The following is a 57,671-nucleotide window of genomic DNA, read 5'->3' as shown; positions in this document are numbered from 1 at the left end:
TCAAAGTCAAGAAGTGAACGGCTTTACAAAACTCGTGAACGGTGAAAAAGTCGATACCGTCATCCTCCGCTTTGAAGTTATTTTCCCAGATGATAAAATCGCCGAAAAACTTCATGTGGAAAAAGAAACGCCAGTTTATGAAATCTTACGCGTTAGAAGTGTCGCTTCCGAGCCCTATGTCATTGAACACACATTTATGCCCGTGCAAATTGTGCCCGGTTTAACAAAAGAAATTTTAGAAGGCTCCATTTACAGTTACATTCAAGATAAGCTAAACCATAAAATCGCGAGTTCCTACAAACAAATTCGTGCGGATAAATCAAATGAACTGGATCATAAATATTTAAAATGCCAACAAGACGATCCTGTGATGGACGTCGAGCAAACGGTCTATTTAAATAATGGTGTCGCGTTTGAATACTCTATTTCAAGACACCGCTATGACAAATTTGTGTTTACAACAGTGAATATTTCGCGGAGATAGAAAAATTTAAAACCGCCCCCAAAATAAAATTTTGGGGGCGGTTTGTTTTACGGGCACACAATGAATTAAGGAATACTAAATTGCTGCTGCGGGAAATAAAAAAATCAAGACTCGCCTATTTTAGCCCCAGAAGAAGAGTTCTTATTAATAGTAAACCAGTAAACTACGCCTAAAACAAATAGGGCAACGATAGAAGACAAGTACATGACGGAGTAATTGCTGAAAGTAGCGATGATACTCAATCCGAAGCTACCGGTAGCCATCCCCAAGTCCATTCCTGAGAGAAAAGTTCCGTTTGCTGCACCAATTTTGTCCGGTGCGGCACGTTCGACGGCTAGCGCTTGTAAAGCAGGCTGTGTCATGCCGTAACCTAGTCCGAAAACTAATGCGGCGACAAAAAGTGAAAAAGCATTCCATGCAAATGAAAGAAAAATTAATCCTACTATCATAGCTAAAACACCAGGAATAATAACGAATTTATGCCCTTTCACATCATAAAGCCGCCCAGCGAAAAAACGACTGATTAGAATTGTAATGGCTTGGCCTAAAAAATAAATCCAAGTATTGGAAACATGAATTTCACTTCCATATACCATCATGAAAGTTTGAATGCCACCAAGAGGGATAGCAAGGAGGAAACATAAAAAGGCTGGGAGTAGAGCGGATTTTTCAATAAATGAAGATTTTGTTTTAGAAATGATGTTATTCTTTTTTAAATGAATTTGTGAAAGTAGTATCAAATTTGCGCATAAAAATATTAAGGCAAAAGTAATTAAAAAATTAAAATCAAATTGATTGATAATGATAATAGCTAGAATCGGAGCAACAGACATTCCTAGTGCTGTAGTTAAGCCATAAAACCCAATTCCTTCTCCTATTCTCCTTGGCGGAACTAAAGACGAAACGCCAGTAGCAATAGAGGTTGTACTAATTCCCCAGCCAGCTCCTTGTAAAAGCCGAATCATTAAAATTAGAACTACCATAGATGAAAAATAAAAACTAAAAGTCGATACAATTAAAACAAATATGCCAATTAAAATTAAAATTTTTGACCCGACACGGTCATTCCAACTTCCTGAAATAGCACGTGTGAAAAGTGCGACAATAGAGAAAAGTCCTACGGAGAGACTTGCAGAAACTTCGGAGCCGCCAAGTTCAATAATTCGAGCTGGCAATGTGGGCATAAAAACCATAAAGCCAATATATAGGAATAGACTTCCTATTAGTAGAAATATATAATCTTTTGTCCATAATTTGTTGCTTTTATCCAAAATAATCCCTTCTTACTTTAAGTTTTGATTGATTTGAAGCATAATTTTTTGCCATAGTTTCAAATCATCTGAGTTGATATGACGAAATATAGTTTTACAAGTATCTTCCACAACATATCGTAATTGATTTGCTTCAAATTCCCCTTTTTCTGTTAAATTAATATGTGTCTTCCGACGATCCTCTGAACTAGTTTGGCTTGTCACAAGTTCTTTTCTTACTAATACATCGATGATACGGTTAACAGTTGGCGTATCCTTTTGAACAAGTAGAGCTAACTCTTTTTGTGATAGTGGCTGTTTCTGCTGAATCACGTTTAAAACAGACCATTGTTCAGGCGTAACGTTAAATTCTGACAAGTTTCTAGTTAAGTATAAATGCATGTTTTTAGCCATCACTGTTGTATGAAAAGTAAGATCATCAAATTCCTCGCGCAAAGTAAACACTCCAATCTCCATATAATTGTCATAACAATCATTGTTGTAACAATTATATAAGAAATAACCGTGAAAAGTCAAGTTTCCCCGTGTGTGCATCCCGTTCTAATGACTTATATGCTATACTAAAAAAGGATACATAAGTCAACAAAGAGGTGATGCAGATGATTAAAATTCAAATTAGCGAAAGCGAATTGCGCGCCCATGCCAGCGAGCTACGGGAGGCAAGCGGAGGGGCACCTTATCATCCGTGGGGTTCAGGAAATATGAGCTATTCCTATGCCAACTCCATCAATGATTTCCGAACCGCGATCATGGAATCAATTGAGATGATGCACCAGTTTTCCGAGCTCGCGGACAAAGATGCGGCACGTTTAGAGAACATGGGCGAAGCGTTCGTAAAACAAGATCGAGCGGTAGGACAAGCCATCGAAGGAATGGGGCTGCGCTGATGGATGCGAAAAGCGAGCGAAACACACAAGCCCTACTGGATTTACGAAAGCAAGAAAGCGACATGGAAAATGTTTTACATACCCTTCAAAATCAACAAAACCAATTGGAATGGCTGGAAGAAGACCATGTGCGCGTCAAGCAGGAACAAGAGGAACTGCGTGAACTTCTGCGTGAGGCTTGGCAAGGGGAGCGCGCTACGGGTTTCCATTTGTATACCGAAGAGATGCAGTACGAGGAACAACGGGACTGGCGGCAAGGGATTGAGAGAGAAACCACGGATGTTACAAACCAAATAACGGCTTCTAAACAGACTTTACGAGAGCTAGAAGCGGCGCAGGCCAAACTTCGAAAGGAGTTGTCCTCATGAGCCGAATAGATATTGCCGAAGTACGTGCCTTTCAACAAGCGTTACAACAAGCAAATGCAACCATGCGTGCCCGTATTCAAGCGGTACAAGCAAGTGCCTTGCGGTATTCAGGCGACTACTTTTTAGACGGACAAGCTATTCAAGCTTCCCAGCAGTATTTTCGCGAAACCTACCAGACGGTAGGGGGAAGTTTACTTGACATTTTAGATACGAGTGAAGCCCTTTTGGAACGCTATTTGAATGACTTTAGTGCCCAAGTAGATGACTCTAGAAACGCCAGAGTCGATGCAGAATTACTAGGCATAGCTGCCGAGAAAGCGCGAAGTATCCGCCGAAAACAAGAAGATTTGAAGCGGTCTCTTACGGCACAAACAGGCGCTTCTCAGGAAGGACGCGTCCAACAGTTACGGCTAGACCTAGTTAACGCGGTGGAAGAAGAAAAAATTTTGGAGAACTATTTACAATTTGAGCAAAGTCATACCCACTTTTTCCAAGAACTTTTAGGTCTTGTGATGACCGCACAAAGAACGATGCGGCAACTCTTGCAGGACGTCCAATTTAACGCCCAAACAGGAAGCTATACATATCCAAAAGGCTATACCCAGTCGATAGAAGGGTTGAAAAAACGACTTGATGCCATTCGCGGCGTAGACCCAAAACTAGAAAAAGCGCTAAAAGCGTATCAAGTTTTGGCAGTGGTGTATTATGATGCTCACGGAAAACCGCAAGTGATGTGGCTGCTTGAACAAAACGGAGTTGGCGTGAGTGACCCGAAACTAAAAAAATACTTAGAGAAAACCGGGAAATACTTAGATCCAAGCGACTACCAAATTATCACAAATGAGGATTTAAACCAAAAAATCAACCAAGCGTGGAAAAAAGGCACCTATTATATGGACGGCACGAAATACACAGGTATGGCTGGTGGAACGCTCCGCGCATCAGCATATGTGGAGTCTGTGAAAGGCACGTTGGATGAAAGCGGACTTACAGATGTAGTGATGGGGTTAGGTTTGAGTACCGCAGCCATTCGGGGGAATATGACATTTGGGAAGGTTGGTGGAGCTAACACAGTTGAATACGGAGAACATATTGGGAAAATTGGTAACAAAAAAATCTTAAAACCTAATGTAAAATATATAGATGGGAATGAATATAAATATACAACTGATAATGTTGGACGAATTAATAATGCCTCTGGAGAATTAAATTTAGGTCAAGGCACTAGAAATCCATATGCTCAAAGAACAGTGGGCGGAACAGATAGATTACCTACTGATGATGGTGGACACTTAATTGCTTCTCAATTTAATGGGTCTGGACAAATAGATAACCTTATTCCACAAAATAGTGGTATTAACAGAGCTGGTGGAGAATGGTACAATATGGAAAAGACTTGGTCAGATGCATTAAAATCTGGTAGTAAGGTTGAAGTAAATATTAAACCTAACTATACATTAAATTCTGTTAGACCAGACAGTTTTAATGTAGAATATTGGATAGATCGAGAAAAATTTATTAAATCTATTAAAAATCCCTAATGAAAGAAGTTGAGATAATGGAGCAAGAACTAGGAATACTCTACAATAAACTAGCACAAAAAATTATTTCGATGATTCCAGTTGACTGGAGTCAAATATATTATCTTGGTGAAGTTGAGAAAAATCAAATGAGTTGGTCTTCTGTATTTTATTTTGAAGAAATTAATTCAAAGAAATTTGTAAAGTCTCACAATATACCGGAAAGTTATATGGTTTCTCAACAAATGTATGATGATTTGTTGACAGAACTTAATTCAATATTACTGAAAATAAATAAATGTTTTGAAGAAAATGAGCAACCACTATGGGATCAATTGAGCTTTTCTTTAAACTCTAATGGGAAATTTAATGTGGATTTTTTGTATGATAAAATATTGGATGATGATGGTGGACAAGCAAAAAGAGAGGTTGTCTGGGCTTACAATAGTTTTGGGTTTAAGCCGAAAGAAGGAACTTTTACACGTAAATTATTAGATTCTTATTTAAGTGAAAAGTAACTACTAAGATTATGAGAAAGAAAATACTTAGAAATTTAAAGATACTATTTTTCTAAATTCAGAGAATAAAGTAGAAAAGATTTGGAGTTCAAGATAAACTAAGTTATGTGAAACCAAATTCTTTATGGCTAGCTGAATCGTGAATGATAAAAACGGCATGAGTGAAAAATAGCCACTGATGCCGTTTTCCAATGGACTTAGGCATGTGTTGGATTTCCTCCGACATGGAAAGCGGTGGAAATAATCTCATGGGTGTAGTGTGATGGGTTTAGGTTTTAGTACCGCAGCCATTCGGGGGAGTATGACGTATGGGAAGGTTAGTGGGTCTGCATTTGGTGAAATGAGCCTATCAGATGCCAAAAGATATAACCAGTTTTGGGATGATGTAGCAGAAGGAAAAACAGTTAATCAACGTAGGGGTGTTGAAAGTGCGATTGATAAATTATTACCTTCGGGGAAAGTTCTATATGAGTTTGGAGAGTATGTGCCAGATCCAGCTAAAAATTACACTGGACCTGGCAAAAATAGTCATTCAAGTGAATGGGAAAATTCAATAGACGACTTAAAACATCAAGGAGTAGAAGTTGTAGAAAAATCAAACGGAACAATGGGTTATTCTCCTAAAAGTGACCTTTATCCGCCACAATTAAATATTGATGCGGATGCTTCATATAGTGCTTTTATGCATGAAAATCAACATTATTTGGACGATTTAGCAAATGGATTCCCTGGTAATGCATATAATTACCAACCGATTAATAGATGGAAATCAGAATTTAACGCTTATATGAGAGAAATACAGATTGCTGAGCAAGCAGGTAATAAAAAATTAGCTCAGCAATTATATGAAAATTATATTCGTGAAAGAAAAGCAATCTTAGGGTATTAAGTTTATTTAATGACGAAATAAAAGGAGGAATATTAGTGGAACCGTGGTATAAAATAGATAAAAAAATAAAAAGTAAAAATTATTCAAAAGAAGACTTATTGTCCTACTTATCGCACAGCAATGATGCAGTATTGTATAATACTCTACATGAAATAGCTAAGGAAAAAATATGCGATGATAAAGATATTATTGAAAAAATAACGAAAATAGCTCTAGGAGAAGACCCAGCATCACAAAAAGGCTTCATAGTGACTAGTATCAGAATTGTAGCAATAGCAACCTTGAAAGAACTAGGAATAACTAATATATTTGAATCATTAGATGAAAATGAAAAAAATGCTGTTAAAGGAGCATTTTCATAGAAGAAATTGTTCAAGTATAAAGTCAAAAAATGATATTTTTAAACTAAAAAGGTACTCTATCACTCGATGAGAATCGAGAAAATAGAGCCTTGACTAGTAAAGGATAAACTCACTAATCAAGTTGCCCATAACTAAAAAAGCTAGTAGTACTAATTATACAAAAGTTCATAGTTGAAAAAAGAAGCGATTTAATGTTATCGTTTCTTTTTCTACATATGAGTTGATTCCTAGCCTCCGAGAAAGCTAGTCAAGCCAACCCAACCCTCCTAAACCAGGTTTTGGTGCTATGAATCCTGTATCTGGAAAAGATTGGAACAACCATTTTAAGGGTACCTATGGTCCTGGAAATGGACAAACCAAGAACTAAATTTGAAATGAAGTGAATGAAAAATAACAGAATTTATGAAGGCTATGAGAGAGAAACGGAACTTAGTTTAATGCCTAATGATGATAGACTTGCAATTTAGGCTTTTACTACCTTGGTGGAAATGATCTCAGGGGTGTAGTGATGAGATTAAAATATGACCGGCAAAGTGGGGCTGGTTGTACGATGATTTAAAAATTAAGAAAAAGGAAGATAAAAGCTTCATTCTGTCTTCCTTTTTCTTTTTATGCTAGTCTATAAATAGATGAAGAATTGAGGAGAATGAGCATGATAAAAGTTGTTTTTACTTACCGGACAAAAGAGAAAGATTTGCCAGAATTGATGGCGAAATTTGCTGAATCTGGTAGCAATCCGGAATTTCATTCGGAGGTATCGAATCAAAAAATTGAGATGTTTAAACGCACGGATGGCGATGATGTTTATATTGTTTTGGACATTTATTATGCGTCAAAAGAAGATTACGAGGTGCGTACGGCATTTGAACGCAGTAAGCCAAGATGGAATGCGATTTGGTTTTCGGATAATTTGAAACATGAAGAAGTCTCGGTCGAGATTTTTGATGTGATTTAATTTATTGTTCAGTACCTGTTTATAAAAAGTTCATTTTTGACATGTAAAATGAAAGCAGAAAATCATTTAGAGCCCATAAAATTAGGTTCTTTTATGTAAAGTAGGGAGAGATAATGCGGATACGTTCACGATTTTTAATTTCCTTTTTAGGAAGTCTGTTGGTTATTATTCTCGCGCTGATGGCAATTTTCGCATTGGTTTTTTATGCGATAACGGGTGAGGCGCCTGTTCCGACAACGCTTTATAAGACCGCAACGGAGCAAAAAGCGATTACATTTTTGGAGCAGGATGCGCTCATCACTTTGCGAAATACAGCAAAAGAGGATCCAGCAAAGTTGCTCACAACAGATACAAAAAATCAAATTACGGATTATGAGAAAAAGGGGGTAAAAATCGTTATCCGACGAGGAAATTCGATTTTATATCACTCTGATGGATTAGTTGTGAAGTCGCTTCTTGTTCATGCCCCTAAGTTCGATACGGATAATATTTATACCCAAGGAACAATTGATAATAAAGGGAATTTGTTTCGCTATTTAAAATTTGATTTCTATTTTCCAGACCAAGAAAAAGGTAGTGTGATGATTTTAAATCAGGAAAACAGTTTTTCCGAGTTTATGCAGAAGTGGGGTATCATTTTAATTAGCGCGATTTTGCTTCTTGCGATTTTGTTACTCGTGTTGTTCAATCGGTCGCTTAATCGCTCGGTGATTCGGCCGCTTAGGGAATTAAATGCGAAAGTTAGTGTAATGCGGAGTGGAAACTTGGAAGAGCCGCTTGTCATTTCGAGCCATGCAAAAGGGGAAGTGGACGACTTAGCGAACGAATTTGAGTCACTACGGGGAGCTTTAAATGAGGCCAACAAGGAAAAAGAAAAATACGAGGAAAACCGAAAAGAGCTAATTACAAGTATTTCGCATGACTTAAAAACGCCCATTACATCCATTATCGGCTATGTGGAAGGATTGCAAGACGGGGTGGCAAAGACGCCTGCACGACAAAATCAATATTTAGGTATCATTCACAGCCAAGCAAAACATGTTAATCATTTAATTGATGAGCTCTTTATTTTTTCCAAGCTCGATATGCATAAATTACCGTTTCAGTTTGAATCTATTCCAATTTATGATTTTTTGACGCATTTTGTGGATGAATATACAATTGAACTCGCGCAAAAAGGCATTAAACTTACAAGTGATTTTCAAGACGAACATATTTTTGTGCGTGCGGACCGGATTCAACTTCGCCGTGTGCTCGACAATCTCGTTCAAAATAGCACGCGTTACATGGACAAAGCGAACAAGGAAATCCGTTTGAGCTTGCGAACCGGAGATATGGAGGTCATCATTTCTGTCCAAGATAATGGGGTAGGTATGTCTAAAGCGGAAGCGGCAAAGATTTTTGATCGTTTTTACCGCGTAGAGAAATCCCGTAACCAAATGACGGGCGGCAGTGGTTTAGGTCTTGCGATTACGAAGGAAATTATCGCGGAACATGGTGGCAAAATTTGGGTCGAAAGCGTAGAAGGTGTTGGAACTACAATGTTCTTTACGTTAGAAAAAGGGGGAGAGGAAAAGTGAAACGCGTCTTATTAGTGGAGGATGATCAAAATATTGCCGAACTTGAACGAGATTATTTGGAAATTAATCAGTTTGAAGTGACAACATGTTATGACGGTGAAGCGGGCTTAAAGGAAGGTTTAAATGCGGATTATGATTTAATTATTTTAGATGTCATGCTACCCAAATTGTCAGGATTTGACGTATGCAAATTACTCCGCGAAAAAATTGAAACGCCCATTTTAATGGTGTCCGCGAAAAAAGAAGATATTGATAAAATTAGGGCGCTTGGACTGGGCGCAGATGACTACATCACAAAACCATTCAGCCCTAGCGAACTAGTCGCCCGTGTGAAATCCCATCTCGCCCGATATGCCCGCCTAACAAACCATAAAGAGAGTGCGAATCAAATTGTGATTCGCGACATCGAACTTGACGGCCGCTCGCATAAAGTCTATGTTTCTGGAGAAGAAGTTATTTTCACGACGAAGGAATTTGAATTACTGAAATTTTTCATGCAAAATGTAAATCAAGTTTTTAATAAAGAAGCGCTTTTTGAGAAAATCTGGGGTTTTGACGCCTTTGGTGATACTTCCACCGTTGTCGTGCATATTAAGCGGATTCGCGAAAAAATTGAGCTTGATTCTAAAAATCCAACCTATTTGGAGACTATTTGGGGGTCAGGCTACCGATTTAATGCCTAGAAAGTAGTGATTGCTATGAAAAAAATATTTTTTAGCCTTTTTAGCATTTTAATTCTTGCTGCTTGTCAAAATGAGGCGAATATAAGTCCGGAAAAAACGAAAACGGAGGGTCAAAAAATGGAAGAGAAAGCGCAATTTGTACGTGGTACACTTCTTAAAGCCGCAAGCGCTAATAACTTAGCGGCGGTGAAAAACATTGTTGAAAATCAAGAAAACGTAGTGATTGATGAACAAAACGAGCAAGGGGAAACCCCACTTTTAATTGCAACCCATAAAAATTATCCAGAAGTTGCCATTTATTTAATGGAAAATGGTGCGGACATAAACGTGCAAGATGGCATTCAGGACAGCCCGTTTTTATATGCGGGGGCACAGGGACGAACTGAAATTTTAAACTTTATGCTAGAAAATAAAACACCAGATGTGAAGAAAGTCAACCGATACGGAGGAAATGCACTTATTCCCGCTGCTGAAAAAGGCCATTTAGAAAATGTGAAACTCCTTTTGGCGCACCCATCGACGGATATTGATCATCAAAATAATTTTGGTTATACAGCGCTAATTGAAGCTGTTGCGTTAACAAATGGTTCTAAACTATATCAGCAAATTGTTGCTGAACTTTTAGACGGTGGCGCAAATAAAGAACTTCGAGATAATAATGGCATGACCGCGCTAGACTATGCTAAAGAGCAACAAAATGAGGCGATGATAGCATTGTTACGTTAACTCAATGGTTGTTAACTGCGATTTCGACCGACTTTATAATAAAAGAATTAAAATAAAAGTCCGTAAATAGCGTGACCTAGAAAAAATTTCAGGTTATGCCATTTACGGACTTTTTATTCTAAATGAAACATGGAACTTAAAATTTCTCCTTATGTTCCCTAAATCGCCGAATACTATGATTGAACACTTCAGACAGCATGAGCCCGGCTGCAATCGCACCAGCCACCATGGCAACTTGCACAGAAAAACCAATTGCCACGGTATATTCGCCTAAAACGAAGTTTCGAACAGCCTGAAATGCTAAACCACCAGGTACAAGAGGCACAATTCCAGGAACGTTAAAAATAGTAATTGGCATATGTTTATATTTGGCAAAAAAATGACTTGCCACCGCGACAACAAAAGCACCTGCAATCGTAGCCATAACGGTCCCGCTACTTAATTCTTTCAAACTAAAGAAAAACATCCAACCAAGCGCTCCCGTGATGCCACATGCATTGAGCGCTTTTTTCGGGACGTTCGTAATAATCGCAAACGTAACGGTAGCAAGATAACTAAAAATAAATTGAACCAAAATCGTCCATATCATGAAAGCCCCTCCTCACGTGAAAAAGCGGAAAACAACCGCAATTCCGATTCCAATCGCGCCAGATGTAAGTAACGCTTCTGTGCCGCGTGCCATCCCGCTAAGCAGATGCCCCGCGAGTAAATCCCGCACTGCATTCGTAATCGGAACACCCGGAACAAGCGGCATAACACCACCAATAATAATTTTGTCTAAATTAACGCCAAGATGGATGTGTACAACAAAAACAGCGAGAATACCGACAATAAATGAGGCGAAAAATTCCGCTAAAAACTTTACTTTCAACCATTCAGCAGTGTAATAAAAAATGATAAATCCTATTGCGCCAATTAAACACGTACTAATGAAATCCACCCATGAGCCGCCGAAAATAATCATTAGCGCACCGCTTACGAGGCCGGCTGCTAAAATTTGTAGCCAAAGCGGGAAGAAACGTGTATCGTGGTCTAATTTTTTTAAACTTGTATGGAGCTCTTCTAATGAAATATTACTAGCCGCAAATTCGCGGGAGAGGTCATTAACTAAGGAAACTTTTTCCAAATTAATTGTTCTTGTTGGAATTGGTTGCAGCTGGAGGTTATGCTCGCCTTCAACAGACATGAAAATTCCAGTTGGCGTCGCAAAACTAACGCCCTTTTTTTGGCTTGCAGCATCAGCAATTCGGTTCATCGTATCTTCCACACGATAAATTTCTGCACCGCTTTCCATCATGATTTTACCTGCCATGAGGCAAGTCTCGAGCATAAAATCGCGATTTTTCTCCAAAAAAATTCCCTCCTTTTTATAAAAAATAAGCACTGTACTTTATCCTAACCTAGATTACTAAGAAATTCTAGTCTTTTATGTATAAACTATCGCGTTTTTGGGTAAAGAAAAACAGTTAGTATGATTATACAAGCTGAAGCTATGTTTAGCTATATATAGGGGGATGTGTATGTTTACGTATGATATTTATGAGCCAATTGGAAGGAAAGAGGGTGAAACTTTCCCAGTCATTTTTGCCCTTCACGGATTTGGTGGAGACGAAATGGACGTACCAGGTGTTTTAGAAATTATGATGGATCGCTACGTTGTTGTTGCTCTTCGCGGTAAAGTGGAGTACGGACCAAGTTATGGTTTTTATCACATGGCAACAGAAGGTGAACCAAGTGCAAAAGAAATTCATGAAGTGTCAAAAGAAGTCTTGCAATTTATTCACGAAATTATGAGGAAATATGACACAATCAATCAAAAAGATACATTTCTTGTTGGCTTTGACCAAGGCGCAATGGTCACACTTGATTTAATGCTTAGATACGGTGGGAAAATAAGCGGCGCCGCACTTCTTAGCTCACGCTTTTTAAGCTATACAAAAGCTTTACCCCCAAATTTACTTTTGAAAAACACACCGTTTTTTGTCGCACACGGAACAAAAGATATCGCAGTACCAATTGAAGAAGCAGAAGAATTAACGCGTTTCTTAAGAACAATTTCTAACAACGTTGAATTTCATAGCTTTTTTACAGGTCATAATTTAAAAGAAGCCGAGGAAGATGAGCTTGAAATCTGGTTTGATAAGCTCGTTCAATCAAACATTCAAAAAAAATAGGTGTAGGGGGAGTTCCCTACACTTATTTTTATACATCGAGTTCTAAAATCAGTACTTTTAAATAATTGCCTTCTGGAAATTTAGGATGAACTTTAAAGTCGCTTGGCAGGGTGTGGGTTTCACGGATTTTGAAAGTACGCTTACTTTGTTTAAAGGCATCCAAAATAACTTCTTTAAACTTTTTAAGTGAAAAATTTGCATAATTTGTCGAGGCAATAATAGTACCGTTTAATGCTGTAATACTTATTAATTCTTCCATCAATGTCCCGTAGTCTTTTGCAACACTAAATGTGATTTTTTTCGTGCGTGCAAAACTTGGTGGGTCAGCGATGACTAAATCAAATTGCATATTTTTTCGTTTGGCAAATTTCATGTATTCGAATACGTCCCAAACTAAAATAGATTGGTCCTCTGGATTAAAACCGTTCACAGAAAATTGCTCGTTTGTTTTTGCAACGCTCCGTTTAGCCACGTCAACACTTGTTGTATGCAAAGCCCCGCCGTATAAGGCTGCAACAGAAAATGCCCCCGTATAAGAAAAGGTATTTAAAACTTTTTTTTGACCCGCAAATTCTTCCATAATTCGGCGCCGGACGTTACGCTGGTCAAGGAAAATCCCTGTCATCCAACCATCATCTAAATAGGTCGCGTAGCTCATGCCATTTTCTTTTACAAGTAATGGAAATTCAGGCACCTCACCGCTCACAAAATCGTGTGTGTTTTCCTCCCGCAAAAATCTCTTCTTCTCATAAATGCCTTTCACAAAAGGTAGGCGGGCCACGGCGCGCACTAGCGCTTTTTGGTAGCTATAAATCCCCGCGCTATACCACTGCAAAAGTAGAAATCCATCGTAATAATCAATGGTTAAGCCACCAAGACCATCACCTTCTCCGTTAAAAAGGCGAAAAGCTGTTGTGGTGTCATCGTGAAAAAGTTCCTGCCGATTTTGTGTCGCTTCCTGTAAAAGAGAGCGGAAAAACTCGGTAGACAGCGTTTCATCTTCCTTACGGGAGAAAATCCAGCCATCCCCCTTATTTTGTTTTCCGTAATAAGCCTTCCCAAGAAACGCTTGATTTGGCGACATAATACGCAAAATTTGCCCTTCTGTAATTTGTTTTGGCCAGTCAACAATCATCTCCCGTTGCAAAAGGGGAAATCCGTTTTGATAGAGCTTCACATATTTTGATGCTACGTGTAAAGTTAGTTCTTTCATTAAGTCACCTCATAAAAAAGCTTCCTACACATTGTAGGAAGCTTTAGACTGTGTTCCAATTAGAAATTAGCGACGCGACCAAAACCTACAAGGTATTTGCCCCAGCCAGTTCCGTAAATATTGTCGTATTTAACACCAGCATCTTGTGCGTTAATCATTTGACCACCGCCAACATAAATCCCAACGTGTGCAATACCACTACCATAATCGAAGAATACTAAATCGCCTGGTTTTGCTTGTGCAGCAGAAATTTTCGTTGCTTGTGCATACTGCGAACCAGATGTACGTGATAAATTCACGCCGATTTTAGAAAATACATATTTTGTATAACCAGAGCAATCAAATGAAGTAGGGCCGTTTCCACCCCAGCTATAACTTTTACCCAAGTGTTTTTGGGCTTCAGCAATTAATGCGCTATAGCTAGAACTACTGCTACTTGTAGACTGGCTTGGTTTATTTACAGTTGAAGTTGCAGTAGATTGGCTAGTTGAAGTGTTTGTTGTTGGTGTCGATACGTTAGTAGTAGGTACAGTACCTTTTACTTTAAGTACTTGTCCAACTTGTAAACTATCACTCGTTAATCCATTTAAAGCTTTTAGTTTTGAAACACTTATACTAAAAATACTCGCAATTTTACTTAAAGAGTCACCACTACGTACTGTGTAGCTCGATGTACTCGTATTAATAGAAGGTGCTTGAGGTGTTGCTTCTTGAGTAGGAGCCTCTACTTTAGGAGTTTCAACTTTTTCAGTTTGAGCAGGTGCAGTAGCTTTCACATCACCTTTTACTTTTAAAACATCTCCAACAACAATATTGTCGCTAGAAAGATTATTTAAAGCCTTCAAATTAGCTACAGAAGTACTAAATAGACTCGCAATTTTGCTTAAAGAATCGCCACTTTTAACCGTGTAGCTAGACGCATTCACATCAACAGACGGTACCGCTACTTGTGACTCACTAGGCGCTTCAGTTGTTTCTTTTTTAGCTACTTGGCTTGTTTCAGCTGGTGCAGCGGTCGCTTGTTTTGGCGCAACCGTTTTTGCAGCACTTTCTTGTACAGCTAAGTTTTGCCCTACGTAAATTGAAGAAGAAGATAAATTATTCCAAGACATAATATTTTGGACAGAAGTACCGAATTTTACAGACAATGCCCAAAGTGTGTCACCGCTTTTAACTGTATAAGTAGAAAGATTAGATTCTTGGGCAGTAGGAACCACTTTTTGTTCACTAGCTGGTTGAGGTGTTTCCTGTTCAACTTTTGGAGCAGGAGCAGGAGTAGCCACTTTTGCTTCACCTAAGAATTTGCCATTCACATAACCCGTTTTTCCGTCAGCAAATGTAATTTTATTCCAACCATTTGCCTCAGTCGATTCAACAGTAACTTTTGTACCACCTTTAAGTGATGTTAAAATTTGATTATCTACACCAGGTCCTTTACGAACATTCAACCAAGTTGCAGAAACAGATTTCTCAGATTTTTCTTCTTTTACTTCACTTACTACAAGTTTTTGACCTGGAAAAATCTTATCCGAATCTAAATTGTTTAATTGTTTTAAAGAATCAACCGTTGTATCATTTGCTTCCGCAATTCCCCATAATGTATCACCAGACTCCACAACAACGCTGCTAGCAGAGGCGATTGTCGGAGCTGCAAAAGCTGTTACGGCAATCCCCGCAGTAGCAGTAGCGATAGTCGCTTTTTTCATATTGGTATTACCCCTCTCTTTTCAAAAAATCAGTTTAAGCTTGTATGTATACGATTAATACCCATTTTACCTAGTTTGAAGCTAAAAAACAAACAACCCAAAGATTTCAAAATGAGGAATATCGGACTATACCAGCTTGTTGTAATAAACTTGTAATGAAAGGCGTAGGCGAACGTATATTCCTCGGTCTTCTGACGTATTGCCATAGAACTTTTGGCTGAAAAACAAAAGTTGCTAAAGGTTGAGCGAAGTTTCGTAAAAGGAAACCTATTTTAATAAAACAATAGGAAAATTTAATCAAATTGTAATATTCACTTTTATGAATGATTTTCTAAAAACGCTTTCTCTGTTTGTAAAGGAATAAAATAAGATGTAGCAATACTTTTCATTTTATATCAAAATAAAATGTTCTAAAAAAATTCTCGAATGATGTATAATAACTTTACGGAGGGAATAAAATGAAACAAAATTTGGATGATCGTAAAATTGTACGCGAATATCGTGAAATTGCACGACAAATTGTTCGTAAAGAAGGCCTATATATCAATATGGATCAAGTCGAATTGCAAGAACAGACGCGAATTTGGCGTGATAAATTTAAAACGCAAGAAATGACTTTACGGGATAAAATTAATATTTTTGCTCTTGTGAGAGAAGCTGCAAAACGAATTGTAGGTTTAGAAGCTGTTATCGTACAGCTTATTGGTGCTCTCGTTTTAGGCGATGGTAAAATTGCTGAAATGAAAACGGGGGAAGGAAAAACCCTCGTTTCACTTTTCGTCATGTACATAGAAGTTTTGCGTTCAGGGCGGGTGCATTTAATTACCGCAAATGAATACTTGGCAAGACGCGACCGCGAAGAAATTGGGCAGGTACTTGAATATTTGGGGATTTCAGTTGCGCTTAATGTAGCTGGGTTAGAGAAGGACCAAAAAAAAGCGATTTATACCGCGGATGTTATTTATGGCACCGCTTCTGAATTTGGCTTTGACTACTTGCGCGATAATATGGTGCGGCAGCTAGGAGATAAAGTTCAGACAGGTCTAGACTTTGTTTTAATCGACGAAGCTGATTCGATCTTAATTGATGAGGCACGTACGCCACTCCTTATTTCAGATCATAAAGAAGAAGACTTAACGATGTATGAAAAAGCCAATGAATTGATGGCGAAAATGTTAAAAGATGACTATGAGATTGACGAACATAAACGACTTGTCTGGTTGAATGATGCTGGGATTGAAAAAGCTGAAATGTTTTGGCAGGTGGACTCGCTTTACGCGGCAAAAAACCAGCCCTTACTACGAATTACCATGTTGCTTCTACGCGCCCATCATTTAATGCATAAAGATAAAGACTATGTCGTATTAAGTGATGAAGTACTCATTGTCGACCCGCACACTGGACGGGCACTCCCAGGGCGCCGTTTTAATGACGGGCTTCATCAGGCTATTGAAGCAAAGGAAGGCGTAGCGGTCAACGAGGAATCACGAACGCTTGCGACCATTACCATACAAAACTACTTTAGAATGTATAAAAAAATCGCTGGCATGACTGGCACAGCCAAAACGGAAGAAGAGGAATTTAGGCAGATTTACGGTCTCGATGTAGTAGTCATCCCAACTAATTTGCGAGTGAACCGAGAAGATATGCCAGACGATGTATTTTATTCCAAAAAAGAAAAAGGTCGTGCGATTGTTTATGAAGTATCGTGGCGCTATGAGAAAGGTCAGCCAACCCTAATTGGAACATCGTCAATTAAAAGCAATGAGTGGATTAGCGAATTGCTACGGAAAGCGGGTATCCCGCACCAAGTGTTAAATGCCAAAAATCATGCGCAAGAAGCCGAAATTATTGCGCGCGCCGGGGAACCAGGCATGGTAACACTTGCGACGAACATGGCTGGACGCGGAACGGATATTAAACTGAGTCCGAGTGTTCATAAACTTGGCGGACTTGCTGTTATTGGCACGGAACGGCATGAAAGTCGCCGCATTGATTTGCAGCTTATGGGGCGTTCTGGTAGACGGGGAGACCCTGGATTTAGTAAGTTCATGGTGTCCATTGAAGACGACTTGTTAGAACAATTTGATAGTAAAAAATGGGAAAAGTATCGTTTGAAATTAAAACGCCGCCACCCAAAAGACGGGAAACCTGTAAATTCTTCAAAAATTAATAGCTTTATTTTAGATGCACAAAAACGAATTGAAGGGGCTAATTATGATCTTCGAAAAGACCTTTTGTCGTACGATGAAGTGATTGATTTACAACGCAAGATGGTTTATAAAGAACGTGACCGCTTGTTAGAACAACACCAATTGGAAATTTCTTCTGAAAAAATTTTGTTAGAAGTGGCTGAACGAACGTTTCGGGAGGCGGAGGACGAACTTGAACAAGAAGAACTGTATGAACGGCAAAAAGAGCTACTCGGAGGAACTAAATTCCCGTACACATTTGATGAGGTTACTTTAATGGAACCAAAAGAAGTGGGCGAGAAAATTTTGGAATGGCACAGGAGTCAACGTCGGAAATTTCCTGTTAATACGATTAGCATGATTGAAAAAGAGGTATATTTAAACTTGATGGATCAAATGTGGGTTATCCATTTAGATGAGATGGTACAACTCCGTGAAGGGATTCATTTGCGCGCTTACGGACAACTTGATCCACTTGTGATGTATCAAAAAGAAGGCGCGCACCTATTCGAACGATTCCAAGAAGACTACCATTTCTTTTTCGCCCATGCACTTTTGGAACTCGATCCAGATGGACTAATTATGGGCTAGCGTTTCCTTCTTAAGACTGATTTTTACTTAAAAAATAGATTTTGACGAGAATTTTTAGCAAAAGGTCAGTATAATGGATAAAAAAAGTAGGTGAAAAGATGAAAGGAACATTTTCCAAGTTTAAACAATTTTTTATCGAAAATAAATTTGTACTAGGGCTACTCATTTTTTTACTTGTAGCGCTCGATATTTACGTGCTCACGAAAATATCATTTATTTTTCACCCGCTGATGGTTATCATTGAAACGATTGCGGCACCCATCATTTTAGCAGGTATTTCTTACTATCTTTTCAATCCAGTCATTGACTTTTTAGAACGAAAAGGTTGGCACCGGGGTTGGGCAATTGGGCTTTTGTATGTGATTATAATTGGTATTATTGTGATTATTTTCAGCTTCATCATTCCAGCAGTTCGGGATCAAATTGTGAGTTTGGTAAAAACATTTCCTACATATTGGAACCAAATTACGGACAAATTTAACGAATTTACTCAGTCCTCGCTTTTTGACCAAATAAAAGAACGAGTTTCAAACAATATGAGCGATATTATGAAAACCTTCTCGGAAAAGGGAACGAGCTTTGTAAACAGTGCGATTGATAGTATTGGGAGTATCGTTGGTACGGTGACGGAAGTCGTCCTAGCGGTTGTCACTACACCACTTGTTCTTTTCTACTTGTTAAAAGACGGGAAGAGGCTGCCGGATTTCATTTTAAAAATGCTCCCGGTGAATGGACGTGCACATACGCGACAAGTGCTCTCTGAAGCAAACCATCAAATCAGCTCCTACATTCGCGGCCAGATTATCGTAAGTTTTTGTATTGGAATTCTGCTTTTCGTTGGCTACCTCATTATCGGACTTCCTTACGCTTTAACGCTCGCGATTATTGCGGCATTTACGAGTATTGTACCGTATTTAGGACCAGCAATTGCTATCACGCCAGCACTTATTATCGCAACGGTAACATCACCGTGGCTTTTACTTAAACTAATTGTTGTCTGGGTTGTCGTCCAGCTTCTAGAAGGCAAATTTATTTCGCCACAAGTTATGGGGAAATCGCTCAAAGTCCATCCAATTACAATTTTATTCGTTATCCTTGTTGCAGGAAAACTATTTGGCGTTTTAGGTGTTATCTTTGCTGTACCAGGTTATGCCGTGTTAAAAGTGATTGTCACTCATATTTTCATCTGGTTTAAACGGGTATCTGGACTTTACGGTGAGCAACCAGAAAGCGAATATGACCAAGCTGAAACAAAAAACGAATAACCTAAAATAAGGTAGACAGAAAACGTCTACCTTATTTTAAAAGAAAACGGAATTTTTATTTTTAGGCTGGTGATACTATTGCGTATATTTGCAGGCGTTATTTCAATTCAAGCTTCTATTTTAGGGTTTTTATCTTGGTTTAGTAGTACAAATATAACGGCAGTGAGTTTGTTTGGCATGCCGGATAACCTATCTAAGATGGCGGGATTCATTTTATCTATTGTCATGTTCATCGCGGGTGTTTTAATTATCCTAGCTAAAGAAAATGATTTTTTTCTTTTTATCGCTTTAATTTTATGGGTGTTTGGTATTATTTTAGGATTGCTATTTTCACCAAGTTTTTCAGGGATTTACTTTCGTCCAGTGTGTTGCTTCATCTGCTTGTTAATTGGCGCTTATATTTTTACAGATTATACGCGCAAAAAACGTTAACTGATAGAGTTTAAAAAGCGAATAGCTGCGTCATACGCGAGGCGCCCATCTGTTTTAGGCGTGTTCGTATCAAAATCATGTGGCAAATTGTGAACGGTGTAGAGTTCACTTTGAAGTGTGCCATTTTTAAGCGTTTCAGATTCCGAAATTGGTACATCTTGGTCGTCAAAACTATGGGCTAGAAAAAGTGGCGGTAGAAAATGAAAATCACGCTCGGGAACTAGGTCGAATGTGTCAATTGTTTGTTTTTTAGCGTTTTTTCCAAAAACAAGCTCTTGCCATTTCCCGTTTTGTCTCGCATAAATATAAAGTGGATAGCGAGTATCAGTAGGACCTATGGCAATCTGTTCAGGGTGAATCATTGTTTTCTTTAGCGATTCACTAATTTTTGGGAAAGTTTGAAAGTAAGCATTTTCTTCGTGCAAGAAAGTAGCATTTGCGGTAAAATAACCGTAGAATGACAATACTGCAAATGGATGTGGTAAAATGGGATCTGTTGCTGCAACGAGTGCTAGAAAAGCTCCTGCTGAGCGACCAAACAGGGCGAAATCATTTTTTGGAAGTGCGAGCGTTTTTGTGGCTTCTTTTTCAAACCATAAGATAGCATCTTGAATATCTTCGTAAATATCAGGTAATTTTGTTTCAGGCGCAAGCCGGTAGTCGATGAGTAAAAGGTTGTATCCGCCGTCTAAAAATTGCTGGATGTAGGAAGAATCTAGGTCGCTCCTTGTGCCGTATAATAGGCCACCACCGTGAAAATAAATGACTGTTTTAGTGCTTGGCGTATCTCGTATTATGAGGTCAGCGGCTAATTTGAGGCCGTTTTTTTCAGCAAAAGTAAAAGTTTTTTTATTCACTGTAACAACTCCTTTCTCTCTATAGTGTATGGTGTGTTTCTAGAAAATGCTAGTGTTTTCATGTAGCTATTTTAGGGGATAGGAGAATGTATAAAACTTGAAGGAGGAAATTGGCATGAAAAAAGAAAAATCTGTTATCATTATGAATTTCCAGGAGGAAAGTGTTGCTTATCAAGGCTTCTCGGAGATGAAACGTCTACATACGGAAGGTAAAATTCGCGGCTATCAAATGGCTGTTTTAAAGCATGATAAGGGTGCTAAATTAAATGCGAAAGATTTTATTGACTTTACTGGAGCAGACAAAAATATAAAAGATAGCTTAATTGGTATGTTAATCGGTATTTTAGGAGGTCCTTTAGGTGTTTTACTTGGCTGGGTAGTGGGCAGTGTTGTTGGTTCCATGCAAGATGCTGGCGAAGTGAAAAGCGCGATGACTGTCTTTGAAAAAACACTTCAAACAATTCCTGAGGATGCAACGGGTATCATTTTAATTGCAAATGAAACAGATCCTGAAATCGTAAATGACATTGTGTATGGCGATTTAAAGGGAAACATTGCGCGTATGGATGAGGAGCTCGTTCAAAGTGAAATTCGTGAAGCGCAAGCAGCTGAACAAGCAGCGGGCGAGACGGCAAAGAAAAAATGGTTTAAAAAATAGGCATCGAAAAGCACTAGAGAGGACAAAATTTCTAGTGCTTTTTTATTAAAATAAAAATGATAACGCTTTACTCATAATTCGCTATTTTAAATGTAAATGAAACGTGATACAATGAACAAGTTATTGCACTTTTAAATCGTGAATATTAAATTTATTTTGAGTTGGAGATGAAAGATTTGGATATCGAAAGTAGTCCATTAATGCAGAAAATTGATTACAGCACGAAGAAAAAAATTGATTTAGTAAATAATAGTGTTATTCGCTATATCGTTCGTGCGATGTTAGCTTGCTTGTTCCTGACGCTTGGTACGGCAGTCGCAGTTATGATTGGTGATAAGGTTGACCACTATGCTGTTGGACTAGGTAAAATTGTTTATGCCTTCATGTTTAGCTGGTCGCTTGTGATGATTATTTACATGAATGCCGAACTTGGAACATCTAATATGATGTATATGACAACAGGAGTGTATCAAAAAATTGTACGTCCAGGAAAAGCACTACAAATTTTATTCCTTTGTATCATTTTCAACTTAATTGGTGGTATTTGTGCAGGATATCTTGTTTCCTTAACATCTACCTTCCATAATTTGCCTGCTGACCACTTTTTATTCACAGCGGTAAGCGGAAAGCTTGCAAAAGCACCGTTACAAATTTTTGTAGAAGGTATTTTTGCCAATATTGTTGTAAATACAGCAGTGTTATGTACACTCCGAATGAAAGACGATGCTGGTAAAGTTATCGCAATGATTTTTATCATTTTCATTTTTGCTTTCTTAGGATTTGAGCACGTTATTGCAAACTTTTCTTCATTCTCGCTTGCGTTCTTCGCATCAGGTGGCCATTTAGCTGGTATGACAGTGGGAAGCGTTGCAACAAACTTATCACTTGCTTTCTTAGGAAACTTTGTAGGTGGCGGCATAGTTATCGGGTTAGGTTATGCGTGGTTAAATCGTACAAAATCAATTTATAAAGACTAAAAAACATCCTTTTGGATGTTTTTTGCTTTTTTGAAATGAGGAGATTAAATGGAATATGCTTTTAAATGGGAAATAAATCCTAAATTAAGTTTAGTAAGTCCTAGCGTTTATTTAGCTAAAGCTGTATATCAAGCATTAGATAACGACCGCAAGCACTTGCGCACATATCTTGATTTTGTTGATACTACAACTAGTGTCGAAGATGAGGAAGCCTATATTAAAATGAAGTTAGGCGGGGAGATGAATGGTACAGATCGCTTATTTTTCATTGCTTATCAAGAAGAAATTGTAGGTTCCATCGATTTTCATTTTATTGATTTGAATAACCAGACCGCAGAAATCGGTTATTGGGTTGCTTCTAGCCACTGCGGCAAAAATATCGCGACAGAAGCCGTTAAAACCCTTTGTAAAATCGCTTTTGACGAAATGGGGTTAAACAGACTTACAATTGTGGCAGATGTAGAGAATAAACCAAGTAACCGCGTAGCTATTAAAAGTGGCTTTAAAAAAGAGGGTACATTTAGACAGAGTAAAAAAGTTTATGATGAACGAAGAGATTTTAATATTTATGCTTTATTAAAGGAAGAATTATAGTGATTAAATCCCCGCTTCCAAGGAAGCGGGGATTTAAAAATTTTATGTTAATTTATGCGCATTCATAATACTCGCTTTTTCATTTAGAGTGTGGTATATTTTGGTTGTATTTTTCAGATTATTGTACGAAAGAAGTGTGTCGTGATGGAGAAATATGTGAGTTTTGCGCGTGTCATTGTATTTATCTGCATCGTGTTACCAGCATGTATCCCGCTCTTTTTCAAAGGACGTAAAGTGGAGGAACAACTAGAAGAAGAGGATTTGAAGAATTTTGAAAAAGATGAAAACGGGGAATATCCATGGGAGAGAGACCATAACAATAAAAATATATAAACCTTTTAAGGGGAAAAGGAGTTTTTTATGGAAAAAACAGTAGAAATTCAAGAAATCATGAAACATTTAGATGAGTATCTTCCTGGACAATTCTTAAATAACAATTTGCGCCCCAATCATTTGACGCGAGTTGAATATCAACATGTGAGTTTGAGTACAAACCCTGAGTTGTTAGCGAAAACCATGTTTATCGCTATTTCAAACGAACGCAGAGACTATGTGAACCGGAAACCTGTTAAATGGACAGATGGTAATGCGCAAATAAAAGGCAGGGAACACTTATTAGGTTTAATTGTTACAGAAACCCCAATTGAAAGTGCGCGTCAGACTACACCACAATTCATTGTTGAAAATAGTTGGACGTTCATGATTGAATTTTCTAAATTAGTACGTACCGTCTTTCAAAATCCGACCATCGCCATCACTGGTTCTGTCGGGAAAACATCGACAAGAATGCTTCTCACTCATGTTTTTAGCAATCAAAATGTGCTTGAAAATCGCGGGAACCACAATACCCGCTTCGCCATTCCGCTCTATATGGCGCAGCTCATTCAAAACCCGGATATTTTAAATCTTGAAGTCTCATTAAATGCGCTAAATAGTTTTGACACGGGTTCCATGTCGAAACTAATCAAGCCAAACATCGTTATCATTACTTCAATTGGTGAGGCGCACTTAAGTTCAATGAAAGATACAAAAACCATTGCACTTTATAAAGCGAAAGTTTTAGAAGGGGCTAATGAAGATACAGTCGTCATTTTGAATGCAGATATAGGGAAAGAAGAACGTGAAATTCTTTTAAATAAAGCCAAAAAATACACCAATCATTTGTTGACATACTCGGCGAAAAACAATGCGGCGGACGTGAGATTACTAAGCGTGAAACATGAAAAGTTTTATGATGAACTAGAAGTGATGTTTTTTGACGAAAAGCTTACATATCGCTTGCCGACTGGTTCAGCGGGACTTATGGAAAACAGCTTAGCGGCGCTACTTGCCTACTGGCAAATTACTGGTGAAACAAACGCTTCGCTTGCCAAAATGGAAACATTTAAGCCGCTACCAAAAACGATGGAAATGATCCCACTTGCGTTACCAGACGGCGCTTTCGCCTACATGGTTGATGACTCACACAATGCGGCGGTGCCTTCGATGTTAAATGCGATTGATTATTTTAAGTCGCATAAACAATTTTACCAAGGGAAATCATTTTTAATTGTTGGACAAATTGCAGATTTAGGAGAGAAGGGCCCTGAAGTGCATGTGAAAATAATGAAAGATGTGCTAGACAGTGGTGCCGATTATATTTTTGGTTATGGTGATTTGTTTGAAGGTTTATTTAAACAGAACGAAAATGAACGTATTCGGTGGTTTAGCAATTTGACGGACTTAAGGAATTTCTTGCGTGGCATTTTGACGGAGGATAGTTTGCTTGTCCTAAAAGGGTCTGTGACGGGTAGTGATTTTCACAAATTGGGTGGTCAAATCAAGATGGAATATCAAAAAAGAGAGGGCTAAAATGCCTTCTCTTCTTTTTTTTGAAGTAAAAATTCGGATAGTATGGGGGCGAATTTAGGAACTTCGGATTGGACTAAAAACGCATCGTGTCCGTAGTCGGAATCAATTTCGTGGTACGAAACAGGAACGCCCGCTTTTTTTAGGAGTTCAAAATCGCGTCTTAGGTCGCGAATGCGGAAAAGTTGGTCGCTTGTAATCCCAATTAAAAGGTAAGGGACTTTAATTTGCGTATAAGATGGCGCTGCGCCGTCTTGGCTGTGGATGACGTCAAACAGGTCAATCGCTTTTGTTAAATAAAGGTAGCTGTTAGCATCAAAGCGTTCGACAAAACTGTCGCCTTGATAGTGTAAGTAAGATTCGATTTGGAAATGTTCTTTAGAGAAAGCGCCTGGCGAGCTTTCGTCCACTGTAAAGCGTTCGAAACGTTTGGAGAAAAGTTCGCTCGTACGATATGTCATCATACCAACCATGCGAGCGGTTGCGAGGCCGCCTTCTGGTTGTGTGGTATAGTTGCCATCATTAAATTCAGAATCGTTTAAAATGGCCATTCGCTGGATGAGGTTGAATCCGATGGCATCAGGGCTAGCGGCAAGTGGAGAAGCGATATTGATGACGGAACAAACGGTATCTGAATAGCTCACAGCCCATTCGGTCGCCTGCATACCGCCCATCGATCCGCCGATCACGGCTTTTAGTTTTGAAATGCCAAGTTCTTGGATGAGTTCGTATTGAACGCGAACGATATCTCTTACACTAAAGCGAGGAAATGAAAGGCGATACGGCTCACCTGTGTCTGGATTAATGGAGGACGGACCGGTTGAGCCGCTACAGCCACCAAATACATTTGTGCAAATAATAAAATAGCGATTTGTATCTAGTGCTTTTTCAGGGCCAATATAATCGTCCCACCAGCCTGGTGCATCAGCCGCGTGATGTTTTGCGGCATGGGCAGTTCCAGTGAGTGCATGTTCAAGCAAAATCACATTTGTTTTTTCTTCGTTTAGCGTCCCGTAAGTTTCATAACCAATTTCAATTGGCTGAAGTACAGCCCCGTTTTCTAAAACGAGAGCATTTTTTTGAAATAATAGTTGTTGTTTTAATTCCATTTTTAAGCACCCTTTCATGAAGTTGATAACTGCGGAGAGTGCAAAAAACCCCTCCTAGCAAAAAATAAGCCAGAAGGGGTAGTAAATATGTAAGAACGACTACCGACTTATCTTTCAGAATTAACTGCTGGAATTAGCACCGTGATCAATCGTCCGGTTGCTAAGGCTTCATCGGGCCAGTCCCTCCGCCTTTCTTGATAAGAAAATATATGAAATTAAAATTAATCATAAGCGCGTTTAGACAATTTGTCAAGCAGGCGAAAAAGTTGTTTTTCTGTTTTTTGGGCTGATAGAATGAGGTGGGGGTGCTTAAAATGAAATTTAAAATCGTAAAACGAAAAATTCATGATATTCCGGTTTTGGAAGTTGTGAGCAAAACGAGCGTAGACAAACCTCTACCTTTAGCCATTTATTATCACGGCTGGCAGACAAGTAAAGAACTCGTTTTAACTCAGGGGAGAAAGCTAGCAAGTCGAGGGTTTAGGGTGTGTCTGCCGGACGCGCCGAATCACGGTGAGCGCCACCAAACTGTGTCCTCGGTCATTTCCTTGACATTTTGGAACAGCATCCAAGGGAGTCTTTCGGAATATGAATTTATTCGCGACCATTACATCAGGCAAAATCTCGCGACAACCATTTTTGTAGGAGGCGTTTCTATGGGAGGCATTACAACTTGTGCGCTTCTGACGCATCATTCGGAAATCAAGGCAGCGGCGTGTATCATGGGCGAACCAAGTCCGCTTAATTTTCGCGAGCGTACCATCATCCGGGCTTTTGAGCGCCAGATTAAACTTCCAAGTGATTATGCCGATTTACTTGCATGGCAAGAAAACTATGATTTGGATAGAAAGCCAGAAGCCTTAGCGGGACGCCCGCTTTATATTTGGCACGGGACGGAAGATTGGAAAATCCCAATTGAAACCGTAAAAAACTTTGTCGAGAAGAATGTTTCCGAGCCGCACGGTGCTCATATTGAATTTGAAATTGGCGAAGGTGAAGGTCATCTTGTCCAAATTGCAATTATGGATAAAGTTGCTGATTTTTTAGCTAGTAAGGCGAAAAACTAAAAAGGGTCAAAATGAAGCGAAATCATGAAAATCGCGAAATAAATTACACATTAAACGTGTATTTTTGTACCTCTTTGTGACAAATATGTAAATTAAAAGGAAATAGGTTTACACTCATAGAAAACGTGGTAAACTAGTTTAGTGTTTACATAAATGTTTAGGGAGGAAAAAAATGAAGACTTTTACACGAATTTTATTATTAATTGCAGGAATTGCTATGATTGGCTTGGGAGTTTGGTTGATGTTCCATCCGCTTGTATCGTTATTAACATTTAGCTTTACAATTGCGTTTGTTCTTCTAGTTTCCGGTATTTTTCATATTGTTTCCTATTTTTCAAATCGCAAAGCGCAACATGTTTCAGGATGGGTACTTGCAGAAGGTATTTTATCAACACTACTAGGTGTATTCTTGCTGTTTGATCAAATCGAGGGTGCTGCAACACTTGTACTCGTTTTTGCAATGTGGGTACTATTTGCAGGGATTATGCGTACAATTGGTGCGTTTGCTGCCAAACAAAATAACGTTCAAGGCTGGGGCTGGATTTTAACAATGGGCATTATCGGCATTATTGTTGGTTTTATCGCATTATTCAACCCAGTAGTAAGCTTAGTAGGGATTGTATTTATTACAGGTACATTCTTTATTGTTGAAGGAATTGGCGCCATTTCTACTTTCTTCATCATGGGTAAAATGGATAAATAATTTCGAATAAAAGGCGGTTGAGTCTAGCTCAATCGCTTTTTTTGTATGCTTTTATGAATGTTTTTGGAAGTAAATGGTTGATTTTGAAAGATAGAAATGTTATGATATCGGTGATCGGAGGGGACAAAATGTTAAATGCTGAACGGAAAGAGAAAATTTTAGACATGCTTGAAGGCTTGGGTGTTGTAAAACTTTCAGAACTTGTGAAGAGTCTAAATTCATCTGAATCGACCATCAGACGCGACTTGAGCGAAATGGAAGAAGAGGGACTACTAGAACGTGTTCACGGCGGGGCGAAATTGTTGAAACAGCACAATTTGGAACCGAGTATGGATGAAAAATCATTCAAAAACATTCATAGTAAGCAACAAATAGCAAAACGGGCGGCAGAACTTGTTCAGGAAAATGATTGTATTTACTTAGATGCTGGTTCAACTACAATTGAAATGATTCCCTTTTTAGCGGATAAAAAAATTACTGTAGTAACAAATGGGTTAGGGCATATTGAACGGCTCGTCAATTTACAGGTGGAGGCTTATTTACTCGGTGGTAAAATGAAAGTGCATACAAAGGCTGTTATTGGAGCGGTGGCTCTAAGTAATATTGGAAACTATCATTTCGATAAGGTTTTCATTGGAGCGAATGCGATTCATGATGAATTTGGCTTTATGACACCGGATACGGAAGAGGCATTTTTAAAACGCAAGGCGAGTCAACAGGCAGACGAAGTTTTCGTCGTAGCAGACCACTCGAAATTTGCTTGTGCAAACTTCGCGAAAATGTTCGAATTAAGCCGTGCGACGCTCATAACAGATTACGTACCAGTGAATAAAGCGGAGAGTTTTAGTCAAAAATTAAAAGTGATTGAGGTGGAAAAATGATTTATACGATTACGTTAAATCCATCTATCGATTATATCGTGGAAGTGGATGACTTGAAATTGGGGGATTTAAATCGGATGAAGCGTGATTACAAGCTGCCTGGTGGGAAAGGGATTAATGTTTCTCGGGTTTTAAATCAACTCGGTGTGAAAACGGTTGCGAGTGGATTTTTAGGCGGTTTCACGGGTCGCTTTATCGCAGAGTGGCTGGAAAAAGAAGGTATTGCAACTAATTTTGCAACTACTGCGGATGACACGAGAATTAATATTAAATTGAAGGCGAATACCGAAACGGAAATTAACGGTTTAGGTCCTGAAATTACGGACAAAGAAGTGGCAGCATTTTTTGCACAACTTGAAGTTGTCAAGGCGCATGATGTTGTAATCTTATCAGGCAGTGTGCCACCGTCACTTGGTGAGGAATTTTATGACCGCATCATTCAGCTTTGCTTACAAAAAGGCGCCGATTTTATGATTGACACGACAGGTGCTGAACTGCTTCGTGCGCTTTCAAAAAAACCAATTTTAATTAAACCAAACCATCACGAGCTAGCGGAATTATTTAGCGTACATTTCGAATCAAAAGAAGATTTAATCCCATATGGTAAAAAGTGTCTTGAGCTTGGTGCAAAACATGTGATTGTATCGATGGCAGGTGATGGCGCGTTACTTTTTACAGGCGAGGATGTGTACTTTGCTGAACCTATTAGCGGGCAGGTGAAAAATTCAGTTGGTGCTGGAGATTCGATGATTGCGGGATTTGTCGGCACTTTCGCGGAGACAGGTGACCCCGTTCGTGCATTTCAATTTGGTGTGGCAACGGGAACGGCGACAGCTTTTTCGACTGATTTAGCGACAGCAGATTTCATTCAAGAAATTTTGCCACAAGTTAATCTATCTAAAATGGAGGCAACAAAATGAAAATAACCGATTTGCTAAATAAAGATGTTATGATTATGTCGCTTACAGCTACGACAAAAGAAGCGGCTATCGATGAGATGATTGATTCTTTAAAGCGTCACGGGAAAATAAACGATGTGGTTTTATTCAAAAAAGAAATTATGAACCGAGAAGCTGAGAGCTCGACGGGTATTGGCGAAGGTATTGCGATGCCGCATGCGAAAACGAAAGCAGTCAATACACCCACTGTTGTTTTTGCTAAAAGTGAGGCGGGACTTGACTACGAGTCTTTAGATGGTGCGCCAGCTCATTTGTTTTTCATGATTGCAGCGACTGATGGGGCAAATGAAACTCATCTTGAAACGTTAGCGGCACTTTCTCGCTTGCTCGTCCATCCAGACTTTGTGGCAAGTTTAAAACAGGCGAAAACACCAGACGAGGTCATCCAATTGTTTGATGCAGAACAAAGTAAGTCAATAGATACAACAAGTGAAGCGCCAACTAGCGACCAATTTGTTGTGGCGGTGACAGCCTGTCCGACAGGAATCGCGCACACGTATATGGCAGAAGACGCTTTAAAAAATAAAGCTCAAGAAATGGGTATTTCAATTCGTGTAGAAACAAACGGCTCAGAAGGCGTGAAACACCGTCTAACAGATGATGAAATCAAGCGTGCAGCAGGCGTTATCGTTGCTGCTGATAAAAAGGTTGAAATGGCACGATTTGATGGCAAACACGTTCTTGAAACACCAGTAAGTGATGGCATCCGTAAGCCAGAAGAATTAATCCATCGGGCTTTAAAGCAAGATGCTCCAGTGTATCACGCGGACCATGAGAAAAATGAGACGGAATCATCAGAAAAAATTTCAGTCGGAAGTAAAATTTATAAAGATTTGATGAACGGAATTTCTCATATGCTACCTTTTGTTGTCGGCGGCGGGATTTTAATGGCAATTTCCTTCCTTGTAGAACAGTTATACCCTAATAGCGCTGTTTATCAAATGTTATCTGCTATTTCAGGCGATAAAATGGGCGCATTCGTGTTCTTAATCCCAATTTTAGCTGGTTTCATCGCAAGTAGTATCGCTGATCGCCCCGGTTTAATGCCTGGTATGGTTGGCGGTATGATGGCTGCAGTAACAGGCGCAGGTTTCCTCGGTGGATTAGCAGCCGGATTCCTTGCAGGTTATACCGTTCTTGGGCTAAAAAGGGTGTTCGCGGGCATGCCTCGTTCACTTGACGGCTTAAAACCAATCTTACTTTATCCGGTATTCGGATTGCTCATTACGGGCGGACTCATGTACTTCATTGTGGATCCGATTTTTAAAGTCGTTAATGATTTCCTAACAACGCAACTTAACGGCCTAGGCACAGCCAATGCAGCTATTCTTGGACTCGTCCTTGGTGGTATGATGGCTATCGATATGGGCGGCCCGTTCAACAAAGCTGCCTATACATTTGCAATTGGCGTATTCACTTCAACGGATAACGGCGCATTTATGGCAGCAGTTATGGCTGGCGGTATGGTGCCACCACTAGCAATTGCGCTAGCTACGACATTATTTAAAAATAAATTTACCGAACAAGAAAAACAAGCGGGTATTACAAACTATATTTTAGGGCTTTCCTTCATTACAGAAGGGGCTATCCCGTTTGCCGCAACTGATCCACTTCGAGTGATTACATCTTCTGTCATTGGTTCAGCAATTGCCGGAGCGCTCACACAAATTTGGGCAATTGATGTTCCAGCTCCGCATGGCGGGATTTTCGTAGCTCCGCTTGCGAATAAACCAATTCTCTTTATTGTAGCTATTTTAATTGGTATGGTTATTTCTGGACTCATTTATGGTTTTTGGAAGAAACCAAAACAAACTTAACATACTAAACAAGCTGATGTCATCTTGCGAAAATGTTAAGTTATTCTATAAACTATAGCTGATACCTGATTAGGGTCAGCTTTTTTGTGTTCAAAACAATCTTTCATCACAAGAGAAGAAAGCGCTTTATTTAAAATTGGGATAGAACTACAATTTTATGTAAGGGTTATCATTTACTATTAAAGTATGAGGAGGGGAGTAGATGGAACAAGGAAGTAAAGATTTAATCATCTATCTTTTAACGCATGAAAACACGGAGCTGTTGGCAGTTGCTAGGCGCTTTCGAATTTCAGAAGATGAACTATTAGACTGGATTTCAAAAATCAACCATCTACTAAAACAAGAAAAAATTTTTATTCATGAAAACACAATTCGCTTGACGGAAAAAGTCCGCGAAGAGTGTTATCGCCTTTTAACTGCTGAGGATGAAATGTTGTTCACGTATTATGAAGTAAAACTAAGAAGGCAGCTTATTTTAATTCAGCTTTTGATGGAACCGCGCTTTTTATCCCTAAAAGCACTAGCTGACTATGTTTATGTTAGCAAAAATACCGTTTTAAATGACGTGAAATGGATTCGAAATCATTTGCATGAAAGGCGGATTCATTTGGAATATTCCCGCAAGGATGGATATGCAGTAAGTGGGGCGGAGTTTTTAATACGCAACCAGCTCGCTGAACTTGTGCGTGAGGTCATTAAAATACCGTACGGGAAATTTGTGCTTGATGAGAAAAATTTAATCACCGTGAGCGAAACTTTTCTTTTTAAAAAAAGGCTTGAAAGTGTGGAAAAAAGGCTGCAAGTGACCTTTACGGATGAACAAATGGAGGAGCTGCCGTATATTTTAGCGGGCACCATTAAGCGCGCGGAAGTTTTAAGAAAAGATTGGTCATTTCAGCTAAAGAAATATGACCTTAAAAACACAAAGGAATACCCAGTTATTAAAGAAATGTTTTGGGGTTATGATTTTTTATCCGAGGCGGATTATTTATACCTTGCCTTGCAAGTTTTGGCTTCTAGTTTGCTTGAATCCGTACTTTATTTTTCAGAAAGTGATGAAATTGCAGATGCCGCAACGGAATTCATTCAGCAGCTCGAAATTTATTTTGCTACTGAATTTCTGCATAAGGCGGAATTCAAGGAAAAAGTGATGTTGCATGTGCGCCCTGCGGTATATCGTAATTTGCTTGGATTTCGGATTGTGAATCCGCTTTCGGAGCAATTTAAAACGGAGCATTTGACGACTTTTCAAATTGTAAAAAAAGCGGCTGCGCCGTTTGAACGCTTAGTGGGTCACGCCTGGTCGGAAGAAGAAATCGTATTTTTATCCATGATCGTGCTTGCTTGGATGTACCGGGAAGAAGAGTCCACCGAACCAGTTTTTTCAGCTGCTGTTTTATGTCAAAGCGGGACGTCCATTTCAAAATTATTGATTGAAAATTTAAAAATGATGTTCCCCACCATTGATTTTAAAGGAGCCTATGCCGTTAGACAACTACCGGAAGTAGAAGAAAATCTCGATTTTATTTTTACAACGGTTCCCGTTCAAAGTCAGGCGACGGTTTTTGTAGTCCCGCCTATTTTAGGAAAGCTTGAGCGAAAAAAACTACGCAGACAATTGGAACAAGCGATTTTGCTTGATGAAGGGATGCGAACAAAAGAGCTTATGGCGATGTTAAAAGAGGTCATTCCGTCTGAAAAGCGCTCATTTGTTGAGCAACAATTGAATCAATTTTTCATGAAGAAGCCGCAAGTTGAAACGGCGCCGAAAGAAATGGCTATTTTTGAAGAACAAATTAGCTTTTTAGATAATGTGCTATGGGAATCGGTTGTGGAGGAATCATTTCAGCCGCTGTTAAAACGGGGCTCGGTGACTTTTCAATATGTTGAAAAATGTTGCGCCCATTTTTATGCCCACTACGAGACGATGATGATAGGACCAAATATTTATTTGCCACACGCATCACCTAGTGACGGTGTTTTAAATGCGGATATCCAAATTATTCGTTTGAAAACACCTGTTAAAACGCCGAGTGGAGATACAGTCGATATTGTTGTAGCCCTTGCGCCTTCTGAAAAAAATCGACATATTTCACTTCTTTTAAAACTAAACGAACTTTTTTTAGACGAAAAAAAACGGCAACTAGTTCTCTCGGCAGAAAATCAAAATGAGCTATACGAAATGATTGATAGGGGGTGAAGTGTTGGAATACGCCAGTTTATTTCAAGAAAAAAATACCCTAATGGGTCAAATTGCGACAAATCAACAAAACTTTTTTAGTGTAGCTGCAACGATTTTAGAGGACGGGGGCTTTGTTGAACGCTCTTTTTTGCGGGCGATTGTCGAACGGGAAAAAGTTTTTCCGACTGGTCTTGAGATGAATGACATTCGAATTGCGATTCCGCATACGGATGTTTGTCATGTGAAAAAACCATTTGTTTTTGTTAGCAAGTTGGAGAAAGCGATTCCATTTGTGCAAATGGGAACGACAGATAAAGTCATTGATGTGCAGATGGTTTTTATTTTAGGAATTAGAGAACCACAAAATCAAGTGCCACTTTTAGCTAAAATTATGGAAAAATTTGGCGAGGAAAATTTCTCTAAGCGATTAAAAAATCTGCACGATAAGGAAGATATGGTTGCCTTTTTAAAAAATCAATTTGGAGGTTTTGAACAATGAAAAAAGTAATTGTAGCATGTGGATCAGGTGTAGCAACTAGTCAAACGGTAGCGTCAAAAGTGGACCGAATTTTAAAAGAAAAGGGTGTATCTGCAGTTGTAGAGGCGGTAGATATTAAATCGCTTGAACAACATATTAAAACAAGTGATGTCTATATTGCGATTACGAAAGCAAATAAAACATTTGATATTCCAACTTTAAACGGAATCGCCTTTTTAACTGGAATGGGCATGGACGTGGAAACGGAAAAACTGCTAGCCGCTTTAAAATAAAAAATCAATAGGGAGCGTGAGGTAATGGAATCATTACAAAGTGTTGTACAGTTTGTTTTAAATTTGGGAGCCGCTGTTTTTGTTCCAGCTTTAATGATTATCATTGGTTTAATTGTTCGAATGAAAGTGCGTGATGCTTTTAGCGCCGGAATTATTTTAGGTGTTGCTTTCCTCGGTATGAATATTGTTATTGGCTTTATGATTGAAGCGCTAACGCCCGCAGCGCAAGCCCTTGCGGAGCGGACGGGTATTGGACTGACCATTTTAGATGGTGGTTGGACTTCGATGGCTACACTTGCGTGGGCATGGCCACTTGCCTTTCTCATGTTTCCAGTCCAGCTAGGGATTAATGCACTCATGCTCGTTTTAAATCGAACGAAAACATTAAATGTCGACTTATGGAATGTATGGGGAAAAATATTAACTGCCGTGCTCGTTTATGGCGTAACGAAAAACTATTATTTAGCTTTCTTAGTTGCCGGCATTCAAATTGTTGTAGAGCTTTTACTTAGTGATGCGAATCAACGACAAATTCAAGAATTAAACGGGATTCCAGGCGTTACAGTTTCACACGGAATGATGATTTTTTGCGTATTCTTAATGCCTTTTGATTGGCTACTAAAGAAAATCCCCTTTTTACGAAAAGATATGGACGCAAATGCTTTAAAAGAAAAAATTGGTATTTTTGCTGAAAATCATGTGATGGGCTTTATTATCGGAGGACTGCTTGGTCTCGCTGCTGGTTATGATGTTCCCAAAATTTTAATGCTTGCCATGCAAGCTGCTGCTGCGCTAACTCTATTCCCGATGGTCGCTAAACTCTTCATGCAAGCCTTATCGCCGCTTTCAGATGGCATTTCTGAGTTTATGAAAAGGAAGTTTAAAAATCGCGAATTGTTTATCGGGCTGGACTGGCCCATCCTAGCTGGTTGTAGTGAAGTTTGGGTAGCCGTTGTCATTATGGTTCCTGTGACGCTACTCTTTTCGTTCATCTTACCTGGAAACGGCGTACTGCCATTTGCTGGTATTTTAAACATCTCACTCTGCGCACCGGCACTTGTCGTAACAGGTGGTAATTTACTGCGCATGACCATTTTAGGAGTCATTACAACACCTGTTTTTCTATACGTTGCCACTTTTTTTGCAGACACCATTACGAAACTTGCCAATTCAACAGGTGCAATTTCGTTAAAAGCAGGTCAAGAAATTACTTGGAGTACACTTGAGTATCCTGTATTTCGGTTTATTACGGCTGAGGCAGCAAAGCCGAGTGTGATTGGGCTGGCCTTACTTGTCGGCTGGTTCGTCCTACTATTTTTCTATTTAAAAGTAATGAAGAAGCGTACAAAGCAATTTGAAGAGGCGGATGCTCAATGATTTATACGATTACGCTAAATCCCGCCATTGACCGACTCCTTTTTATCCGAAATGAGTTAGAAAAGCGCAAGACGAACCGAGTTGTTCACACGGAATTTGATTGCGGCGGGAAAGGCCTCCACGTTTCACATGTTCTTAGTCAATATAAAATTCCAAACGTGGCGCTTGGTTTTATTGGTGAACAAAATCAGGCACAGCTTTTTGATATTTTAAAAAAACGCTCCATTTCACATCACTTTTTTGTTGAACCAAAGGTGGCGACACGAGAATGCTTTGTCGTGATAAGTGAGACGGCGAGCGGAAGCACGATGATGCCGGAAGCAGGTTTTTCAGTTAGCGAAAAAAATAAAGAAAACCTGCTTCATTTCATCAAAAGAAATATAAAAAAAAGCGACTATGTCGTGATTGCAGGCTCACCGCCGACAGACTATACGTTAGCCGATTTCAAAACTTTATTCTCTACGGTGAAAAAAACAGGTGCTTTCCTTGCGTGTGATTTATCTGGTGAATTTTTGCTCTATGCCGCTCAAAATGGCGTAGATTTCTTGAAACCAAATGAAGAAGAAGTAAAAATTTTAGTGCACCAGTCAAATGATGATTTGCTTCAAAACATCCACATATTGATGAAGAAAATTCGGTATTTTGTCGTTTCGCTCGGTAAGAGGGGTTCATATGTAGCTTACAACAATAAAATTTATCGTGTTTTACCACCGCAAGTCATCGAAAAAAGTGATACTGGTGCGGGAGATGCTTTTGTCGGCGGATTTATTGCAGGTTTATCAGATAATTTGACGATTGAAAATGTGATTCGTCGTGCTTCAAGTGTTGCTGCTAGTAAGGTGCAGTATATGGACAGTTCAACTTTTAGTGTGGATGAAGCTATTCATTTAAGTAAAGAAATTTCAATTATTGAAGTGGAGGAAATGTAATGTTATATGAAAAAGAGCGTAGTGATTTAGCGAAAATTGTGAAAACAATGTTTGACCGTTTTGAAACGAATGCAGCCGGAGGAAATGTTTCGGTTAAAATGAATGATGAACATATTATTATGACGCCAACTTTGATGAGTCAAGCAAGACTATGTGAGTTATCCCCATATGAAATTTTAGTAGTGGATCAAAAAAATGAAGTAGTAGAAGGCGACGGTAAAGTTACACGTGAAATTAATTTACATCGCGCTTGCTACAATGAAAACGCAAAAATTGGCTGTGTCCTTCATGCGCACCCGAAAGAATCAATGTTATTTGCAACGCTTGGTGTAGAACTACCGAATTTAACCGAAGCAACGCAAAAAATTGGTCGAATTCCAACACTAGACTTTGCTCCAGCAACAAGCCGAGAACTAGCTGAAATCGTAAGAAAACATGTTGCCGATTTAGGCGAAAAGGCAGTTCCAAGTGCGAGTTTACTGAATAAACATGGTATTGTCGTACTGGAAACTTCTTTGCATAAAGCATACGATTTATTAGAGCGTATCGAATATAATGCGTATGTCGCGCAAAAAGCCATGGTGTTTGATGCGTTAAACATTCACACCCTAACAGAGGAACCAGAACTTAATTACAATTTGGAGGAATAAATATGGGTATTAATGTTGGTGTTTTTATTAGCGCACTCCTCTTTTTAGTAGCTACAATTTTTCAATCATTACTACTCATGTTTCTCGCGCTTATTTCGGCTATTATTACGCAAAGAATCTACCGAAAAAAATATCCAAAAACAAACAAAAGCTGGCGAGAATTAATCGCTGAAAAACATCAAAAGCAGTAAGTGGAAAAGCAAAATAGGCGAGCCTATTTTGCTTTTTTTACGCGTATTTGTTAGAATAAAAGAAATTTGATGGAAATGGAGGGATAAAGATGCGTAAATTAAAAATGAATCAGCAAATAAGAATTGAAGTAGCAATCTGTATCTTTAGCCCGCCACATTTTCATCGTGTGCGGTAATTAGCTCTGCTTCAGTTCACTTATGAACTGGAGCTTTTTTATTTTGAAAGGGTGATTGAAATGACAAAGAAAATGAGAAGCGACAACTAACATCCAAGAGAATCACGTTTCTCTTGGCGAAATTTTAAGAGAAAACGAGGGAAAGAAATGTTAACTATTAAAGGAAAATATAATGAGGCCATTTGTTATACAGAACAAGTGGATGATGCAACGATAGGGCAAATTATGACCTTATGTAATTTAGAGTTTTTAAAGAATAGCAAAATCCGTATTATGCCGGATACACATGCAGGAACAGGGTGTGTGATTGGAACAACAATGACACTCCAAGATAAAGTTGTTCCCAATTTGGTTGGTGTGGATATCGGCTGCGGCTTGCACGTTGTCAAATTAAAGAAAAATATTAAACTGGATTTTGACAAGCTTGATAAGACCATTCGTAATCGCATTCCAAATGGGAGCGGGACACATGATTTACCGGTCGCTTCATTCAATTTGGACGAAGTTGCAGCACCCATTCGTAGAGGCTATGCGGCGAGAAGTTTAGGAACACTAGGCGGGGGCAATCATTTCATTGAAGTAAACAAAGGAAAAGATGGCATTTATTTAGTGATTCATAGCGGAAGCCGTGTTTTAGGAAAAGATATTGCAGAGTATCATCAGGAGGTTGCCTATACGAGCCTAAGTGAGGTGCGAAAGCAGTTGAAGATCGCCGCAAAAAAAGAGCCAGAGCTTATGGCTGAGCGAGAAAAATTAAGACTACCTTACGAACTCTCTTTTTTAGAAAAAGAAAAATTAGCGACTTATTTGGCGGATATGCGCATTGCGCAACAATTTGCTGCACGAAACCGCTTTTTGATGGCTGAAGTCATCTTACGAGCAATGAAGTGGAGTAAACACGTCAGCTCCCGCTTTGATTGCCCGCACAACTACATTGATTTAGAACAAAATATGTTGCGCAAAGGCGCAACTTCCGCGCAGGCGGGCGAACAAATTATCGTGCCGCTTAACATGCGAGATGGAAGCATTCTAGCAATCGGAAAAGGTAACCCTGATTGGAATTCATCAGCCCCGCACGGAGCAGGGCGTCTTTTAAGTCGAGCTAAAGCCAAAGAAAGCATTACACTGGAAAGCTACCAAAGAGCAATGAAAGGCATTTTCACAACATCTGTCTCTAAAAAAACATTAGATGAAGCGCCAAAAGCTTACAAATCTGCCAAGCAACTTGAAAAAGACGTTGTGGATACAATGGACATTCAGGAAATTATTCGCCCGTTGTACAATTTTAAAGCGTAAAAAAAGAACCAAAATCATACAGAATCCATTAAAAGGACGCTATTGTATGGTTTTGGTTCTTTTTCAAATGCTAATCATACCTTAAGGAGCTTGAATTTCTATTGTTTACCACTAGAAGGCACTGGTTTTATCACATAATAATTCTTGATTAAATACGGAATAACGGCTATGACCCCGAGTAAGCCAATTGCGCTTACAACTAGATTATTTAGAAAAAAAGATATAATTAAGAGAGCCAGTACCCCCACACTTACCAAAAGTGATGTTGGATTGGTTTGTATTTCTACCTTCTCTCCCGCACTTACTTTCACTGCTTTACTTCCAAAAAACCATTGATTAGCGCTTACTTCTGCAGAATCTTTCTGTATATTACATTCTACTTCTTCATTACTTTTTAATGCCCTTACCTTTTGCTGATCCACTTTTAAGGCAACTTTGCTCGCTGCTCCCATAAATCCTGTATTTCTTTTTATTGTTATTTTCATTTTCTTCACTCCGCTTTCTCTCATGTTATGGTATTAAAATTTAGTTGAATAGGTGGTTTTTTTGTTTATCTAACGAATAAATATTAGTTGTTCCATAAAATTAAATAACTCGTCTTCTACCAATGCATACCAAATTTATCTCATTGCGAATACGACATTCAGAAATATTTCTACTAACTCTTTAGTAGTGAGTTGCAACTTACTAGACAAAGTTTTGCTAATTGACGTCAATTGGATAGTAAAGGGCATTTTGTATTTTCAATTTTACTTGTTTTGCCAAAAAAATATATTCTCTTGCATGCTTAATTTTTCTACATGAATATCTTTACAAACTATGTTCATTGTCATAATTGATAGGTCAAGGGAACATTCCGTAAAGTTTTCATTCTCTTCATATTTTTTCAAGGAAATATCTTGTCCATCATACCCTAATTGTCCCCCTCGCATCTCCTGTACATTATCAATAGTTCTCCAATTTGAATCTGTTTCATAGCTAACTTTATAACAAGAAAAAAAGCTGATTTTCCAATAAGTTTTTTCATCATTTTCTATAAAAATATATACCTCATCACCGAAATACTGTGTTTGAATATCCAATATTGACATATCCCAATACTCGGTATTATCAATCTCATTTTGTAACAATTCAATATTCATAATATGCCTCCAAATTATTTATCAATCCAAGGAATATGTCCATCAGGACTTTTTTTATCTACAATGTTTCCTTCTATATCCAACGGATTTTTATTTTCATCAAAGATATGCATGTGTTCATAATTAGTGATTTTATCAGGTGGATCAATACGAACTCTAAAATTGCCATTTGCATCTTTAATATGAACACGACCATTATTTTCAAAAATTTGCCAATCTTTCGGTATGCTATTTCTTAGTTCGTCTAAGGACATATTGTTAATGTCCTTAGGGCTTAATTTATTCAATTTAAGTCCACTAGCTTTCTCTATTATATCATCCGCCTGTTTCCCTTTGCCACTTAAGTTCACGTCAAATTTCTGTAGAATGTCTTTGAGATTTTCGGTTCCTTGTGTGATTTTGGATGAGGCTTGGTTCGGGATGCCGCCCATGCCGACTAAGGCTAGGTTTTCTCTTGGAGGCAAATTGAGGGAGCCTTTCATGGTTGTTGCAGCTTGACCGACGGTATCCAAACCTTGTATTCCTTTTTGGGTGGCGGTGTGTAAGGCGTCTTGTGTGACGTTTTTTAGGCTCTTAATGCGTGTGCGTATTTGGGCTTGGCCGATTTTTGTGATGTCGCTGATTTGTGTTGGGGCGCTTTTTATTCCATGTGCGAATGTATCGCCTATGCCCGCTAAACGGCTTCCTGTGCGCATGGTTTGTACACCGCCAGATAGGGCTTTGACGCCGGGCAAGACGTCGAGTAAGGCGAATGTTCCGCGCGCCGCGCGTTCGGAGGTATCGAGCTCGCGGCCGCTTACCCAGTCTTTCCCCGTGATTGCGGTGCTCATTTCTAGACTACCGTATACGGCTCCTAAGGCAAGGCCGGCGGGAGGACAGAAGATGGCGACCCCGATAATCACGACTGTGGCGGCGATGTTCACCCAAAATTCTTGCTTCTGTTGTTCGTCTTTAATGGATGTGTAGCTGAAAGCGCGGGAATTTAACATGGCGGCTTGGAAATCTTGGCGGCTCACGTCTTCCCCTTGATGGGTCTTTTCCCACGCGTCAAACTGCGCTTTCATTTGGTCGGCGTAAAACGTGCTTCCGCTGAATAAATCGTCGAGGCTTACTTTGCTTTTCGGGACTTCGACTTGTTTTTGTGTGGAGCTGTTGACAAATTCCATGCTTGTTCTTGTTGCGCCGATGCGGTTTTCCGTTGTGAAAGTGGTGGCGTCTAGGTTGCGCATACCTTCCACAAAATCATCCAGTTTTTCATAAAAAGGTTGGTCGATCGTATTTTTGACGATTTCGCCGATTTGGTCGGAAAAGCGGTAAAGGACATCGAAATCTTCGAAAAGCTCTTGGTACTGGGCTTTTTGGTTCGTATGTTGGAAAGAGATGGCGCCGTCTGAATCGTAGCGGGCGATATCTTCTTCGGCTTGTTCTAAATTTTTAGATGCTTTTTTTAGTTGGTCGATGGCGCCCTTTCCCCAGGCACCTTTTCCGATGAGGTTGCCGATGCTTTTACGAGCGCGTTCAAAATCGTCTTCTATGTACTGGATGTCTTTCATCGTTTATATCCTCCCGTTTTTTATTGACACATCATTTATATACTTCATAAATAAGTGTATCATATTTAAAGTGAATATTTGTGTCTATTGTGTGAATTTTTCAGTTTATTAATCAGTTAAAATCTGACCTCGAATAAAGTATCATTTGCTTTATATATTGTTTGGCTCCGTCATCTTCCTTAGTTTCGGTTGATAGTTTAAATTTATCCTACTCAACTGATGAAAATCTCGTAGAAGTTACATTAAAAGCGAAAATAACTTAATATTAAAATGCATTCGAATAAATATTCGCTTTTATGAAATGGAATATGGGCAAAATTGAGTGGTTAAAGATGAAGGTTATGCGTTTATGAATAACTCGTGTATAAAAAACACATATTAAATACGTTTGTTCAAATTCAATGACGAAATTAAACCTCATGAACTTTATTTGTTGCGTAGTTATGAACAATTTGTTTTTTCACGCATAAAACTAGGCATTTCAGGAAGTTTTGCATTATACATGTACAAATTTTGATAGTATTAAATAGTCATCAAAATTCTTCCTAGTAGCTGAGAAGCAAATGGATTTTTACAACGTTCATATCACAGGAAAACTTAAAAATTAAGGAGATACTATGATTCCATTTTTACCAGCAGGGGCTTTATTTGCACTATGTATCTATTTCATTTTCTATTTGAGAAAGTGGATCAAATCTAAGGAAAGTGTCATCTTTATTTTTTTAAAAACATGCTTGTTTATCTATATTTGCGGCATCATCAATTATACGTTATTTCCGTTGCTTGTTGACCCAGTTTTACTACAGGATAGAGTAAAAGATTTTCAAGGGGCTTATATTAATTTTATTCCGTTCGCTACTATACTGGAGATTGCTCGTACACATTATTTTACTGCAGCCATTATGCAGGTTTTGCTCAATATTGTTTTGTTTATACCTTTAGGAATACTGGTTCCGATGTGCTTTCAAAATAAAAATTTAAAAGCAGTTGCATCCTTAAGTTTAATCGCTTCCCTTAGCATCGAACTCATACAATTTATACAAAATATAATTTACGGGGCGCCGTTTAAATTCACTGATATTGATGACGTAATCTTAAATGTTAGTGGCGGAATAATAGGTTATGGCATCTATTATTTGATTCGTCCTTTTTCCCAAGCTTTTTTAGAGCGTAGGATAGAGCGATAATATTATACCGTTTAAAAGAGTCCATTTTGGGCTCTTTTTCGCTGTCTTGCCTTTTATTTCCTGAAAAATAAAGGTCATTTTCATAGGTTTTTTTTCTTACAGCGGAAATGGTTTTCGCTATCTTGAAAAAGTATTGTGAAATAAATGGTAAATTCATATACTTAAGGCAGGAATGGGAGGAGGAGTCTTAAATTGAACAAGAAAAAAGCGACCTACAATCAACACCCGACTTTTAAGGTAAAAGGTGATTTTATAACTTGGACGGGATTTGAAGCCATCTTTAAAGAGCTTTCGAGTGCCATATTAAAGCGTGCGAAACAGAAAACTGTACTCGTTATTGAAGCATATCCAGGTGTGCGCATAGAAAATTTGAAGCAGGCGTTAGAACATCATTTTCAAGATGCGACCCATTTTTTTGCGGATGAGTTTGCCTTAAATGGTGCAGAAATTCGTGAAAAATTCGCAATGCTTATTACAGAAGACCGCGTATTTGGCCGAATGTCAACACTTAAATTGGAAGATTATTTCGAGCAAGCGAGACTAGCCGAACTAAAGCGTAATGTTGCCGCATCAACTGGTGTCACAATTGTTTTTGGAACTGGGGCTAGTTTAGCCTGTGAGGCGGATATTACTGTTTATATGGACGTTGCACGCTGGGAAATCCAGCAAAGGATGCGCACGAATGAAATGGGCAATTGGAACGACACGAATGTGGATGAGGACATTTTACGGAAGTATAAGCGAGGGTTTTTCTTGGACTGGCGTGCAGCAGACCGCTTAAAGGTGTCGCTATTTAATCAAATTGACTACTATTTAGACGATAATATTTTAGACCAACCGAAGATGTTGAAATGGTCTGATTACTGTCTTGGTCTTGAGCAAATGCTTCAAGGTCCGTTTCGTTTTGTCCCGTATTTTGATCCGGGGGTTTGGGGTGGTTACTGGATGAAGGAGAAACTGGGCATTCAGCATGAAAGTGAAAAACTTGCATGGGCTTTTGATGGTGTTGCAGAAGAAAATAGTTTGTATTTGCAGTTTGGCGACATGCGTCTTGAAACGCCAGCGTTAAACGCGGTACTGAAATACCCACTACCGCTCCTTGGCGAGCTTGTTTTTAGTCGCTTTGGTGCGGAACTTCCAATTCGCTTTGATTTTCTGGACACGATGGGCGGCGGTAACCTGAGCTTACAAGTCCACCCGAATAAAGAGTACATTAAAAAACAATTTGGCATGGACTACACCCAAGAAGAAAGCTACTATTTATTAGACGCAGAAGAAGATGCTACGGTTTATTTAGGGTTAAAAGACGATGTGGAGGCCGAGGAATTACTCGCGTCGCTCCGCAAAGCTCAAGACGGAAAAAATGAATTTGATGCCACAAAATACGTGCATACCTTTCCTGCTAAAAAGCATGACCATTTCCTAATCCCCTCCGGCACCATTCACTGTTCTGGAGCCGGCTCAATGGTCCTTGAAGTCAGTTTGTCCGCGTATATTTTCACATTCAAACTTTGGGACTGGGGACGACTCGGTTTAGACGGCAAACCACGCCCAGTTCACATCGATCATGGTGAAAAAGTAATGAATTGGGAGCGTACCGAAAAGTGGGTGGACGACCATTTAGTGAACCATTTCGAACTTATCGAGGAAAATTCTATGCATAAAAAAGAGCGGACGGGCTTATATAAAACCCAGCAAATTGTGACAGAGCGAGATTGGTTTACAGATTTTGTTGACTATGACAATACGGAAAAGACAGTAAACATGTTGAATCTAGTCGAAGGGGACAAAGTTGTGGTTGAAAGTATAGACCAGGCTTTCGAACCATTTGAAGTCAATTATGTAGAAACATTTGTCATTCCTGCACAAGTTGAAAAGTTTCGAATTAGAAATATTGGCGAAAGCGAAAAAGTAGCCATTTTGCGCGCCCGTATTCAGTAGTAATACATCAGACTGGTAGAGTTTCTATTAGTCTGATTTTTTTGTGGTATAGTCCGTTTTTTTCGTCAATCGAAAACCATTTTCGGAATCCTTGTAACCGCTTGCACGCTTGTGAGGCTATACTTATAATGAAGAAGTAAAATGCAAGACGGTAAACAATTCAAAAAATTGCTTATCTAGCTAGAACATAATTGGAAAACTGTTAATATTTTAAATTTAACAAAAAGGAGAGTTTAGGATGAAAAAATTTATATCAATTAGTTGTATAGTTGCGGTCCTAATGCTTTTAGCAAGTTGCGGGGGAGGAAGTTCTGCTAGTTCAAAAGTTGAATTTTACACGGATAAAGGCGGCGAAAATGTTGGAATTTTAAACTCAATGTCAGATAAGATTGAGGATGACGGTGGTGTAGGCTATAAAACAGTGGGCTATACGGAAGTAACTGCCTATGAAACAGCTGTCCAACAATCGCTTGATAGCGATAAAGCGCCGGGATTGTTTACTTGGTGGAGTGGGGATAAACTGAAAAAATTAGTTGATAATGATTTAGTTGTAGATTTATCAAAAGAATGGAAAGAATATTATGAAAAAGAAGGTGTCAATTCAGGATTAGCGGATGCCTTCACCATCGACGGAAAAGTTTATGCGGCACCATTTAGCGTCTTGTACAATGGAATTTTATATAATAAAAAAGTTTTTGATAAATATGATTTAAAAGAACCAGAAACATGGGATGAATTTATCCAAGTTTGCGATACGTTAAAAGAGAACAATGTAGACCCTATCGGTCTGAAAAACGATCCTTGGGCAAGTTTCTTATGGTTCCAAACATTGATTGCAAGTTATAATCCAGATTTATATGTGGGCTTAACAAACGGGGATATCAAATATACTGATCCTGAAATGAAAAAAGTAATGAAAATTTGGCAAAGTATGATTAAAAAAGGATATTTTGGTGAACCAGTTGATCCACCTTCACAAGCAAAAATGTTTTCGACTGGCGAAAGCGCAATGATATATGAACCAACAGTCACATCGACAACGCTAAAAAAAGAATACGAAATGGAACCTGGGAAAGACTTTGATGTGTTTGTAGCACCTTCAATGAAAGCAGATCAGAAAAAAGTCATCTTCTTTGAAGCATCCCCAATTGCCGTTTCAAAAAATAGTAAACAAAGTGATGATGCGAAAAAAGTATTGCAAAGCTTTTATAAAAAAGACGTGCAGCAAATCTTTGTTGATGAGGCGGGCATCATTAACACAGATAATACAAAATCCGATGACCCTGTAAATGGTGGCTTTGTAAAAGAGGCAGCAGATACAGATAAATATTCGGTTATGGTACGTTACTACGAAGCAACACCAATTGAAATTGTAAATGTAGCAACAGATGAATTGTGGAAGTTTTTCTATAACCCGACTGACAAGATGATTGACGAGACATTAAACACCATTCAAGAAACAGCGGATAGTACGTTTAAATAAAAAAATGGTGTAAAGGATGATTGGACTGGTGACAAGCAGTAAAGAATTTTATCATTTGTCATCAGTCTGATTATGGTTCATTATCATCTTTTTCAAATGATTTTACTAGGAGGGTGTGGTCACTTATGAGTCTGGAAGCAAGACCAAAACGCAGAGAGCTTAAGACATATTTATATATTGCACCGGCAGTCATTTTCGTATTTTGTTTTTGTATTTTATCAATCATTTTTACATTGTTTATTAGTTTTACAAACTGGAGCGGTCTAGGTAGCTTTGAATTTGTTGGCCTTAGTAATTATATTGCTGTTTTTCAAGATAAAAATTTCTTGTTGTCTTGCATTAATACTCTAGTTTGGGTTGCTGCCGGGCTCATCATTCCAGTTGTATTACCGCTTCTTTTTGCAATTGCAATCACAAAAAGTTCGTTTTCAACGATATTTAAAAACCTGTTTTATTTCCCGAATGCCGTTTCTGGTGTTATCGTGGGTCTCATCATGACGAGCCTTTTATCGATGTACGGCTTACCGCAACTTCTTGGAATGCTAGGGTTCGAAAACTTGGATAAAAACTGGTTGAACATTCCATATGTGAATACTGGCGTGATGATAGTAGCCGGGATTTGGCAGGGGATTGGGATGAATATGTTACTTTTTATTATTGGTCTAGTTAATATGCCAACGGAACCCATTGAGGCTGCTAAAATCGAAGGCGCTTCAGGTCTTGGCTTATACACGAAAATAATTTTACCTTTATTAAAACCGACGATTGTGGTTGTTGTTTTAATGTCACTTGTGAATAGTTTTAAAACGTTTGATAGCATTTGGATTATGACAGGCGGGGGACCGTACCGGACTTCTGAGACACTAGCTGTAACGATGTATAAAGAGTCATTTTCAAATAATCACCTGGGTATGGGTTCAGCTATCGCAGTTATGTTGTCGGTAATTATTTTAATCATCTCAATCTTTTACTTAAGAAAAACATTCACAAAAGAAGGAGGAAACTAAAATGGTAAATGCAAAAGGCTCAGGAGTTGGAAAATGGGTTATTAACATTATTCTTATTTTACTGGCAATCATTTGGATTTTTCCATTTCTTTATGTGATTGTGAATGCGGTGAAAAGTTCTGCTGAATATAGTACGGGGAATTTTTGGGATTTGCCGCAGTCATTTTCTGTAGCTGAAAACTGGGAATATTTAACACAACAAATTCAGCTTGGATCTGGTTTTATCAATAGTTTGATTTACGGTATGCTTGGCGGGGGGCTTGGGATTTTAATGGCGGCTCTAGCGGCATACGCGATTGAAACGCTGAAAATTAAACATGGTTTGCTTTGGTTTTTTGTGATTTACAGTGGAACGATTTTTCCATTTCAAGTCTACCTAATTCCGATTTTTAAAGCCTATAATAAAGTGGGGTTATATGATACGCGGACGGGCATGATTTTAATTTATGCAGCACTCATTATTCCATTTAGCGTGTTTGTTTTGCGAAACTTCTTGATGGGCGTGTCTAAAGAAATGCTTGAGAGCGCTCGAATTGACGGGGCATCTGATTTTTACATTTTCAGAAAAATTTATATGCCAATGGCTCGTGCCCCGCTTGCAGCTGTCTTTTTATTCCAATTTACATGGATTTGGAGCGATTTATTGTTTGGGATGACCATGACGAAATCCGAAACGGCACGTCCAGTTATGGCGGCAGTATCGCTACTTGGCGGCTCGACCATCCAGAAAGTACCGCCCATTTTACTTGCGGCTATCATCGTTTCGATTCCGACCATTATTTTATTTGTTTTATCACACAGAAATTTAGAAAAAGGTTTTATTGTGACTACAAAATAAGGAGTGTTAAGGAAAATGACGTTATCAAAAAAATGGAAGTTGTATTTGCTACACCATTCGCACACGGATATTGGCTACACAGAGCGGCAGGAGAAGCTAAAACGATATCATGTTGATTTTATTCAACAAGCTATTGATATTTTAAAAGAAATTGAAGACGGTAAACGGCCTGAGTGGGAAGGTTTCCGCTGGATGTGCGAAAATTACTGGCAGGTGGAAAATTTCCTGACAAATAGCAGTCCAGAAAATATTGCTAGCTTTGAGCGTTATGTTCAAGCGGGACTAATTGATATTTCCCTCAACTATTTAAACATGACGGAGCTTGTCGATAATGATGTTTTGAACAATAAACTTGCTAAGGGACGGAGCTATGCAGATCGTTTAGCTGTACCGCTCGACTCTGCGATGACAGCCGATATTAATGGTTATGCGTGGGGTTATGCGGATGCTTTAGTGCGAAACGGGATTGAAAATTTATTCGCCTGCATTCACACGCATCACGGCATGTTTCCGCTTGGCAGAAAACATAACGGTTTTTGGTGGGAAGGCCCAAGCGGTGAACGCGTACTAGCATGGGTATCCGATCATTACCATATGGGGAATGAACTTTGCCTCGTGCCGAATCACGGCATCACTTACTTACTAGAAGATCGTTTTAATGAAAAAGCAGCAGTAGCTGACTTTAAAATTGCCGAAGAACGCATCTTTAACTACATTGCGAATTTGGATAGCGATGCTGAATATGAATATGATTTCGTGCCTATTATGATTTCTGGAATGAGTACCGATAACGGGGCGCCAAACGGTCAAATTTTAGAGCGGGTGAAAGCTTGGAATGATTTGCACGGCGATGAGATTCAAATTGAAATGATTACGCTAAATCACTTTTTTGAAATTCTGCGCGAACAAATTAATGAACTGCCCGTTTACCGGGGCGATTGGAACGACTGGTGGGCTGATGGTATTGGCTCAACTCCAGCAGTTGTAAAACATTATAAAGATGCGCAGCGTAAATATCATATCGGAAAACAGTTATCACCTGAACTAACAATAGAAGATAAAGCCTACATGGATGAGGTGGAATATGAACTAACTTTGTACGCAGAACACACTTGGGGCTACTCCTCATCGGTTACAGAACCTTGGGAAACGTTAGTGAATGACTTAGATTTCAGAAAATCAGCCTATGCAATTCGTGCCAACCAACTAGCTTCACTTAAATTAGATGAAATTTTAGCCGAAAAAGGGGAAGTGACAATTCGTCCAGACCGTGAAAAATTATTTAAAGTCATCAACCCGCTTGGTATTAAACGGACAGATAGTGTATGCTTATATGTTGAGCACTGGGAAGATGTTGAAGGTGTTGAGGTCGATATTTTACTTCAAAATATGGAAGTCGTTGATGAAAAAACGGGACAAGTATTGCCATCACAAGTTCGAGAAATTGCTCGTGCAAAAGAAGTGGAAGTCGTCATTTCGCTAGAAGCATTTGAAGAACGTATTTTACGGATTCGTCCCAAAAAAGAATTACAAAAAGAAAAATATCGTTATTTAGCTGTCGATAAAATTAAAGATGTGATGTATGAAGGTTTTCAAGAGGGACTTAGAGCGAATGAACATCAGCTTGAAACAAAGTATTATGCGATGACATTTGATGAAACAAGAGGAATTGTATCGCTAATTGACAAACGCGACGGAAGTTCACTATTACGTGATAATTTAGTTCATGCGCCGTTTGTAGGGATATATGAGCGAACTGAAACGAAACCAGACGCATGGGAAGTCCGCCATACAATGGGACGAAATCGGAAAAAAGTAGGAACCAATCGTTATGTATCGGAACTAAGTAACATTCATATTGCTGAAACGGGAAGTGTGAGCGCAACAGTCGTGTTTACATATAATCTCGTTGGCACACAAATGTATGAAATTCACCTGAAAGTGTACCGTGATTCACCAAAAATAGACGTTACACTACGCTTACACAAAGATAGCGTTTGGGATCCAGAAAACCTTTATATTTCCTTCCCATTTACAACGGGCGAGAGCGAAGAGCTTTATTTGGATAAAACGGGTTGTTTAGTACGGCCTGGAATTGACCAGTTGCCACAAACGAATCAAGAGTTTTATTTAGTGCAAGAGGGGGCCGCATATGTGGGGGAAAATAAATCGCTTGTTTTTGCGATTAAAGATACGCCACTTCTTGTGTTAGGTAATCTTCAGCACCACCTCATCGAATTGTCTGGTCAAAAAGACACAACAAATAATAGTGAGCCACTTTATGTTTGGGCGATGAACAATTTTTGGGAAACCAATTTTAAAGTGGATTTGGCTGGCTTTTATGAGTTTCGCTATACCATTGCAACGATGGAAACAAATGAGGCAGCGTCTGCAATTGAAGAATGTAAAGCATACAATCAAGGCTTTTTATCGATGTATATTTAGAATAGGAGTGCAAGCATGATGTATCGAATTGGTATCGACATTGGGGCGACAAATATGCGAGCGGGATTGTTTGATGCGTCTAACGTGTTAGTGGCGCGTAAAGAAATGAAAACGGAAGCAGAACTTGGGGCGGCGCAGGCGCTTTTGAAATTGATGGAGATGGTTCGGTTTGTTGATCCGAAACAATTGGCTGTCGGGATTGGGGTTTGTGCACCGGGGCCGTTAGATGCCGAAAGAGGTCTGATTTTAGATGCACCAAATTTATCAGGGTGGAACGGTTTCCGTTTGAAAGATGAACTTTCGAATTTGTCAGGAAAACCCGTTTTTCTCATGAATGATGCGAAAGTGGCGGCCCTTGCGGAAGCGAAAGTCGGCGCTGGGCTGGGATATGGAAGTGTACAATTTATTACGGTAAGTACGGGTGTTGGTGGGGGCTTCGTTTATCAGGGCGAAGTCTTTGCTGGCGGTCATGAACATGCTTCAGAAGTTGGAAATATGATTGTGAATGTGTCTCCTGAACAGGCTACTTTGGAGTCAGTCTGTAGTGGTACGGCACTTCTAAAGGAAAGTAAACGATTATTTGGTGCGGATAAAACGGCGGCGGACTTGTTTCGCTTATATGAGAATAACCATCTGGAAGCATGTCATGTGGTGGACAATTGGTTGAATTATTTTGGTGCGGCGATTACATCAATTATTCAAGTGATTGATCCTGAAGTTTTTGTTCTTGGGGGGGCGGTCATTTTGCGGAATCCGTGGCTAGTGGAAGAACTAAAGGAAGTTGTGAGTATGCGTGTCTATCAGTCGATGGCGGATAAAATTAACTTAAAGGTTGCTTCTTTAGGGGAAGATGCGGGGCTTTACGGAGCGGCAATGCTTGTTAGTGGAAGGGAATGATAAGATGAAAAAGGAAGAGGTATTAAATGAAACAAGTAAGGATATTGAATTTATGGGGGATGAAACCTATTTTCGTCTTCGAAAAATTACGAATGACATCGTCCAACAAGCAGCTAGAGATAATTCAGAACTTGCTGAAGTTATCGATCATGTGGTAACGCAGGTGCTTGAAAATAGTCCACTATCTGAAAAATTACAGCGTATGTTTCGGAAATGTATGTTAAACACGATTACAACGACACTCGTTCAGAAACAAGATGATTCTGCATTTTTGTTTACGGGGGATATTCCAGCGATGTGGTTAAGGGATTCAGGCGGTCAATTACGCGTCTTCTTGAATTTGGATGATCCTAGTGGAAAACTGTATGACGTGATTGGAGCGGTTATTCGCCAGCAATTCCGTTATATCTTAATTGATCCTTATACGAATGCCTTCAATTTTTCTGCAGACGGGAATTGTTGGAGCGAAATTGATAAGAGCGAACGGGAAAACCCTTGGAGTTGGGAACGGAAGTATGAACTAGATTCACTTTGCTTCCCAGTTGAACTGGCATATTTTTACTGGAAAAAGACAAAACGAACGGATATTTTTGACCATGAATTTTTACAAGCGGTGAAGGAGTTAATTCAAGTGTTTCGTATCGAACAGCATCACGCGGAAAAATCGGCATATTTTTTTGTTCGCGATAATGGCATTGAACAAGATAGTTTGCCAAATGATGGGCACGGACGTGAAGTTGGTTATACAGGCATGATTTGGTCTGCTTTTCGTCCAAGTGATGATGCTTGTGAATACGGTTATTTAATCCCGGCGAATATGTTTGCGGTTGTAATTCTTGGCTATCTACAGGAAATTTTAAGCGCTTTGTACGCAGAGGAAGAAGAACTTATTGCGGAAATTGTCGCAATACGTGAAGAAGTTCAAGCGGGCATCTTAAAATACGGAATTGTGAAACATCCGAAATACGGAGATATTTATGCGTATGAGGTCGATGGCTTGGGGAACTATAATTGCATGGACGATACGGGTGTACCGAGTTTATTGTCACTGCCTTATATTAAATATTGTGATACATCTGATGACATTTATCAAAATACGCGTCGTTTTAGTTTATCGACGGATAATCGTTATTATTTTGAGGGTAGTGCCGCAAAAGGATTAGGGAGTCCGCATACGCCAGAAGGTTATGTTTGGCATATGGGGCTTGCTATTCAAGGTTTAACCTCAACAGATGCCGAAGAATGCAAGGAATTACTTCAACTATTTGAAACGACAGATGCAGGCACAGACTTGACGCATGAAGGTTTTCTCGCGAATGATCCAAATATCTACACACGAGAATGGTTTTCTTGGTCAAATTCCATTTTTTGTGAGTTTATTTTAAAAGAAAGTGGGAAGTTAAGTATATAAAGGTATATATCTCCGTGACTAATTCAAATAGTCGCGGAGATATTGTTGTATAATGGATGTATATCGAGGAAAAGAGGTTTTTAGTGTGAAATCAGGTATCGTACAATTACAAGCGTTAGCAAAGCAATCGATGAGTTCCTACCAAGATATTGCCAAATATATTGTGACAAATGCAGAAGCTGTTAAAACGATGCATATTACACAATTAGCCAATGAATGTTATACGAGTCCGGCTACAATTGTGCGCATGTGTAAAAAACTGGGCTACAAAGGATATACAGATTTCAAGCAGGATCTCGTTTTAAATTTACATAAATGGTTCTTTGAAAAGCAAGAGGTATATAACCGCGGCTACATCTACCCTAATAAAGCGGCGATTGAAATTGGGGAAGTGATTACAAACTTAACAATCAATGGGATGATTAAAAGTGTCCAATTTTTAGATTCGGAACTTGTAATGGAACTTGCGAAAATTTTATTCGAGGCGGAACGTATTGACTTTTATGGTTGCGGAGTATCCAATTTGGTGGCGCAAGACTTCTCTTACCGGTTTTTGCGTTCGGGGAAAAACACAAGTGCCTTTGCGGATTCCCATTTGCAAATTTCGCAAGCGCAACAATCGGATGCTTCTTGTGTGGCGGTGGGCATTTCATATAGCGGAGAAACGAAAGAAGTTGTGACCGCGCTTGAAATTGCTAAGCAACTCGGGGCGCGGACGCTTTCTTTTACGGCAGAAGGTGATAATCGTTTGACGCAAGTGGCGGATTGTAACATTTCGGTTGCACAAATTGAACACCCAGAAGGTTATGTGGCAGCAGCTTCGCGTATTGAAATGTTGCATGTTATGGATATTATTTATTCCGTATACGCGAGCACATATGATGAGACGATAGCGCCTAAAATATCGAAAACAAGACCCTATTTTAAAAAAAGAAATGGTAATGTGTGATACAATGTAAAAGTAAAAAAATATACATGTTGATGATGAGTGAGGAGCTGTTAAAATTTGGTAAAGGTTATTTTGGATGCAGATGATTTTGGAATGTCAGAAGCAATTAATCATGGCATCATAAAGAGTTTTACAGACGGTATAACGACGTCGACTTTACTTATGCCGAACTTAGAGGCGGCAGGTCATGCCATTTCTTTAGCGAAAAAGCACCCCAGTTTATTTGTTGGACAGCATACTAATTTTTTGCTCGGGAAACCGTGTGCAAATCCTGAGGAAATTCCGTCTCTTGTTGATTCTAACGGGGAATTTCATCGCTCATCTTATTATAGAGCGAAAGAAAATTTTTCGTTTTGCTATGAGGATGTAAGAACAGAAACACTTGCGCAAATGGAACGCTTTAAAGAGCTGACAGGTGACTATCCAAAACATATGGATTGCCATTCGATTGGCGATGAGGTGGTTGACCAAGTGTTCTATGATTTAAGTGTAGAGTATGATGTGCATGTGACTTTGAAATACAGTGGGAAAAAGAAGTGGCCGAAACAAATGGGTTATGCCGAAATTACGAAACTTTTAGAGTCTGGTGCACTACCGTACATTAAAGAGGGTGTTTCGGTTGAAAATTTTTTAAACGATGATTTCAAATTGCTAGAGTTAGAGCAAGATGATATTGCTGAAATGCATTTTGATGTTGGTTATTTGGATCAATTTGTGCTTGAGAACTCTTCTTACACAATACTTCGGTGCAAGGAATTGGCAACAATTTGCGACGTGCGAGTTAAGGAATGGTTCACGTCTAACAAAATCGAGTTGATTTCCTTTTTAGATTTAAAAAAATAGTTTGAAAAAGAATAGGTGTATACATAAAAAGAGCGTATAGTGTGCGAATACATTAAGCTCAAGAAGGGGTAAACAGATGAAAAAAGGATTGCAATTCATTATTCTCATTGTGTTAGTACTATTTGTAGGCTTTGTTTTACGGCAATGGTCGGAGGTGATTTTATATACGGTAGGCTTTATTGTCGAACTTGGTGGTGTCGTAATTGTCATTCGGCTTTTGTTTTGGGATAAAAGAAATACGACGTCCAAAGTGGCTTGGATGGCGGCTGTTTTTATTTTGCCAGTTTTAGGCGTATTTTTATATTTATTTTTTGGAAGAAACCCGCAAAATCGTATTTTCCATCATAACCAAACGAATGAAATGCATAAAATTGCGGATACAATTCATCATCTACCACCGTATGAAGATGGGAAAAAACCGCCGCGTTTGTCTAAGCGAATTCAACATTTGACGGAAATTAATCCTGTGAACGGGAATAAATTGACACTTTTGACAAACGGTGAGGAAACATTCCCAGCAATTATTCAGGCGCTTAAGGAAGCTAAAAACCATATTCATATTCAATATTATATTTATAAGTCGGATGAAATTGGCACGGAAATTCGTGATATTTTAATTGAACGGGCGAAAGCGGGCGTTGAAGTGCGTTTTATGTATGATGCTTGGGGTACAGCCAAATTAAGCGAACAGTTTTTAGAACCAATGCGTCAAGTTGGTATTTACATTCACGCATTTGACCCGATTCGCTCCATTTGGATTGCAAGAACGGCGAATTTAAGAAATCACCGAAAAATTATCGTTATCGATGGTCAAATCGGCTTTACGGGAGGCTTAAATATCGGGGAAGAATACCGTAGCAATACGCCTGATTTTGCTGTTTGGCGCGACACACACATTCAAATCGAAGGTATGGCTGTCATTGAACTCCAAGAGTCATTTTTAGTGGACTGGGTCTATATGGAAAATAAAGCGGGTTCGGCAGACTTATTTATTAGTGAAGCCGGAATCGGCCAATATTTTTCGCCCCAACCAGTTGGGAATGAATGGGCACAAGTCGTGTACGGAGGTCCGTATGATAAGGAGAAATATGTTCGAGATGCAATGCTTGACCTTATAGATTCTGCACAGGAATCGGTGTGGATTACTTCCCCGTATTTTGTGCCAGATGAAGAAGCACTTGCCGTCATTCGCCGAGTTGCACTTAGTGGAATTGATGTGCGAATCATTATTCCAGGGAAAGGTGACCGCGGGATTTCATTCCACGGAAGTAATTCCAACATTGAAACGATGCTTGAGGCGGGAGCAAAAGTGTATGCTTATCGTGATGATTCTTTCGTGCATGCTAAACTACTTTTAATTGACGGTGAGCGCGCTGCTGTAGGGACGGCAAACTTTGATATTCGAAGCTTTCGCTTAAATCATGAATTAATGGTATTTCTATACGAAAGAGACCAAGCAATTGTGAAAATGGAACGTGATTTTGAAGCCGATTTTGAAGTGAGCAAGCTGTACACGATGGAGGATATTAGAAAGAAATCATGGTATGTGAAAATGAAGGAAAATCTTTCTAGTTTGCTTTCACCGATTTTATAAAGAGGATAACTCGGCAAAATAACATTTTGCCGAGTTATTTTTATGGCGCTTGGCAAGTCATTATGTTAGTATTAACCTAACGGTAATTAGTTTAGGAGGGAAAATAAAATGATTAGACGTGCAAAAAAGGGGGATGCTAAAATGGTGGCTCCACTTTTATTTACGATATGGCAAGACATGGAACTTCCCCTTTTACAAAAAGAAAAAGAGGAGAAAATTATTGAAACGCTGGAAGAAGCGATTTGTGTGCCTGATTATCGCTATGGCTTCAATCATCTCTATGTTTACGAAGATAATGGTGTTATTGGTGGCGCTTTGGCGGGTTATCCAGGCGAGAAGGAGCCTTTTATAGATGATGCGTGGTCGGCACTTGCAAAGAAACATGACTTGATTGATCAGTCAGCTGTTTTTAAGGAAAAGGAAACGTTTAGCGGGGAGTGGTATTTAGACTCTATCGTAACAAAACAAGATTATCGTGGTAAGGGGATTGGCACTGCGCTCTTAAACGAGCTTCCCCGTTTTGCAAGAGCAGACGGTAAGCGAAAAATCGGCTTAAACTGTGATAAAGCAAATCCCGCAGCAAAGCGGCTTTATGAAAGACTTGGCTTTCAAACAGTGGGTGAAATCATATTGAGCGGCCATAAATATGAGCATATGCAAAAAGAAGTTTGATGTGAAAGGTGCGGGTGTAATAGTCCTGTACCTTTTTTAAATAATTAATAAAACTGAAAATTTAGCTTTTTTATTTTAATAAAGTGTGCTAATATATTAAATACACAGAAAAATAAGACTATAAAATATATTCTAATTGGTCTTGTAAATCTGAATTTATATTTATATCAGTTAGATAGAAAATGAAAAAGGGGCTAGGTATTATGAAGAAGAAACATTTGTTTTTAATGGGGATTATCGCACTAATGAGTGTGGTATTATTCGCATGTGGTGGGGGAAATAAAGATGAGGCAAAAACGGGTAATACCTCGTCCTCTGGGAAAAAAGAAGTGAATTTGATGGAATCCGCTGAAATCCCGTCAATGGATTCAGTTAAGGGAACAGATGGTGTTAGTTTTACAGCTCAAAATCAAGTGTTTGAAGGACTATATTATTTAGATAAAGATGATAAAACACAGCCTGGTGTTGCGGTAGGTGATCCGGAATTGAATGAGGATCAGACAGTTTATACAATTAAACTGCGTGAGGACGCTAAATGGAGCGATGGTAGTGATGTAACAGCAAATGACTTTGTCTACTCCTGGCAGAAAATTGTAAATCCAGATACAGGTGCGGAATATGCTGTTATTTTTGATGGGATTGTAAAAAATGCAACGGACATTATTGCGGGTAAGAAGAAACCAGAAGAGCTTGGTGTAAAGGCGTTAGATGATAAAACGTTAGAAATTACACTGGAACAGCCAGTTCCGTTTTTCCATTCGCTACTAACATTCCCGACATTTTACCCACAAAAAGAAGCATATGTTGAGAAACAAGGCGATAATTATGCAAAAGATAGTGAACATATGATT

Annotated in this window: 57 protein-coding genes and 1 riboswitch (2 of these 58 cut by a window edge); of the genes, 46 read left to right on the top strand and 11 right to left on the bottom strand. The window is 39.0% G+C overall.

Annotated features, from left to right (window positions below):
- Positions 1-484: the 3' portion of a GntR family transcriptional regulator gene (locus R8923_RS07205; protein WP_485872096.1), read on the top strand. The gene continues 245 nt to the left of window position 1, outside the view; only the last 484 of its 729 coding nucleotides appear in the window; its start codon lies off the left edge, out of view; it ends in the stop codon at positions 482-484.
- Between the two features lie 104 nt (positions 485-588).
- On the opposite strand, the gene R8923_RS07200 is transcribed toward R8923_RS07205, so the two are convergent.
- The gene (locus R8923_RS07200) at positions 589-1,755 is read right to left on the bottom strand and encodes an MFS transporter (RefSeq protein WP_485872095.1); all 1,167 of its coding nucleotides are present in this window, start codon (positions 1,753-1,755) and stop codon (positions 589-591) included.
- A 12-nt stretch (positions 1,756-1,767) separates the two neighbouring features.
- Complete coding sequence (locus R8923_RS07195; RefSeq protein ID WP_485872094.1) at positions 1,768-2,190, bottom strand: MarR family winged helix-turn-helix transcriptional regulator; 423 nt, start codon at positions 2,188-2,190, stop codon at positions 1,768-1,770.
- 164 nt (positions 2,191-2,354) lie between these two features.
- On the opposite strand from R8923_RS07195, the gene R8923_RS07190 reads away from it, so the two are divergent.
- From R8923_RS07190 to R8923_RS07145, 10 genes are all read left to right on the top strand, one after another.
- A complete protein-coding gene (locus R8923_RS07190; protein ID WP_485872093.1) occupies positions 2,355-2,642 on the top strand; it encodes a DUF3130 family protein in 288 nt (95 codons plus the stop codon).
- Positions 2,642-3,010, top strand: a complete 369-nt coding sequence (locus tag R8923_RS07185) for a hypothetical protein (RefSeq protein WP_485872092.1) — start codon at positions 2,642-2,644, stop codon at positions 3,008-3,010. Before R8923_RS07190 ends, R8923_RS07185 begins: the two co-directional genes overlap by 1 nt.
- Complete coding sequence (locus R8923_RS07180; RefSeq protein WP_485872091.1) at positions 3,007-4,551, top strand: DNA/RNA non-specific endonuclease; 1,545 nt, start codon at positions 3,007-3,009, stop codon at positions 4,549-4,551. The genes R8923_RS07185 and R8923_RS07180 overlap by 4 nt, the downstream gene beginning before the upstream one ends.
- Before the next feature lie 17 nt (positions 4,552-4,568).
- Positions 4,569-5,048: an immunity protein YezG family protein gene (locus tag R8923_RS07175; RefSeq protein ID WP_485872090.1), complete on the top strand. Its 480-nt coding sequence runs from the start codon at positions 4,569-4,571 to the stop codon at positions 5,046-5,048.
- Positions 5,049-5,310: 262 nt separating this feature from the next.
- Positions 5,311-5,937, top strand: a complete 627-nt coding sequence (locus R8923_RS07170; RefSeq protein WP_485872089.1) for a hypothetical protein — start codon at positions 5,311-5,313, stop codon at positions 5,935-5,937.
- A gap of 35 nt (positions 5,938-5,972) precedes the next feature.
- Positions 5,973-6,299 (top strand): hypothetical protein, encoded by a 327-nt coding sequence (locus tag R8923_RS07165; RefSeq protein ID WP_485872088.1) that lies wholly within the window; start codon positions 5,973-5,975, stop codon positions 6,297-6,299.
- A gap of 652 nt (positions 6,300-6,951) precedes the next feature.
- Positions 6,952-7,254 carry a hypothetical protein gene (locus R8923_RS07160; protein ID WP_485872087.1) on the top strand — a complete coding sequence of 101 codons (303 nt, stop codon included), beginning with the start codon at positions 6,952-6,954 and terminating at the stop codon, positions 7,252-7,254.
- Between the two features lie 113 nt (positions 7,255-7,367).
- Positions 7,368-8,834 carry a sensor histidine kinase gene (locus R8923_RS07155; protein WP_485872086.1) on the top strand — a complete coding sequence of 489 codons (1,467 nt, stop codon included), beginning with the start codon at positions 7,368-7,370 and terminating at the stop codon, positions 8,832-8,834.
- Positions 8,831-9,517 (top strand): response regulator transcription factor, encoded by a 687-nt coding sequence (locus R8923_RS07150; protein WP_485872085.1) that lies wholly within the window; start codon positions 8,831-8,833, stop codon positions 9,515-9,517. Before R8923_RS07155 ends, R8923_RS07150 begins: the two co-directional genes overlap by 4 nt.
- A 15-nt stretch (positions 9,518-9,532) precedes the next feature.
- Positions 9,533-10,243: an ankyrin repeat domain-containing protein gene (locus tag R8923_RS07145; protein WP_485872084.1), complete on the top strand. Its 711-nt coding sequence runs from the start codon at positions 9,533-9,535 to the stop codon at positions 10,241-10,243.
- Positions 10,244-10,379: 136 nt separating this feature from the next.
- On the opposite strand, the gene R8923_RS07140 is transcribed toward R8923_RS07145, so the two are convergent.
- Together R8923_RS07140 and R8923_RS07135 are read right to left on the bottom strand one after the other, a co-directional pair.
- Positions 10,380-10,832, bottom strand: a complete 453-nt coding sequence (locus R8923_RS07140) for a threonine/serine exporter family protein (protein ID WP_485872083.1) — start codon at positions 10,830-10,832, stop codon at positions 10,380-10,382.
- A 12-nt stretch (positions 10,833-10,844) separates the two neighbouring features.
- Entirely contained in the window at positions 10,845-11,573 is a 729-nt protein-coding gene (locus R8923_RS07135; protein WP_485872287.1) for a threonine/serine exporter family protein, read from the bottom strand.
- A 190-nt stretch (positions 11,574-11,763) separates the two neighbouring features.
- On the opposite strand from R8923_RS07135, the gene R8923_RS07130 reads away from it, so the two are divergent.
- A complete protein-coding gene (locus tag R8923_RS07130) occupies positions 11,764-12,417 on the top strand; it encodes an alpha/beta hydrolase (RefSeq protein WP_485872082.1) in 654 nt (217 codons plus the stop codon).
- Positions 12,418-12,445: 28 nt separating this feature from the next.
- Here the strand turns inward: R8923_RS07130 and R8923_RS07125 are convergent, their stop codons facing one another.
- Both R8923_RS07125 and R8923_RS07120 read right to left on the bottom strand, forming a co-directional pair.
- Entirely contained in the window at positions 12,446-13,630 is a 1,185-nt protein-coding gene (locus R8923_RS07125) for a class I SAM-dependent rRNA methyltransferase (RefSeq protein WP_485872081.1), read from the bottom strand.
- Between the two features lie 59 nt (positions 13,631-13,689).
- Positions 13,690-15,336, bottom strand: a complete 1,647-nt coding sequence (locus R8923_RS07120) for a LysM peptidoglycan-binding domain-containing protein (protein WP_485872080.1) — start codon at positions 15,334-15,336, stop codon at positions 13,690-13,692.
- Between the two features lie 458 nt (positions 15,337-15,794).
- Between R8923_RS07120 and secA2 the strand changes: the two genes are divergently transcribed.
- The 3 genes from secA2 to R8923_RS07105 all read left to right on the top strand — a co-directional run bounded on the left by secA2 (position 15,795) and on the right by R8923_RS07105 (position 19,816).
- A complete protein-coding gene (secA2, locus tag R8923_RS07115) occupies positions 15,795-18,119 on the top strand; it encodes an accessory Sec system translocase SecA2 (protein WP_485872079.1) in 2,325 nt (774 codons plus the stop codon).
- Between the two features lie 98 nt (positions 18,120-18,217).
- Positions 18,218-19,384 (top strand): AI-2E family transporter, encoded by a 1,167-nt coding sequence (locus R8923_RS07110; protein WP_485872078.1) that lies wholly within the window; start codon positions 18,218-18,220, stop codon positions 19,382-19,384.
- A 78-nt stretch (positions 19,385-19,462) separates the two neighbouring features.
- Entirely contained in the window at positions 19,463-19,816 is a 354-nt protein-coding gene (locus R8923_RS07105) for a hypothetical protein (RefSeq protein ID WP_485872077.1), read from the top strand.
- Here the strand turns inward: R8923_RS07105 and R8923_RS07100 are convergent.
- A complete protein-coding gene (locus tag R8923_RS07100; RefSeq protein WP_485872076.1) occupies positions 19,813-20,673 on the bottom strand; it encodes an alpha/beta hydrolase in 861 nt (286 codons plus the stop codon). The genes R8923_RS07105 and R8923_RS07100 overlap by 4 nt on opposite strands.
- Before the next feature lie 115 nt (positions 20,674-20,788).
- Between R8923_RS07100 and R8923_RS07095 the strand changes: the two genes are divergently transcribed.
- The 5 genes from R8923_RS07095 to R8923_RS07075 all read left to right on the top strand — a co-directional run bounded on the left by R8923_RS07095 (position 20,789) and on the right by R8923_RS07075 (position 24,753).
- Positions 20,789-21,331, top strand: a complete 543-nt coding sequence (locus tag R8923_RS07095) for a DUF1269 domain-containing protein (protein WP_485872075.1) — start codon at positions 20,789-20,791, stop codon at positions 21,329-21,331.
- Positions 21,332-21,507: 176 nt separating this feature from the next.
- Positions 21,508-22,308, top strand: a complete 801-nt coding sequence (locus R8923_RS07090; protein WP_485872074.1) for a formate/nitrite transporter family protein — start codon at positions 21,508-21,510, stop codon at positions 22,306-22,308.
- A 48-nt stretch (positions 22,309-22,356) separates the two neighbouring features.
- A complete protein-coding gene (locus R8923_RS07085; protein WP_485872073.1) occupies positions 22,357-22,902 on the top strand; it encodes a GNAT family N-acetyltransferase in 546 nt (181 codons plus the stop codon).
- Positions 22,903-23,046: 144 nt separating this feature from the next.
- Positions 23,047-23,235 carry a hypothetical protein gene (locus R8923_RS07080; protein ID WP_485872072.1) on the top strand — a complete coding sequence of 63 codons (189 nt, stop codon included), beginning with the start codon at positions 23,047-23,049 and terminating at the stop codon, positions 23,233-23,235.
- 27 nt (positions 23,236-23,262) lie between these two features.
- Positions 23,263-24,753, top strand: coding sequence for a Mur ligase family protein (locus tag R8923_RS07075; RefSeq protein WP_485872071.1), 1,491 nt, complete (start codon positions 23,263-23,265; stop codon positions 24,751-24,753).
- Here R8923_RS07075 and metX read toward each other — a convergent pair.
- The gene (gene metX / locus R8923_RS07070; protein ID WP_485872070.1) at positions 24,750-25,859 is read right to left on the bottom strand and encodes a homoserine O-acetyltransferase MetX; all 1,110 of its coding nucleotides are present in this window, start codon (positions 25,857-25,859) and stop codon (positions 24,750-24,752) included. The genes R8923_RS07075 and metX overlap by 4 nt on opposite strands.
- A 104-nt stretch (positions 25,860-25,963) precedes the next feature.
- Positions 25,964-26,063, bottom strand: a riboswitch (SAM riboswitch).
- A gap of 110 nt (positions 26,064-26,173) precedes the next feature.
- Here metX and R8923_RS07065 point away from each other — a divergent pair.
- The 13 genes from R8923_RS07065 (at position 26,174) to R8923_RS07005 (ending at position 38,858) form a co-directional block, all read left to right on the top strand.
- Entirely contained in the window at positions 26,174-26,926 is a 753-nt protein-coding gene (locus tag R8923_RS07065; protein WP_485872069.1) for an alpha/beta fold hydrolase, read from the top strand.
- A 172-nt stretch (positions 26,927-27,098) separates the two neighbouring features.
- Positions 27,099-27,629 carry an HdeD family acid-resistance protein gene (locus tag R8923_RS07060; RefSeq protein ID WP_485872068.1) on the top strand — a complete coding sequence of 177 codons (531 nt, stop codon included), beginning with the start codon at positions 27,099-27,101 and terminating at the stop codon, positions 27,627-27,629.
- A gap of 128 nt (positions 27,630-27,757) precedes the next feature.
- Positions 27,758-28,510: a DeoR/GlpR family DNA-binding transcription regulator gene (locus R8923_RS07055; protein ID WP_485872067.1), complete on the top strand. Its 753-nt coding sequence runs from the start codon at positions 27,758-27,760 to the stop codon at positions 28,508-28,510.
- The gene (gene pfkB / locus R8923_RS07050; protein WP_485872066.1) at positions 28,507-29,430 is read left to right on the top strand and encodes a 1-phosphofructokinase; all 924 of its coding nucleotides are present in this window, start codon (positions 28,507-28,509) and stop codon (positions 29,428-29,430) included. The genes R8923_RS07055 and pfkB overlap by 4 nt, the downstream gene beginning before the upstream one ends.
- Positions 29,427-31,286 (top strand): PTS fructose transporter subunit IIABC, encoded by a 1,860-nt coding sequence (locus R8923_RS07045; protein WP_485872065.1) that lies wholly within the window; start codon positions 29,427-29,429, stop codon positions 31,284-31,286. Before pfkB ends, R8923_RS07045 begins: the two co-directional genes overlap by 4 nt.
- 202 nt (positions 31,287-31,488) lie before the next feature.
- On the top strand, positions 31,489-33,486 hold the full coding sequence (locus tag R8923_RS07040) for a BglG family transcription antiterminator (protein WP_485872064.1): 1,998 nt from the start codon (positions 31,489-31,491) through the stop codon (positions 33,484-33,486).
- A gap of 4 nt (positions 33,487-33,490) precedes the next feature.
- The gene (locus tag R8923_RS07035) at positions 33,491-33,967 is read left to right on the top strand and encodes a PTS sugar transporter subunit IIA (RefSeq protein ID WP_485872063.1); all 477 of its coding nucleotides are present in this window, start codon (positions 33,491-33,493) and stop codon (positions 33,965-33,967) included.
- The gene (locus tag R8923_RS07030; protein WP_485872062.1) at positions 33,964-34,239 is read left to right on the top strand and encodes a PTS sugar transporter subunit IIB; all 276 of its coding nucleotides are present in this window, start codon (positions 33,964-33,966) and stop codon (positions 34,237-34,239) included. The genes R8923_RS07035 and R8923_RS07030 overlap by 4 nt, the downstream gene beginning before the upstream one ends.
- Before the next feature lie 24 nt (positions 34,240-34,263).
- A complete protein-coding gene (locus R8923_RS07025) occupies positions 34,264-35,616 on the top strand; it encodes a PTS galactitol transporter subunit IIC (RefSeq protein WP_485872061.1) in 1,353 nt (450 codons plus the stop codon).
- Positions 35,613-36,545: a 1-phosphofructokinase gene (locus R8923_RS07020; protein WP_485872060.1), complete on the top strand. Its 933-nt coding sequence runs from the start codon at positions 35,613-35,615 to the stop codon at positions 36,543-36,545. The genes R8923_RS07025 and R8923_RS07020 overlap by 4 nt, the downstream gene beginning before the upstream one ends.
- Complete coding sequence (locus R8923_RS07015) at positions 36,545-37,195, top strand: class II aldolase/adducin family protein (RefSeq protein ID WP_485872059.1); 651 nt, start codon at positions 36,545-36,547, stop codon at positions 37,193-37,195. Before R8923_RS07020 ends, R8923_RS07015 begins: the two co-directional genes overlap by 1 nt.
- A gap of 2 nt (positions 37,196-37,197) precedes the next feature.
- The gene (locus R8923_RS07010) at positions 37,198-37,386 is read left to right on the top strand and encodes a hypothetical protein (protein WP_485872058.1); all 189 of its coding nucleotides are present in this window, start codon (positions 37,198-37,200) and stop codon (positions 37,384-37,386) included.
- 323 nt (positions 37,387-37,709) lie between these two features.
- Positions 37,710-38,858 carry an RtcB family protein gene (locus tag R8923_RS07005; protein WP_485872057.1) on the top strand — a complete coding sequence of 383 codons (1,149 nt, stop codon included), beginning with the start codon at positions 37,710-37,712 and terminating at the stop codon, positions 38,856-38,858.
- A 98-nt stretch (positions 38,859-38,956) separates the two neighbouring features.
- Here R8923_RS07005 and R8923_RS07000 read toward each other — a convergent pair whose 3' ends face one another.
- The 3 genes from R8923_RS07000 to R8923_RS06990 all read right to left on the bottom strand — a co-directional run bounded on the left by R8923_RS07000 (position 38,957) and on the right by R8923_RS06990 (position 41,553).
- Positions 38,957-39,343 (bottom strand): hypothetical protein, encoded by a 387-nt coding sequence (locus R8923_RS07000; protein WP_485872056.1) that lies wholly within the window; start codon positions 39,341-39,343, stop codon positions 38,957-38,959.
- Positions 39,344-39,607: 264 nt separating this feature from the next.
- Entirely contained in the window at positions 39,608-40,000 is a 393-nt protein-coding gene (locus R8923_RS06995) for a hypothetical protein (RefSeq protein ID WP_485872055.1), read from the bottom strand.
- 14 nt (positions 40,001-40,014) lie between these two features.
- On the bottom strand, positions 40,015-41,553 hold the full coding sequence (locus R8923_RS06990) for a hypothetical protein (RefSeq protein ID WP_485872054.1): 1,539 nt from the start codon (positions 41,551-41,553) through the stop codon (positions 40,015-40,017).
- Positions 41,554-42,170: 617 nt separating this feature from the next.
- On the opposite strand from R8923_RS06990, the gene R8923_RS06985 reads away from it, so the two are divergent.
- The 13 genes from R8923_RS06985 to R8923_RS06925 form a co-directional block, all read left to right on the top strand.
- Positions 42,171-42,740 carry a VanZ family protein gene (locus tag R8923_RS06985; protein WP_485872053.1) on the top strand — a complete coding sequence of 190 codons (570 nt, stop codon included), beginning with the start codon at positions 42,171-42,173 and terminating at the stop codon, positions 42,738-42,740.
- A 192-nt stretch (positions 42,741-42,932) separates the two neighbouring features.
- On the top strand, positions 42,933-44,681 hold the full coding sequence (locus R8923_RS06980) for a class I mannose-6-phosphate isomerase (RefSeq protein WP_485872052.1): 1,749 nt from the start codon (positions 42,933-42,935) through the stop codon (positions 44,679-44,681).
- 238 nt (positions 44,682-44,919) lie between these two features.
- Entirely contained in the window at positions 44,920-46,164 is a 1,245-nt protein-coding gene (locus R8923_RS06975; RefSeq protein ID WP_485872051.1) for an ABC transporter substrate-binding protein, read from the top strand.
- A 125-nt stretch (positions 46,165-46,289) separates the two neighbouring features.
- A complete protein-coding gene (locus R8923_RS06970) occupies positions 46,290-47,171 on the top strand; it encodes a carbohydrate ABC transporter permease (protein ID WP_485872050.1) in 882 nt (293 codons plus the stop codon).
- Position 47,172: 1 nt separating this feature from the next.
- Positions 47,173-48,009: a carbohydrate ABC transporter permease gene (locus tag R8923_RS06965; RefSeq protein WP_485872049.1), complete on the top strand. Its 837-nt coding sequence runs from the start codon at positions 47,173-47,175 to the stop codon at positions 48,007-48,009.
- Between the two features lie 15 nt (positions 48,010-48,024).
- The gene (locus tag R8923_RS06960; RefSeq protein WP_485872048.1) at positions 48,025-50,454 is read left to right on the top strand and encodes a glycoside hydrolase family 38 N-terminal domain-containing protein; all 2,430 of its coding nucleotides are present in this window, start codon (positions 48,025-48,027) and stop codon (positions 50,452-50,454) included.
- A 15-nt stretch (positions 50,455-50,469) separates the two neighbouring features.
- Positions 50,470-51,351 carry an ROK family protein gene (locus R8923_RS06955; RefSeq protein ID WP_485872047.1) on the top strand — a complete coding sequence of 294 codons (882 nt, stop codon included), beginning with the start codon at positions 50,470-50,472 and terminating at the stop codon, positions 51,349-51,351.
- Between the two features lie 4 nt (positions 51,352-51,355).
- Positions 51,356-52,762, top strand: a complete 1,407-nt coding sequence (locus tag R8923_RS06950) for a glycoside hydrolase family 125 protein (protein WP_485872046.1) — start codon at positions 51,356-51,358, stop codon at positions 52,760-52,762.
- A gap of 52 nt (positions 52,763-52,814) precedes the next feature.
- Positions 52,815-53,711 (top strand): MurR/RpiR family transcriptional regulator, encoded by an 897-nt coding sequence (locus tag R8923_RS06945; protein ID WP_485872045.1) that lies wholly within the window; start codon positions 52,815-52,817, stop codon positions 53,709-53,711.
- Between the two features lie 57 nt (positions 53,712-53,768).
- On the top strand, positions 53,769-54,554 hold the full coding sequence (locus R8923_RS06940; protein WP_485872044.1) for a ChbG/HpnK family deacetylase: 786 nt from the start codon (positions 53,769-53,771) through the stop codon (positions 54,552-54,554).
- 76 nt (positions 54,555-54,630) lie between these two features.
- On the top strand, positions 54,631-56,148 hold the full coding sequence (cls, locus tag R8923_RS06935) for a cardiolipin synthase (RefSeq protein ID WP_485872043.1): 1,518 nt from the start codon (positions 54,631-54,633) through the stop codon (positions 56,146-56,148).
- Positions 56,149-56,256: 108 nt separating this feature from the next.
- Positions 56,257-56,820: a GNAT family N-acetyltransferase gene (locus R8923_RS06930; protein ID WP_485872042.1), complete on the top strand. Its 564-nt coding sequence runs from the start codon at positions 56,257-56,259 to the stop codon at positions 56,818-56,820.
- Between the two features lie 203 nt (positions 56,821-57,023).
- A protein-coding gene (locus tag R8923_RS06925) for a peptide ABC transporter substrate-binding protein (RefSeq protein WP_485872041.1) crosses the window boundary here: on the top strand, positions 57,024-57,671 show its 5' end (the start). 1,014 nt of this gene lie beyond the right edge of the window; only the first 648 of its 1,662 coding nucleotides appear in the window; its start codon is at positions 57,024-57,026; its stop codon lies off the right edge, out of view.

This window comes from Listeria tempestatis (genome assembly GCF_963575625.1).
Taxonomy (GTDB): domain Bacteria; phylum Bacillota; class Bacilli; order Lactobacillales; family Listeriaceae; genus Listeria; species Listeria tempestatis.
This window is presented reverse-complemented; position numbering and strand designations above follow the sequence as displayed.

Coding starts and splice junctions, on each gene's coding strand:
- R8923_RS07190 (WP_485872093.1), top strand. CDS start 2,355: ATGATTAAAATTCAAATTAGCGAAAGCGAATTGCGCGCCCATGCCAGC.
- R8923_RS07185 (WP_485872092.1), top strand. CDS start 2,642: ATGGATGCGAAAAGCGAGCGAAACACACAAGCCCTACTGGATTTACGA.
- R8923_RS07180 (WP_485872091.1), top strand. CDS start 3,007: ATGAGCCGAATAGATATTGCCGAAGTACGTGCCTTTCAACAAGCGTTA.
- R8923_RS07175 (WP_485872090.1), top strand. CDS start 4,569: ATGGAGCAAGAACTAGGAATACTCTACAATAAACTAGCACAAAAAATT.
- R8923_RS07170 (WP_485872089.1), top strand. CDS start 5,311: ATGGGTTTAGGTTTTAGTACCGCAGCCATTCGGGGGAGTATGACGTAT.
- R8923_RS07160 (WP_485872087.1), top strand. CDS start 6,952: ATGATAAAAGTTGTTTTTACTTACCGGACAAAAGAGAAAGATTTGCCA.
- R8923_RS07155 (WP_485872086.1), top strand. CDS start 7,368: ATGCGGATACGTTCACGATTTTTAATTTCCTTTTTAGGAAGTCTGTTG.
- R8923_RS07145 (WP_485872084.1), top strand. CDS start 9,533: ATGAAAAAAATATTTTTTAGCCTTTTTAGCATTTTAATTCTTGCTGCT.
- R8923_RS07140 (WP_485872083.1), bottom strand. CDS start 10,832: ATGATATGGACGATTTTGGTTCAATTTATTTTTAGTTATCTTGCTACC.
- R8923_RS07135 (WP_485872287.1), bottom strand. CDS start 11,573: ATGCTCGAGACTTGCCTCATGGCAGGTAAAATCATGATGGAAAGCGGT.
- R8923_RS07130 (WP_485872082.1), top strand. CDS start 11,764: ATGTTTACGTATGATATTTATGAGCCAATTGGAAGGAAAGAGGGTGAA.
- R8923_RS07125 (WP_485872081.1), bottom strand. CDS start 13,630: ATGAAAGAACTAACTTTACACGTAGCATCAAAATATGTGAAGCTCTAT.
- R8923_RS07120 (WP_485872080.1), bottom strand. CDS start 15,336: ATGAAAAAAGCGACTATCGCTACTGCTACTGCGGGGATTGCCGTAACA.
- secA2 (WP_485872079.1), top strand. CDS start 15,795: ATGAAACAAAATTTGGATGATCGTAAAATTGTACGCGAATATCGTGAA.
- R8923_RS07110 (WP_485872078.1), top strand. CDS start 18,218: ATGAAAGGAACATTTTCCAAGTTTAAACAATTTTTTATCGAAAATAAA.
- R8923_RS07095 (WP_485872075.1), top strand. CDS start 20,789: ATGAAAAAAGAAAAATCTGTTATCATTATGAATTTCCAGGAGGAAAGT.
- R8923_RS07085 (WP_485872073.1), top strand. CDS start 22,357: ATGGAATATGCTTTTAAATGGGAAATAAATCCTAAATTAAGTTTAGTA.
- R8923_RS07080 (WP_485872072.1), top strand. CDS start 23,047: ATGGAGAAATATGTGAGTTTTGCGCGTGTCATTGTATTTATCTGCATC.
- R8923_RS07075 (WP_485872071.1), top strand. CDS start 23,263: ATGGAAAAAACAGTAGAAATTCAAGAAATCATGAAACATTTAGATGAG.
- metX (WP_485872070.1), bottom strand. CDS start 25,859: ATGGAATTAAAACAACAACTATTATTTCAAAAAAATGCTCTCGTTTTA.
- R8923_RS07065 (WP_485872069.1), top strand. CDS start 26,174: ATGAAATTTAAAATCGTAAAACGAAAAATTCATGATATTCCGGTTTTG.
- R8923_RS07060 (WP_485872068.1), top strand. CDS start 27,099: ATGAAGACTTTTACACGAATTTTATTATTAATTGCAGGAATTGCTATG.
- R8923_RS07055 (WP_485872067.1), top strand. CDS start 27,758: ATGTTAAATGCTGAACGGAAAGAGAAAATTTTAGACATGCTTGAAGGC.
- pfkB (WP_485872066.1), top strand. CDS start 28,507: ATGATTTATACGATTACGTTAAATCCATCTATCGATTATATCGTGGAA.
- R8923_RS07045 (WP_485872065.1), top strand. CDS start 29,427: ATGAAAATAACCGATTTGCTAAATAAAGATGTTATGATTATGTCGCTT.
- R8923_RS07040 (WP_485872064.1), top strand. CDS start 31,489: ATGGAACAAGGAAGTAAAGATTTAATCATCTATCTTTTAACGCATGAA.
- R8923_RS07030 (WP_485872062.1), top strand. CDS start 33,964: ATGAAAAAAGTAATTGTAGCATGTGGATCAGGTGTAGCAACTAGTCAA.
- R8923_RS07025 (WP_485872061.1), top strand. CDS start 34,264: ATGGAATCATTACAAAGTGTTGTACAGTTTGTTTTAAATTTGGGAGCC.
- R8923_RS07020 (WP_485872060.1), top strand. CDS start 35,613: ATGATTTATACGATTACGCTAAATCCCGCCATTGACCGACTCCTTTTT.
- R8923_RS07015 (WP_485872059.1), top strand. CDS start 36,545: ATGTTATATGAAAAAGAGCGTAGTGATTTAGCGAAAATTGTGAAAACA.
- R8923_RS07010 (WP_485872058.1), top strand. CDS start 37,198: ATGGGTATTAATGTTGGTGTTTTTATTAGCGCACTCCTCTTTTTAGTA.
- R8923_RS07005 (WP_485872057.1), top strand. CDS start 37,710: ATGTTAACTATTAAAGGAAAATATAATGAGGCCATTTGTTATACAGAA.
- R8923_RS07000 (WP_485872056.1), bottom strand. CDS start 39,343: ATGAAAATAACAATAAAAAGAAATACAGGATTTATGGGAGCAGCGAGC.
- R8923_RS06995 (WP_485872055.1), bottom strand. CDS start 40,000: ATGAATATTGAATTGTTACAAAATGAGATTGATAATACCGAGTATTGG.
- R8923_RS06990 (WP_485872054.1), bottom strand. CDS start 41,553: ATGAAAGACATCCAGTACATAGAAGACGATTTTGAACGCGCTCGTAAA.
- R8923_RS06985 (WP_485872053.1), top strand. CDS start 42,171: ATGATTCCATTTTTACCAGCAGGGGCTTTATTTGCACTATGTATCTAT.
- R8923_RS06975 (WP_485872051.1), top strand. CDS start 44,920: ATGAAAAAATTTATATCAATTAGTTGTATAGTTGCGGTCCTAATGCTT.
- R8923_RS06970 (WP_485872050.1), top strand. CDS start 46,290: ATGAGTCTGGAAGCAAGACCAAAACGCAGAGAGCTTAAGACATATTTA.
- R8923_RS06965 (WP_485872049.1), top strand. CDS start 47,173: ATGGTAAATGCAAAAGGCTCAGGAGTTGGAAAATGGGTTATTAACATT.
- R8923_RS06960 (WP_485872048.1), top strand. CDS start 48,025: ATGACGTTATCAAAAAAATGGAAGTTGTATTTGCTACACCATTCGCAC.
- R8923_RS06955 (WP_485872047.1), top strand. CDS start 50,470: ATGATGTATCGAATTGGTATCGACATTGGGGCGACAAATATGCGAGCG.
- R8923_RS06950 (WP_485872046.1), top strand. CDS start 51,356: ATGAAAAAGGAAGAGGTATTAAATGAAACAAGTAAGGATATTGAATTT.
- R8923_RS06945 (WP_485872045.1), top strand. CDS start 52,815: ATGGATGTATATCGAGGAAAAGAGGTTTTTAGTGTGAAATCAGGTATC.
- cls (WP_485872043.1), top strand. CDS start 54,631: ATGAAAAAAGGATTGCAATTCATTATTCTCATTGTGTTAGTACTATTT.
- R8923_RS06930 (WP_485872042.1), top strand. CDS start 56,257: ATGATTAGACGTGCAAAAAAGGGGGATGCTAAAATGGTGGCTCCACTT.